Raw genomic sequence first — 56,276 nt, forward strand, 5'->3', positions numbered from 1 at the left:
CTTCCGCGGCTCGTACAACTCGACGGTGGGAAGCGCGGCGGCCTGGACCGGCTGGTGGGGATCCGCGAGTCGCTGGCGGGTGCGTTGATGCTGATCGGCCCCGGTCTCGGTGGTCTCCTCGTCTGGCTGTTCGGGGTGAGCTCGGCCGCGTTGTTCATCACGGCTGGCATGAGCCTCGCTGCCGCGGCGCTCTCGTTCGCGATCTCTCGCCGCGCTGGAGACATCCCGCCGGCGGAAGCGACCGCCGCGCGAGCCGGGATCCGCGGGGTGTTCACCGATCTCGTCGTCGGGTGGACGTTCCTGCTCCGGCACCGGCTGGTCCTGGGCGTGAGCCTGCTCTCGGCCGTGTTCGTCGCCGTGATCGCGTCGCTGCAGGCGACGATCATGCCGGCCTACTTCACGGCCGAGAACCTGCCCGAGCTCAGCGGGTTCGCGGCGACCGGGATCGCGTTGGGCGGGCTGCTCAGCGCCGGCGTCTACGCGGCGACCGTCGGAAGGGTGTCGCGACGGACCTGGTTCGTGATCGGCATGATCGGCATCGGGATCGGGTTCATCGCGATCGGCACGATGGCCGCGCCCTGGCTGGTCCTGGCCGCGGCGGTGCTCATCGGCCTGACGAACGGGCCGATGTCGGCCGTGCTCGGCGTGGCGACCATCGAGGCGACGCCCGATCCGCTGCGCGGACGCGTCCTCGGTGCGCAGAACGCGCTGCTGCTCGCAGCGCCTGCGCTGACCTCGGCACCCATCGCCGCGCTGGCAGCGGGGTATGGGCTCCCGGCCGCCGGGATCGGGATCGCGGTTGTGATCATGGTGACCGTCGTCGTCGCGCTGTGCGCCCCCGCGTTCCGGTCGCTTGACACAATGGGAGGTCCCGAGACGGCGGAGGCGGGGTGAGACGGTGGCGTGGAGCACCAGACAACTGGCGGATCTGACGGGCGTCACGCTGCGCTCGATCCGGCACTGGCACGACATCGGGCTGCTGCCCGAACCCGAACGCCGTTCGAACGGCTACAAGCAGTACACCTCCAGCCACCTCGTGCTCGCGCTGCGCATCGCACGCCTGACGGGGCTCGGGTTCAGTCTGGAGCAGGTCGCGCGGATGCTCCGGTCGGAGGAGCACGGCGAGGAATCCCTTCGAGTGCTACGCACCGAGCTCGACACCAGGATCGCGGCGCTCGAACGCATCCGGTCAGAAGTCGATGACCTGCTCGGCCTGGGCATCTCACCCGACGTCTCGCCCGAAGCGCTGCTCGCCATGGAAGTCCTCGGACGCGACACCGCATCACGGAACGTCGCGATCGTGCTGGCGCACCTGATGCCGAGGGAGGACACGCTCGCGTTCGTCGAGGCCCTCAGGGATGCGCCGGAGGAGTTCCTGCGCATCAACGAGGCCCTCATGGCGCTACCCGCAGATGCCGACGATGCTGCGATCGCCGACCTCGCCGACCACGCGGCTACGACCCTCACCGCGTTTCTCGACGTCCACGACGGTGCGATTCCCGACCCCGTCGGAGGGCGTCCTGAACTGAGCGACGCCGGCGTCCTCTCGGAGGTCATCACCGAGTACATGAACTCGGCTCAGCGGCGGGCCATGCAACGCATCGTCGAGCATCTGGCCTGACGCGTACCGCAGGACCGTGTTGCGATACGGTGTGACGATGAGTCAGTCGGTGGCTGGTCGTACGCGCCGTGCCATGGGCTCAGCATGACGGCCCGCGGGTCCGTCCGGCCGGGTCGGGTGTGCACATGATCCTCACCGAACGCATCGCGCACGCGGTTGCGGCGGGCGAGGTCACTGTGGCCTATCGACGCTGGACACGGCCGCGGGTGAAGTCCGGCTCGGAGTTCCGCACCGTCGCAGGACGTGTGCGGGTCGAGACGATCGAACCTGTGTCGGCCGCGGAGCTCACCGACGCAGACGCCCGCCGGGCCGGGTACGCCTCGCTCGACGACCTGACGGCGACGTTCTCCGGAGGCGCCTCCGATCCGGTCTTCCGCATCGGTCTGTCCTGGGTCGCGGCAGATGCTCGGGATGCGCTTGCGGCCGATGCGAACCTCACAGCCGAGGACGTTGCGAGCATCGACGCGCTCCTCGACCGGCTCGACGCGCGCACCCCTTGGGCGCGAAGCACCCTCGCCCGCATCCGACGTGAGCCCGGCATTACGGCGGGCGCGCTCGCCGGTGGCTTGCCGGTCGGAAAGGAGTCGCTCAAACGACGCATCCGCTCACTCAAAGAACACGGCCTGACCCGCAGTCTGCGGGTCGGCTACGAGCTGTCCGAACGCGGCCACGCCTACCTGAGCGCCACTGACCCATAGGCGAAGGAACCGCATCTACGAGGCGTGCTGTCAGGTTCCCATCCACCGGGTGAGATTTCAGATATATGAGAGCAGGAATGACGCTGGATGCCGACTCGGAGCCGAGTGCCACTCTTTCAAACTATCTGAGGAAATTTCCTGAGCGCCAAATCCACGTGAGCCGAGCGGGGCGGTCGACGAGCGCGAAGCGTGACGTGACGATCGCGTCGTTCGCACGCCACGAGAACGCCTGCCCGGATGCCGCCGGACCCTCTGCGTGGGCGTCCGTCACGTCCGCGCGGAAGCTCGGCCGGTTGGAGACCTCGGCCAGTGCGTCGAAGACGGCATCAGGTGAGAGGTCGATTTCGACGCTGCCACGCACACGGGGCGGCGCGGTCTGGTCAGTGATGCCTCGGAGGGCGAGTTCGTGCACGCCCCCGGCGTGAGGCCGCTTGACCGTGACACAGTGACAAGGTGTGGTGTGTGATGAGGAGGTGGTCTTCATGACCGACGACATCACGACAACCCTGGTGACGCGGCTTCGCATCGCGTTGCAATCGGCCGACGCGTCCGCTCGACTGCAGGCGGCAATGACCTCGGGAATCCACGCGGACAACGCATTTCTTCCGGTGCTCATCGCTCGGTGTGCCGTAGAGCCCGATTTCTACGTGCGCGACATGCTCACGTGGGCGATCACCCGACACGACCGCGCCCGAGCCGTCGATCTGCTGCTCCTCGAGCTTGCTTCAGCGACGCCTCAGGCGCGCAGCCAGGCGTTGCACAGTCTGTCGAAGCTGGGCGACACGCGCGCGTGGCCGGCGATCACCCTCGATCTGCTGCGAGACGAAGATGTCGAGGTCATGAAGGCCGCGTGGCGCACTGCAGCGGGCCTCGCGCCCGAGGACGAACGCCTCGGGCTGGCTCGCGAGCTGGGACGCAATTTCGGATGCGGCGACCGGGAGCTGCAGCGCAGCCTCAGCCGCGCGATCGCCATGCTCGGCAGTTACGCCGAGCCGATCGTCGCCGCGGCCTCCCGATCGAGCGAACCCGAGGTTCGCGCGCATGCGCTCATGACCGCGCATGTCATGGCGAACCCGAATGACAGCTTCGATGCCGCCGTCGAGGAAGCTCGACGCGTGGTCGCGTTGCGTGCCGCGCCCGCAGGTGAGGACGTCTGACATGCTGATCGGCGAGGTCGCCCGCCGAAGCGGTGTGAGCGCGCGCATGCTTCGGCACTACGACCGCATCGGCCTGGTCACGCCGGCCGAGCGCACCAGCGGCGACTACCGGCGGTACACCGCCGCCGACATCGAGCGACTGTTCCACGTTGAGAGCCTGCGAACGCTCGGCTTCAGCCTTGCCGAGATCGCGAACATCCTGGAAGCCGAGGATTTCGCGCCGGCGGAGCTCGTCACGCGTCTCGCCGAGCGCATGCGGGTCAAACTCGAAGCGACCACGGAGCTCCTCGCCCGCATCGAGCGGGTGCGATCGAGCGAACCGCGAAACTGGTCGGACATCCTGCGCGTCATCGAACTCATCCGCGGGTTCGACGCGGCCAGCGCTTCCGACCGCCAGCGAGCAGCTCTCGCGCTCGAGGAGGTCGATGAACGCGACACGACTGTTCTCATCGACGCTCTCCTGCGCGAAGACGAGCCGAACACCGCGGGCGCGCTCCTCTGGGCGCTCGCACGGACGGGGGATGCGGCGATACCTGCTCTCGCCGATGCGCTCGACTCCACCCAGCGGCAGCGGCGCCATCGGGCACTCGAAGCGCTTGTGAAGATCGGCACGCCGACGTCGCTGCGCGTCGTGGCCGCACAGACGGGGCACAACGACGAGCTTGTGCGCGCGAGGGCCACGATCACGGCGGGTGCGAGCGGGGACGTCTCGGTCATCGCCGCGCTCGTCGCCCTGGTCGCATCGGGCGACCTCGACATGGAAGCAGGCGACGCACTCGAGGCCCTTGCGAAGGATGACGTGACCATAAGGGCGATTGCACAGAAGGCTTCGGAGGCGATCACCGACACAGACGCCGACGGGCGCAGGCGCCTCGCGGGAATGCTCGCTACGATCCCCGGCCCGGACATCGATTCGACGTTGCACACTCTCGCCGCAGATCCCGACCCCTCAGTGGAGATCACCGCGCGCGCCCACCTCGCCGCTCGGTCCGGGCGCCGCTGACGCAATCCGGGCGGTTCACCGCCGGTCGATGTGGGTGACGATGGGGACCACGCGACGGCCGACATGCTTCGGTCGGGGCCGATGCGTGCTCGGTCGGTGATCAGGCCGCGTCGGCGAGCGGTCGGGCGCGCTGCAGCACCTCCACATCGCGCGAGAAGCCATCATCGCCGTGCCCGTCGTCGACCGCCTCCTGCGCGACGGACACCATGAGGTCGGCGAGACGGCTGTTCCAGACGGTGGTCGAGGTGCCGGCGTGCAGCTGCGCTGCCGCGAGCGCTGCACCCATGGCGCCGTGTCCGACGATGCCGATGCGGGTGAAATCGTGAGTCAAGTCCCAAGCCTGGATCGACATGAACCCGCAGGCAAGTACCCACACGGCGATCTGCCGATGAGCACGACAGGGCACGGCTAGGTCCGCGCCGAGATGCCGCCCTCGATGGTGCGCTTGATGTTCGAGGCAACAGTTGTACGGGGTGTCGTGCCGCTTGCGACCTCCTCGCATCCCGCGAAGACGAGGGACCAAGCGCGTTCTCGATCCACTTCGCGTCGAGGTCAGTTGTGAACTGGCCGCGCTCTTGGCCGCGCCGGATCAGACCAATGATGGCTTCATCGCCTTCGACGTTGCCGCCGTCGGATTCATCGTCCCTCCTGTCATCGGCGTAGCTGTGGAACAGGAAGAGGATGGGGTCTGCAACCTCACTCACCGCCGAGCCAGGCAGCTGAATCAGTATTCTTCCGGCCACAGCTGGACTTTGAGTGACTGTTCGAGTCGGACGATTGTGTCGACGTTCGGGTAGGCCTTCCCGCCGAGGATCTTCAGCAACGCGGGGTGCGTGAGGCCGGCGGCCTCGGCGATCTGCCGGTAGGGCCGACCGTCGATGGCCTTCTTGAGTTCAAACGCGTTCAGGCGGCGACCTCTGCGCTCGGGTCATCGAGCGGCACAACGAGCCAGTCCTCGTCTTCCCGAGCAGGGGAGTGACTGCGCGGCGGAAGGCGCTTCTCCCTGACCATCGAGCCCTCTCAAGTAGGTGGAAAATCCTGACTTGCTTGTTGAGTTCTCGGATTGCTGTGCCGGATTCTCGCGAAGGCGGGAACCTGACACGTGTGTTCGGATCGCTGAAGAGCTGTTTGGGGTGAGTAACGGGGCTTGAACCCGCGACCTCCTGGACCACAACCAGGCGCTCTACCGACTGAGCTATACCCACCATGTGCTCGATCTCACGATCGAGACAACTCCACGATCTTACACCACCTTGCCGTCGAACTCGTTCACGACCGAGGCGGCCAGCTCTTGGAATTCCTGCGAGGTCGGGCCGGGCTCGGCGACGAACAGACCGCGGCGGTAGTACTCGAGCTCACGGATGGATTCGAGGATGTCGGCCAGGGCTCGATGGCCGCCGTTCTTGCTCGGTGCGTTGAAGTAGGCGCGCGGGAACCAGCGTTTTGCGAGCTCTTTGATGGAGGAGACGTCGACGTTGCGATAGTGCAGATGCGCGTCGAGACGAGGCATGAACTTCGAGATGAACGCGCGGTCGGTGCCGATCGTGTTGCCCGCGAGCGGGGCCTTCTGCTCGTCGGGCACGTGACGCAGCACGTACTCGAGCACCTGGTACTCGGCATCGGCGACGCTGACGCCATTCGGGATCTCTTCGATGAGGCCCGACTGGGTGTGCATGGCGCGTACGAAGTCGCCCATCGACTCGAGGGCGCTGGCGTCGGGCTTGATGACGATGCTGAGGCCCGCGTCGACCGGCTTCAGGTCGTAGTCGGTGATGACGACGGCGATCTCGACCAATTCGTCGACCTCGAGGTCGAGCCCGGTCATCTCGCAGTCGATCCAGACCAGGCGGTCACTCGAGGAGGTCATGGCCGCGAGTCTACCGGGCGCGGCCGACACGACCTCGCGGCTGGTTGGTGCCCCCGGCAGGAATCGAACCTGGTGCTGGTGGTGCCCCCGGCAGGAATCGAACCTGCGACCGACAGATTAGAAGGCTGCTGCTCTATCCGCTGAGCTACGGGGGCCGGCCCGTCAAGCTTAGCGAACCGCGTCGGCGGCGGTCCCTCAGGCTTCCGTGGGCACATGGGTCGCGTCCGTCGCCCCGGCGGGTCGCGCCGGGCGGCCGCGGATGGCGAGCCCGACGGCGGGGAAGACCAGCACGGAGCACATGCCGGCTGCGACGAGCGCGGCTGCCGTTCCCGTGGTGAGGTCCCCCTGTTCGACGCCGATCGCGGTCACGGCCACGATGATCGGCAGTCCCGTCGCCCCGAACAGGCCGGTCGCCAGCCGGTCGCGCGACGACGATCCGGGTGGTGCCGCGATCGTCGACGGGATGCCTCGGACGAGGATGAGGGCGACGGCGAAGACCGGGATGAGCAGCAGCGTGGCGGGGTCGGTGACGAGGGCTTCGAGGTCGAAGGTGACGCCGGTGGAGATGAAGAAGATCGGCACGAGCAGGCCGTAGCCGACGCCTTCGAGCTTGCCTTCGACGGACTCGATGTCGCGCTCGGGGGCGCCGGAGAGGAGGAGTCGGTACAGCACGCCGGCGACGAACGCACCGAGCAGCATGTCGAGGCCGAGCAGCGCGCTGAGCGCGGCGAGGGCGAGCAGGATGAACACGACGAGGCGCACGGCGAACTGCCCGCTGGTGTGCAGCGTCGCGGTGATGACGCGGTGCATCCGCTTCCCGGCACCGCGGGCCGCGAGCCAGATCGCGAGTCCGGCGACGATGACGAAGAGGACGAGGACGGATGCCGCCGCCATGGGCGACCTGCCGCTCAAGAAGAGCGAGATCGCGAGGAGCGGCCCGAACTCGCCGACCGCGCCGATCGCGAGCACACCGATCCCGAAGGGGGTCCGCAGGTCGCCCGCGTCTCGCAGCATGGGCATGATCGTGCCGAGCGCGGTCGAGGCGAGCGCGATGCCGATGAAGACGGCCGCGGACAGGTGCGGTGCGAGCAGCGCGGCGAGGCCGATGCCTGCGGCGAGTGAGACCAGCCAGCCCAGGGTGGCGCGGGTGAGCGGACGGCCGCGGATGGCACGGAAGTCGATCTCGTTCCCGGCGAGGAAGAAGAGCATGGCGAGGCCGAAGTCGGCGAGCGCGGACGACACTTCGCCCGGTTGGATCCAGCCGAGGATCGCGGGCCCGAAGAGGAGTCCGAGCAGGATCTCGAAGACGACGAGCGGCACCGGGAGGAGCCTTCCGACGAAGCGCGCGATGATCGGCGCGACGACCGCGATGGCCGGGAAGAGGACGAGTGTGGCGAGCGAGAGGTCGAGTGGCATCTTCCTCCCCTTTCTGGCGGAGGGCGGCCCGTCGAAGGCCGCCCACTTGCGCTGATCGTAGCGGCGCGCAACCCCCTCCCACGCGTCGCATGACCGAAACATCGCGGGGGTAGGGTCGGTCCATGCGCGAGCAACAGGCGGCGATCATCGCCGAACTCAACGTGAGCCCGACCATCGTTCCGGCGGAGGAGGTGCGTCGGCGCATCGATTTCCTGAAGGACTACCTCCGGCGTTCAGGCGCGCGCGGCTTGGTGCTCGGCATCAGCGGTGGTCAGGACTCGACTCTCGCCGGGCGGCTCTGCTCGCTCGCGGTCGCCGAACTCGCGGAGGAGGGGGTGCCGGCGCGATTCGTCGCGGTGCGCCTGCCCTACGGTGTTCAGCATGATGAGGACGATGCGCAACTGGCGCTGACCTACATCCAGCCACCCGAGACGGTGACGGTGAACATCAAGGCCGGCGTCGACGGCGTGGCCGAGGCCTACGAGGAGGCAACCGGCGCTGCGATCAGCGACTTCGGCAAGGGCAATGTGAAGGCCCGGCTGCGCATGGTGGCCCAGTACGCCATCGCGGGTGAGGGTGGACTGTTGGTGGTGGGCACCGACCATGCGGCCGAGGCGGTGACGGGCTTCTTCACGAAGTTCGGCGACGGCGGCGCCGACGTGCTGCCGCTGACCGGCCTCACGAAGCGGCAGGGGCGAGCGTTACTGGAGTACCTCGAGGCGCCCGAGCGGCTCTCCGCGAAGACGCCGACGGCGGACCTGCTCGATGACGACCCCGGTCAGTCGGACGAGGCGAACCTGGGACTCACGTATGTCGACATCGATGACTACCTCGAGGGGCGTGAGATCGACGATGCGGTCGCCGAGCGCATCGAGCACCGCTTCCTGTCGACGAGGCACAAGCGAACGGTGCCGGCTTCGCCGTTCGACGGGTGGTGGCGTGCCGACACGATCGGCTGAGATCGTGCCGCGCTGATCGGCGATCGCGACGAACGGCCGCGGGCGATGCCCGCGGCCGTTCGTCTGCGGGTGTTCGGCGTTCGATCAGTGCACAGGTGTCAGCGCTCAGCGTCGACGGACGCCTGCGCCGGCCGCAGGTTCACCGCGGTGGGTGCGCTCGCGTCGACGTCGCTCAGCGGCGCGGGTTCGGGCACCAGCCGCTCCTCGCGGTAGCGTTCGTGGTGCTGTTCGGCGACCCAGCTGTCCTGCTCGGCGGCGAGGGCCTGCTCGGGCCGAGCCCGCTCGGCGCGCCAGCCGGCGAGGTCGTTCTGGAACTGCTTCTTCGCGCGCCCAGGGTGGCGCTGCCACTCGAGCATGCGGTCGCGGAAGTCGGCGACCGCCGGCTCGAGCTGGTAGCCGAACGTCGCCGAGGACCGCTTCAGCTCGTGCAGCTGATGTGCGGCCCAGTTGGCGGCGACGTCCGAGCCTCGGATCGGCAGGAGTCGTACGTGGATGTCGGCCTGACCGACCGCGCGGTCCGCCAGTACCTGCTCTTGCGGGGTGAGCGAGTTCCAGACGGATGCCTCGGTCGCGGCATCGACGAGCGCGGCGATCGCCGCGCTCTTCAGTTCACGGTCGCGCTGGGTGACCATGCGCTTGATCGCCGCGCTGGAGATCCACGCGGCGAGCAGGCCGGCGACGATGACGGCCACGAACAGCACGATTGCGGCGAAGATCGCGGGACGGGCCGCGCTCGAGCCGAGCCAGGAGATGAGGTCGTTCAGCCACTGCATGAGCGCAGGCTACCCGCGGAGCCACGCTGCGCCCGCAACCGCGCTCGGCGTGCCGGACCCGGGTTCGGCACGCCGAGGCATCCGGTCAGCGGAACACCTCGGCGGCGTCGCGCGACGTGGTGAACCCGCCGAGCTCGATCGCGCGTGCGAGACCCGGACGCGCGCGGCGCGCGAGGAACCGCTCCCCGTCTTCCGCCGCGACGCGCTCGATGTGCCCCAGCACCGTGCCGTCGGGTGCGGCGACGCGCCACAGGTTCGAGCGTGCGGATGCGAACCGCAACCCGGGGACGTCGGCCGGGAACCGCTCTCGCCCCGGCGTCGTCGCGCTGCTCGTACGCGGGTGGAACATGGTCTCGGACATGGTGATCGCTCCTCTCGTCGACGGCAGCCGGCCCTGCGTTCACGATCACGCTAGGGCCGGCCACCGACATCGCCGAGGGCGCGGGCACGGAACGGATCACCCCGAGTGTGGGGCGACCGTCGTCCGCGAGCTCAGGCCAGCGCCGTGCCGTGCGCGGCGAACGGCTCGATCCGGTCGATCTCCTCGGTCGTCAGTGGGGGAGCGTCGAGCGCGGCCACGTTCTGCTCGAGCTGCGCGACGCTCGACGCGCCGATGAGGGCGCTCGCCACGAGCGGCTGCCTGAGCACCCAGCTCAGCGCGAGCTGCGCGAGCGACTGACCGCGTTCCTCGGCGATCGCGGACAGGGCGCGGGCCCGCTCGAGGTACGACTCGCTGATCTGCTCGACCGAGAGGAATCGGCTGGTGGCCGCGCGCGAGTCGGCGGGCACCTGGCCGGACAGGTACCGGTCGGTGAGCAGGCCCTGTGCGAGCGGCGAGAACACGATGCTCGCGGCACCCACCTCGTCGAGCGCTTCGAAGAGGCCGTCCTCGATATGCCGGTCGAACATGGAGTACCGCGGCTGATGGATCGTGAGCGGCACGCCTTCGGCGGCGAGCGCTTCGGCGGCGCGGCGAGTCTGTTCCGGCGAGTAGTTCGAGATGCCGACGTACAGCGCCTTGCCCTGACGGACCGCGGTCGCGAGCGCGCCCATGGTCTCCTCGATCGGCGTGCCGGGGTCGGGCCGGTGCGAGTAGAACACGTCCACGTACTCGAGCCCGAGACGGCCGAGGCTCTGGTCGAGTGAGGCGAGCAGCGACTTCCGCGAGCCCCACTCGCCGTAGGGGCCCGGCCACATGAGGTAGCCGGCCTTCGTGGAGACGATGAGCTCGTCGCGATAGGGCCTGAGGTCGGAGGCAAGGAGCCGGCCGAAGTTCTCCTCCGCACTGCCGGGCGGCGGCCCGTAATTGTTCGCCAGGTCGAAGTGCGTGATGCCGAGGTCGAACGCGCGGCGCACGATCGCACGCTGGGTGTCGAGCGCGCGGTCGTGACCGAAATTGTGCCAGAGCCCCAGCGAGAGCGCCGGCAGCCGGAGTCCGCTCCGTCCGACTCGGTTGTAGCGCATACGTTCGTACCGGTCGGGGCTGGGGGCATACGTCATACCGCCACTCTATGGCGGAGGTAGCCTGGGACGATGCAGAGCTTCGTTCTCGCCGGTGGCTGCTTCTGGTGCCTCGACGCCGTGTACCGCACGCTCCGCGGTGTGCACGAGGTCGTCTCGGGGTACACGGGCGGTACCACGCCGCATCCGTCGTATGAGGAGGTCTGCACGGGCGCGACCGGTCACGCCGAGGTCGTGCGCGTCGACTTCGACCCGGAGGCGATCCCGGCAGACGTCATCCTCGATGTCTTCTTCACGCTCCACGACCCCCGCCAGCTCAACCGGCAGGGCAACGACATCGGCACCCAGTACCGCTCGGCGATGTTCTTCGTCGGCGACGACCAGCGCGAGCGGTTCGAGCGGGCGCGCGAGCGCGCCGCCTCGTGGTGGGACGGCGAGATCGTCACGACGATCGAGCCGCTCGGCGAGTTCTTCCCGGCCGAGGAGTACCACCAGGACTTCTTCGCCAAGAATCCGGGCCAGGGCTACTGTCTCGCCGTCGCGCTCCCCAAGGTGAACAAGATCCGCCGCTCGTACGCGGAGTACCTCGTCGCCTGACCTTCCTCCACAGCCAGGCGCGATCCGGCACGTTCCACGGATGCGCCCGGCGGGCGAGCGGATGCCTCGTCGGCACGGGATCCTCGACGCACGACACCCGGGGCGATCCGGCACGAGCGCTCCGGGTGTCGCGGACCGTCAGCTCGGCGGCCGTCCATCCCAAGGAGCGAACAATGACCGACCTCATCACCGTCACCGGCATCGTGGGCAGCGACCCGCGAGCCATCGTCACGGGCCAGCAGCTGCCCATCACCTCATTCCGGCTGGCATCGACTCGACGCTATTTCAACCGCACCACCAACAGCTGGGAGGATGCGGGCACCAACTGGTACACCGTGTCGGCGTTCCGACAGCTCGCCTTCAACGCGAACGCGTCACTCCGGAAGGGCGAGCACGTCCTCGTGCACGGACGCTTGAAGCAGCGCCCGTGGCAGGCCGGCGACAGGGCCGGCGTCGCGATCGAGATCGAGGCCGACGCCATCGGTCATGACCTGTCCTGGGGCATGACCCAGCTGCGCCGGCTCGAGCATGAGCCGCGCCGCGAGGGCGGCGAGGGCGGCGAGGGCGGCGATGCGACCACGACCACCCCCGAGGGGGGAGCGGTCGCGCCCGATGCCGCCGCCGACACGCCTGAGACGACCGACGACCTCGCGGTCCACCTCGACGAGTTCGACGACGAGGACGAGTTCGAGGGCGACGCGGAGGACGAGGACGACGAGGCGGAAGCCGACGAGCCGCACTCGACGTCACCGGGCATCGCCGCGTTCGCGTCCTGATCCGGCCGCCGGCCGTCCATCGCCCGTCGGGTTCGACCGCCTAGACTCGGCACGGGCGGTGGGCTGCCGCCGGAACAGGGGAGACATGTCGAGGCGGTACCGCACGTCGGTGGCTCTGGCTTTCGCCGGGGCCACGCTCATGATCGGGCTCACGGGGTGCAGCTTCGGCGACGCCCAACCGAGCCCCAGCCCGACGCAGACCGCGGCGCCCACCGAGGCGCCTCCGGCGCCGCCCGAGTTCCATCCCGACCTGTCGGCCACCGAGAACCTCCCGTTCTTCGACTCCGTCAATCAGTCGGTCGTCGCGGCCGATCCGAACGCCGGTGGCCGGGCATTCATCGATGCGCTCGTCGCGGCCGGCTTCGACAAGGCCGCCATGCAGGTCACGGCCGATCGCACGACGATCGACGAGGCCGCCGACTCGGTGCAGTTCTCGGTGGCGTTCCAGGGCGAGTGCCTCGTCGGCCAGTACGGGCCGAAATCCGGCGGGTACCACGGTGCGGTGCGTCCGATCCTCGGCACCGGGACCTGCCTGGTCGGTCAGACCCGCCCCATAGACTGGTAGCAATATGGCTGAGTACATCTATTCGATGGTTCGCGCCCGCAAGGCGGTCGGCGACAAGGTGATCCTCGACGACGTCACGATGGCGTTCCTTCCCGGAGCGAAGATCGGCGTCGTCGGGCCGAACGGCGCTGGAAAGTCCACGATCCTGAAGATCATGGCGGGGCTCGACCAGCCCTCCAACGGCGAGGCGCGGCTGAGCCCGGGGTTCTCGGTGGGCATCCTCATGCAGGAGCCCGTGCTCGATGAGTCGAAGACCGTGCTCGAGAACGTGCAGGAGGGCGTGGGCCCGATCAAGGGCAAGCTCGACCGGTTCAATGAGATCTCGCTCGCGATGGCCGACCCCGACGCCGACTTCGACACGCTGCTCGCCGAGATGGGCACGCTGCAGGAAGAGATCGACGCCGCCGACGCGTGGGACCTCGACTCGCAGCTCGAGCAGGCGATGGACGCGCTGCGCACACCGCCGAGCGACACGCCGGTCTCCGTCCTCTCCGGCGGTGAGAAGCGACGCGTCGCGCTCTGCAAGCTGCTGCTGCAGAAGCCCGACCTGCTGCTCCTCGACGAGCCCACCAACCACCTCGACGCCGAGAGCGTGCTCTGGCTCGAGCAGCACCTCGCGAAGTACCCCGGCGCCGTGCTCGCCGTCACGCACGACCGGTACTTCCTCGACCACGTCGCGGAGTGGATCTGCGAGGTCGACCGCGGCCGCCTGTACCCGTATGAGGGCAACTACTCGACGTACCTCGAGAAGAAGGCCGAGCGCCTCGAGGTGCAGGGCAAGAAGGACCAGAAGCTCCAGAAGCGACTGAAAGACGAACTCGAGTGGGTCCGCTCGAACGCGAAGGGCCGTCAGGCCAAGTCGAAGGCCCGTCTCTCGCGGTATGAAGAGATGGCCGCCGAGGCGGAGCGCACCAAGAAGCTCGACTTCGAGGAGATCCAGATCCCGCCGGGGCCGCGCCTCGGTGACGTCGTGCTCGAGGCGAAGCAGCTCGAGAAGGGCTTCGGCGACCGAATGCTGATCGACGGGCTGAGCTTCTCGCTGCCCCGCAACGGCATCGTGGGCATCATCGGCCCGAACGGCGTCGGCAAGTCGACGCTGTTCAAGACCATCGTCGGGTTCGAAGAGCTCGACGGCGGCACGCTCAAGGTCGGTGAGACCGTGAAGATCTCCTACGTCGACCAGTCGCGCACGGGCATCGACCCGAACAAGACGCTCTGGGAGGTCGTCTCCGACGGTCTCGACTACATCCAGGTCGGCAAGTCCGAGGTGCCGAGCCGGGCCTACGTCTCCACCTTCGGGTTCAAGGGTCCCGACCAGCAGAAGCGTGCCGGCATCCTCTCGGGTGGTGAGCGCAACCGCCTGAACCTCGCGCTCACCCTCAAGCAGGGCGGCAACCTGCTGCTCCTCGACGAGCCCACCAACGACCTCGACGTCGAGACCCTGTCGAGCCTCGAGAACGCGCTGCTCGAGTTCCCCGGATGTGCCGTGGTCATCACGCACGACCGGTGGTTCCTCGACCGCATCGCGACGCACATCCTCGCGTACGAGGGCACCGAAGAGAACCCGGCGAACTGGTACTGGTTCGAGGGCAACTTCGAGGCCTACGAGCAGAACAAGATCGAGCGACTGGGGCCCGACGCGGCGAAGCCGCACCGGTCCGCGTACCGCAAGCTCACCAGGGACTAGCCCATGCGCCTGCACGTGCCGACGCCGCTCCGCTGGAGCGACCTCGACGCGTACGGCCACGTGAACAACGCCCGGATGCTGAGCCTCCTCGAGGAGGCTCGCATCCAGGCGTTCTGGGTGTCCGACGAGACGTCGGAGCACGCGGCCGGTGCCTCCACCGCGGTGATCGACGCGTCGGCGGACCGCACGACGAACACCCTCATCGCCCGCCAAGAGATCGAGTACCTCGCCCCGATCCCGTACCACCGGCAACCGCTCGACATCGAGCTCTGGATCGGGCGCATGGGTGGCGCGAGCCTCGAGGTCTGCTACGAGGTGTGGTCGCCGATCGGCGCCGAACCACGCACCTGCTACACCCGCGCGAGCACCACCATCGTGCTCGTCGACGTCGCGACCGGCCGGCCGCGCCGCATCTCGGCGCACGAACGCGCCGCCTGGTCACCGTACGCCGAGGACGCGCTCGAGTTTCGTCGACGCTAGTCGACCGCGAGTGGTACCCCGGTACCACTCGTATCCCATGAAGGACGTGCCTGAGACGGACGCGCCCGTCCGCTCCTCCTGCATACCGTTGACCTATGATCACGGCAGAAGGGCTCGTCAAACGCTACGGCGCGAAGACGGCCGTCAACGACATCAACTTCACGGTCCGTCCCGGACAGGTCACCGGCTTCCTCGGCCCCAACGGGGCCGGCAAGTCCACGACGATGCGCATGATCGTCGGTCTCGACCGGCCGAGCGTCGGGAGCGTCACCGTCAACGGCAAGCCCTATGCGGCGCACCGCGCCCCGTTGCACGAGGTGGGCGCGCTGCTCGATGCGAAGGCCGTGCACACCGGCCGCACCGCGTACAACCACCTGCTCGCCATGGCCGCGACGCACGGCATCGGGGCGAGCCGGGTCCGTGAGGTCATCGAGCTCACCGGTCTCGAAGCGGTCGCGCGCAAGCGCGTCGGCGGCTTCTCGCTCGGTATGGGTCAGCGTCTCGGCATCGCTGCGGCACTGCTCGGCGACCCGGCCACGCTCATCCTCGACGAACCCGTGAACGGACTCGACCCCGAGGGTGTGCTCTGGGTGCGCGGGCTCGTGCGTGGCCTCGCCGCCGAGGGCCGGACGGTGTTCCTCTCCTCGCACCTCATGAGCGAGATGGCGCTGACGGCGGATCATCTCATCGTGCTCGGCCGCGGCCGGATCATCACCGACGCGCCTGTGTCGGACGTCATCGCCGGCAGCACGCTGCAGCGTGTGCGCGTGCGCTCGCCACACGCGTCACAACTCGCCGACCTGCTCGCCGCACCCGAGGTCGCGATCGTGCGCTCGGAGGCCGGGCTACTCGAGGTCTCGGGCGCCGACGCTGCGAGCATCGGCGATCTCGCCGCACAGCACGGCATCGCCTTGCACGAACTCACCCCACAGAGCGCGTCGCTCGAGGAGGCCTACATGGCGCTCACCGCCGACGCCGTCGAGTACCGAACGGAGGCCGTCCGATGACGACCACCCTGCCCCAGCCCGGCCCCGCGTCCACCGCGGTCTCCACGGGGTCGCTGAGCTTCGCCGGTGTCCTGCGATCCGAGTGGATCAAGTTGCGGAGCCTCCGCTCGACCGTCTGGTCGTATGCCCTCGTCATCGTCATCGCGCTGGGCATGGCGCTCATCATGTCGCTCAGCCTCGTGAACGGGATGGGCGGGGTGAACCGCGGGGGAGACCTCGCCGGCATGCCCGTCGAGCAGCAGACCGCCCTCGTCGTGCAGTCCACGACGTTCGGTGTCCTGTTCGGCCAGCTCGTCGCGGGCGTCCTCGGTGTGCTCGTCATCACCGGCGAGTACTCCACCGGGATGATCCGCTCCACGCTCACCGCGGTTCCTCGGCGCACGCCCGCGATCGCCGCGAAAGCGGTCGTGCTCTTCGTCTCGACGTTCATCGTCGGGCTCCTCGCCACGGTCGGCGCGTACGGCGTGACCTCGATCGTCGTCGCGGGCCACGGGGTCTCGGTGAGTCTGCTGGAGCCGGCGATCCTGCTCCCGGTGCTCGGCGCCGCACTGTACCTGGCGCTCGTCGCCGTGTTCGCGCTCGCGATCGGCACGATCCTGCGCAGCAGCGCCGGCGGCATCGCCGCAGTGCTCGGACTGATCCTCCTCCTGCCGACGGTGCTCCAGATGATCCCGGCCGAATGGCCGGGCGAGGTCATCCCGTACCTGATCGGCTCGGCGGGGACCGGGATCTTCATGTCGACGACCGCGTGGCCCGCCGGTGACGAACTCGGCGCGTGGGTGAGCCTGTTCGTCGTGCTCGGCTGGGTCGCGGTCGCGATGGGCGGCGCCCTCGCGCTCCTCAAGCGACGGGACGCGTAGAGTCCACAGCATGACGGATGCAGCCCACGCCCCCGGCGTCCGGATTCCGGACGCCGGGGGCGCGCCCCGTCTCCCGAGGCCGCCGGGAGTGATCCGACGGTTCTGGGCACGGCACCCGTGGCTGACCGACTCCCTCATCGCGGCGTTCTACCTGCTGCCGACAATGCTCGGCTCGTTCGCCGGTCAGGCGGACGCGCCCCCGGTGTGGGTCATCGTGCTTCGCCTCGTCGCGGTCGCCGTCGCCGGCGCGTCGATCCTGCTGTTGCGTCGCCGGCATCCCTGGTCGCTCATCTTCGTGGCGTGGGGCGTCTGCCTCGTGGTCTTCCCGTTCGGGATCGTCGACACCTTCCCGATCCTGCTCGCGCTCTACGCCCTCGCCGTCTACCGCTCGACGAAAGCCGCCTGGCTCGGCTTCGCCGGCTCGGTCGCGATCGGCACGCTCGCCAGCTACCTCGACGTGTGGGCACAGGATCTCGGTGCTGCGGCGGGTGGCCCCGAGACGGTCGCCTCGGCGTCGCAGCACACCGTGCTCATGCTCATCGCGACCCTCATCGGCGTCACCGTCGGCAACCGCCGGCGCTACGTCGACGCCCTCATCGCACGAGCCCACGACCTGGCGCGTGAGCGAGACCAGCACGCGCAACTCGCCACGGCACTCGAGCGAGCACGCATCGCGCGCGAGATGCACGACATCGTCTCGCACGGGCTCACCGTCATGGTGACGCTCGCCTCGGGATCGGCCGCGGTGGCCGAGCGAGATCCGGCACGGGCGGCAGAGACCATGGAGCGTGTCGCCGAGACCGGGCGGACGGCGCTGTCGGACATGCGTCGCATGCTCGGCGTGCTCACGGCGAGCCAGGGCGCGTCGGCCGAGCTCGCGCCGATGCCTGGCTCAGCGGCCATCCCCGACCTGGTGGAGACGTTTCAGGCGGCAGGCCTGCCGGTACGGCTGACGACCTCCGGGCCGCCGGTCGCCGACCCGAACCTCGAGCTGACGGTGTACCGGATCGTGCAGGAGGCACTCACGAACGTCCTCCGCCACGCGAACCGACCGCAGCGCGTCGACGTGGTCGTCGAGCACGCCGACGGCGCGCTCGAGGTCCGCGTGACCGATGACGGTGCAGCGGCCGGCATCGGGACCGGCCCGGCCGACGCCGACGCCGGTGCGCCGCACGGCGGCCACGGACTCGTGGGCATGCGCGAACGGGTCCTGCTCTACGGCGGGACGTTCGAGGCGGGTCCGCGCCCGCGCGCCGGTTGGCAGCTGCGGGCCCGGCTCAGCGCCGGGGCCGGCCCGGTGACCGCGCTCGTCGATCCGCCCATCAGGGAGAGGGAGCCATGACCACGACCGACTCCGCGTCGCCCCAGTCCGCTTCGAGCCAGTCCGCTTCGAGCCATGGCGACCCGATCCGGGTCGCCATCGTCGACGATCAGGCGCTCGTGCGGACGGGCTTCCGAATGGTGCTCGAGTCCGAGCCGGGCATCGCGGTCGTCGGCGAGGCCTCCGATGGCGACGAGGCGATCGCGCTCGTCGCCGGCACGGCGATCGACGTGCTGCTCATGGATGTGCGTATGCCCGGGCTCGACGGCATCGCCGCGACACGAACGATCGTCGCTGGCGATCAGCCGCCCCGGGTGATCGTGCTGACGACCTTCGACCTCGACGAGTACGCGTTCGGCGCACTCCGTGCCGGCGCCAGCGGATTCCTTCTGAAAGACGTGCGCCCGAGGGAACTCGTCGACGCGATCCGCACCGTGCACGCGGGCGACGCCGCGCTCGCACCCCGGGTGACCCGACGGATGATCGAACTCTTCGCCGATGCGCTGCCCGCCACTCCCGCGGGAGCCGGTTCCATGCCGGCGGGGCTCGATGCGCTGACCCCGCGCGAGCGAGAAGTGCTCGTCGCGGTGGCCGACGGCGCGAGCAACACCGAGATCGGCGCGCGACTCTTCCTGTCGGAATCGACCGTGAAGACGCACGTCGGCCGCGTGTTGCAGAAGCTGGACGCCCGGGACCGCGTGCACCTGGTCATCCTCGCCTACGAGCACGGGCTCGTGTCGCGAGCACCGAACCGCGGGCATTGACGAAGACGACGTCAGCCGAGCGGCTCGTCAGAGAAGCCGCCCTCCCACACCGCACGGCTCCCGGACTCGCCGATGAGCACGAGCGTCCACGTGGTCCCCGCGCCCACGCCGACCGCACCCAGCGTGAGCAGCACGCTCATCGCCACCACCGCGGTACGCGCCGGCCGGCCGTCTGCGCGGCGTCGGCCGACCCGTTCGACGACGGCCCATGCGGCGATGACCATCGCGACGGCGAGCAGCCCGATCACCCAGGGCACCAGTGTGTCGCCGCGTCCGGTGTGCACCTCGATGAGGGGCGCGGGCGGCACGCGCTGCTGCAGCCATTTGCCGGCCTCCACCGTGAGGAGCGTCAGCGGCAGCAGGGCGGCCGCGGCCAGCAGGCACGGCAGCCAGAGTGCTCGTCTCGCAGCCGGCCAGGCGGCGGCCACGACGAGCAGCAGCACGAGCAGCGGCACCAAGACGATGACCGCGTGCACGAGCAGCACGTGCATGGGCAGCCCGGCGACCTCGTAGTCCATCACGCCCCCGAGACGACGCGCTCGCCCTCGACCCGTACCTCGATGGACGGCAGGGGATCGATCGCGGGCCCCTGCAGCACCTCGCCCGTTGCCGCGTCGAACACGGAGCCGTGGCACGGACACTCGAGCCGGTCACCCGCCGCGGCCACGACACACCCCTGGTGTGTGCAGATCGCGCTGAACGCGACGACCCGGCCCGCCTCGGGCTGCGCGAGCAGCGCCGGCTCGCCGTCGATGTCGACGCCCACGCTGCCGCCGACCGGCACCTCCGAGAGCGTGGCGATCTCGTCGCCGGCCGCGGCGGAGCCGCCGCCCTCCGCGGACGGCGGCGGCTCCGACGCAGACGGCGGGGTCGACGCATCCGTCGTCGCCGGAGCATCCGCCTCGCCACCCGGCCCGCAGCCGGCGAGGGTCAACGCACCCGCCGCCACACCCGTGCCGCCGACGACCAGCATGGTCCGTCTCGTGAGTTCCGTCGCATCCGCCATGGTGCACCGCCTCTCGGTGCCGCGCCCCGTCGCGCCGCACCCGTGGAGCCATTGTGACGGGCCGTGCCCGCCAGCGGAAGATCCTCGCCGGATCAATGCCGGTCGCGGAACTCCTCGGGCACGCGGACCATGCCCTCCTGGGCGACCGAGGCGACGAGCGCGCCGTCGCGCGTGTAGATGCGTCCGAGCGAGAGGCCGCGCCCACCGCGCGCGACCGGCGACTCCTGCGTGAACAGGAGCCACTCGTCGGCGCGGGCCGCTCGATGCCACCACATGGCGTGGTCGAGGCTCGCGATCTTCAGGCCCGGCGTCGCCCACGCGACGCCGTGTGCGCGCAGGATCGGCTCGAGGATCGAATAGTCGCTCGCGTACGCGAGCGCGGCGCGGTGCAGTTTCGGGTCATCGGGCAGCCGGCCGATCGCGCGCATCCAGACCGCCTGCCGGGGAACGCGCTCACCGTCCACACGCAGGTAGACCGGTGACGGGATGTGGCGGATGTCGAAGGCTCGCTCGGTGGACCAGTATCTCGCCACGTCGTGGTCGATGCCGCCGAGCACGTCGGCGGTCGACGGCAGCGACTCGGGGTCGGGGAGGTCTTCGGGCATCGCCGACTCGTGTTCGAGCCCCGCGTCCTCGGTCTGGAACGACGCGATCAGCGAGAGGATCGGGAGGCCCTGCTGAAACGCCTGCGTGCGACGCGTCGAGAACGACCGGCCGTCGTGGATGCGGTCGACCGAGAAGGTGATCGGATGAGCGGTGTCGCCCGGCCTGAGGAAGTACCCGTGCATCGAGTGCAGCGGTCGGTCGTCCTCGACGGTGTGCGTCGCCGCGACGAGCGACTGGGCGAGCACCTGGCCGCCGAAGACGCGCCCCATCGGCATCCACTGCGACGGGCCGGTGAAGATGTCCTCGGTCGTGCGGGCGCCGGTGTCGGTGAGCTGCAGCGTGTGCAGGAGTCCGTCGATGGGGCTGTTCATCGTTCCTCCGTAGGGGCGCGGCGTGCCGCGCACGCATGCACGACGGCCGCCGCACGATGCGACCGCGCGCAGTTGGTAGTTTAGACAGGAGATGGTCCAGCAACTGACGCTCGCCGACGGCCTCGCGCTCGGCGACCTGCACACCTACCTGCAGCGCGCCGGTCGCGTGGAGGACGGTTCCGTGCGCCTCATGGCCGGCGCCGGGATCCTCGCGGTCTACACGGCGATCGTGTATCCCCGCGGCATCCTCGACGAGAGCCCGACCGTCCTCGGGCTCCGCACGTTCGCACTCGTCGACACCGACGACTTCGACTCGGTCGTGCCCATGCGCTCCCTCGTCGACCGGGTGAGCCGCGCACAGGAGACGCTCGAGCGCGACCCCGATGCGGGGCCCGTGTCCATGACCCGGCCCGCCGAGGTCAACACGGTCACATGGGCGGGCATCTCACCGCCCCGCGGCGGGTGGCGCCGCGTGGGCGAGACGGCCGCACCGACCCTCGAGGCCGCCGCGCGGGTCGGCATCGACGAGGTGGCCGCGGCGATCCCGTCGGGCACCGGCGAGCAGCTCGTGCAGCGCGTGCGAAGCGAGGTCTGGGGGCGCGGCATCGACGGCCTCGAGTACGTGCCGGCGGGCGCCGCCTTCGCGGCGTACAGCCTCGGATTCCTCGGCGACGACCCGATCGGCGTCTTCGAGACCGGCCCGTGGACGCGGCTCAGCTCGCGGCGCGGTCACGTGCTCGTGCGTCAGCGCCCCTGGTCCCTCAAAGGCTGACCGGCCACCACGTCCCCCGCCGAAGCCTCGCGGCCGGTCACCTCACCCGCGGGCGACCGCCCGCCCGGCCGCGCGGCCGGTGAAGAGGCATCCGCCGAGGAACGTGCCCTCCAGCGCGCGGTACCCGTGCACGCCGCCGCCGCCGAAGCCCGCGGCCTCGCCGGCCGCGTACAGTCCGGGAATCGGCGATCCGTCCGCGCCGAGCGCGCGGGACTCGAGGTCGGTCTGGATGCCGCCGAGCGTCTTGCGGGTCAGCAGGTGCAGCCGCACCGCGATGAGCGGGCCGGCCGCCGGGTCGAGGATGCGGTGCGGCGACGCGACCCGGATGAGCCGGTCGCCGCGGTAGGCACGTGCCGCCCGGATCGCGGCCAGCTGCAGGTCTTTCGCGAACTCGTTGTCGAGCTCGCGGTCGCGGGCGCGGATCTCCCGCTCGACGTTCTCCACGTCGAGCGGCGTCTCTCCGGAGAGGCCCTGCATGCCCGCGAGCAGCTCGGGCAGGGTGTCCGCGACGACGAAGTCGACGCCCCGGCGCTTGAACGCCTCGACCGGGCCGGGCGCGCCCGAGCCGAGCCGCTGCGCCAGCAGGCGCAGGTCTTTGCCCGTGAGGTCGGGGTTCTGCTCGCTGCCCGAGAGCGCGAACTCCTTCTCGATGATCTTCTGGGTCAGCACGAACCAGGAGTGCGAGGAGCCCGTTCCGGCGAGGTGCTCGAGCGTGCCGAGCGTGTCGAAGCCCGGGTAGAGGGGCACCGGCAGCCGGTGCCCGGTCGCATCGAACCAGAGCGAGGACGGGCCCGGCAGGATGCGGATGCCGTGCAGCGGCCACACCGGGTCGAAGTTCGTGATGCCCTCGGTGTAGTGCCACATGCGGTCGCGGTTCACCAGCCGGGCCCCCGCGGCCTCCGAGATGGGCAGCATGCGGCCGTCGACGTGCGCCGGCACACCCGACAGCATCGCGGCTGGCGGCTGACCCATTCGCGAGGGCCAATACTCGCGCACCAGGTCCTGGTTGCCGCCGATCCCGCCCGATGCGACGACGACCGCGGGGGCTCGCAGCTCGAACTCGCCGACCTCGTCGCGGTTGCTCGGCTGCCCGCGGCCGGCCGGATCGTCGCCGAGGACCGCGCCGCGGACGCCGACGACCGCGCCGTCTTCGACGATGAGCTCGTCGACCCGGTGCCGGTGCCGGATCGTCACGAGCCCCGCCGCCTCGCCGGCGCGGACCCGCGCGATGAAGGGCGCCAGCACGCCCGGGCCGGTGCCCCACGTGATGTGGAAGCGCGGGACCGAGTTGCCGTGCCCCGACGGCCGCCCGTCGCCGCGTTCGGCCCACCCGACCACGGGGAAGAAGCGCACGCCCTTCTCGTGCAGCCAGGCCCGCTTCTCGCCCGCCGCGAAGTCGAGGTAGGCGTCGGCCCACCGGCGCCCCCAGAGGTCCTCGTCGCGGTCCCACGCGGCCGTGCCGACCCAGTCCTGGCGGGCGAGCTCGAGCGAGTCCTTCACGCCCATGCGACGTTGCTCGGGGGAGTCGACGAGGAACAGGCCGCCGAACGACCAGTGTGCCTGGCCGCCGAGGCTCGCGGCCGGCTCCTGCTCGACGATGATGACGCGCTTGCCCGCGTCGACGAGTTCGGACGCGGCGACGAGGCCCGCCAGGCCGGACCCGACGATGATGGCATCGGGGGTGGATGCAGCGACGGAAGCGGCCACGGTGACTCCTTCGTCTCGGCCGGTGACGGCGGTGGAGCGGCGGTGCTCAGTCCTCGAAGGTGTTCACCATCGCGAACGCCGCGCGCTGCAGGTAGTCCCAGAGGGTCTCCTCGGCGAGCGGGGGGAGCTCAAGCGTATCGACCGCAGCGCGCATGTGCGCGAGCCAGCGGTCGCGCGCGTCGGGATTGACCTTGAACGGCAGGTGCCGCATGCGCAGTCGCGGGTGGCCGCGCTCGGCGCTGTACGTGCCCGGCCCGCCCCAGTACTGCTCGAGGAACAGCTGCAGCCGGCGTGCGGCCGGCCCCAGGTCCTCCTCGGGGTACATGGGCTTCAGCACGGGGTCGTCGGCGACGCCGCGGTAGAACTCGGTCACGAGCTTCTCGAAGGTCGCGCTCCCGCCGACCGACTCGTAGAACGATTGGCCGAGCGCCGGCCCGTGCTCGCTGCCGCGGAGCGGCAGGTCCGCCGGGCGGACCGGTCCGCGCGCCTCGGGCGGCGTGACCGGCTCTCGAGCTCCGGATGCCTCGGGCGGCACGGATGCCTCGGGCGGTACGGATGCCTCGGGCGGTACGGATGCCTCGGGCGGCACGGATGCTTCGGGCGGTACGGATGCCTCGGGCTGCAGCGGCGGCATCATGAGGAGCCTTCGCTCGGCGGGGTCGGCGGTGTGGGCGGGTTCGTCGAGCTCTTCGGCATCCGCGGCAGTCGCGGCGCGCGAAGCGCCTTCGGCTTCTTCGCGGTGCCGCCCTCGGGCAGCACCGTGCTCGCCGTCTTCGGCGGTCGTGCGCCCTTCACGCGGGTCGCGCCCTCGAGCCCGGTGAGCACGACCGAGGCGAGGCTCGGCGTCTTGACGTCCATGCGATCGAGGGTGCGCTTGAGACGCACACGCAGTTCGCGCGCGACGTCGTCTTTCGCGGTGGCCCTGACCTTCATGACCACGCGGATCACCATGGCCTCGTCTGAGATCGACTCGAGGCCCCAGACTTCGGGCTTCTCCACGATGCGCGAGCGCCACTTGGGCGTCTGCGCGAGCTCGTTGGCCGACTTCAGGAACTCGGACTCGACCTCGTCGATGTCGGCGTCGTACGGCACGGCGAGGTCCACGATCACGCGCGCCCAGCCCTGAGACAGGTTGCCCACGCGCAGGATCTCACCGTTCCTGACGAACCAGAGCGTGCCGTTCACGTCGCGGACGGTGGTCACCCGGATCCGCACCTCTTCGACGATGCCCGTCGCCGGCCCGAGGTCGACGATGTCGCCGACGCCGAGCTGGTCCTCGACGACCATGAAGAGGCCGTTGAGCGCGTCCTTCACGATGTTCTGCGCGCCGAAGCCCAGGCCGGCGCCGATGGCCGCGGAGAGCAGCGCGAACGAGCCGAGGATCTCGGCATTGATGGTCGCCACGATCATGAGGGTGACGATGATGAACAGGGTCACATTGACGATGTTCGTGAGCACCGAGCCCAACGTGCGGGTGCGCTGCACGACGCGGACGGTCGCGAGCGGCGAGGCCAGCAACGCCTGGGTGTCGGTGACGTCCTGCTTCTTCTTGACGCCCGAGACGACCCGATTCACGACCCGTTGGATGACGAAGTGCAGCAGCCAGCGCACCAACAGCGCGATGCCGACGATCACGAGGACCGCGACGAGCTTGCCGACGATGGTGCCCCAGTTCTCAGCCCACCAGATACCGAGCTCGGTCCAGAAATCGACGCTCAGAGGTGATTCCTCGGGGACGGGGGTTTCCAGGCGCATGGTTCCGGAGTTTAGTTGCCCTCGGCTGGGAGCTCGGAGAGCGCCCGCGCGTCGAACGCGCGTGCGGCGAGCGCACGGTCGAGTTCGGCGAGCTGTTCTGCGACGAGCCGAGCGAGAGGCGCCGGCTCGGGGTTGGCCGCGAGCCACGCGCGCGCCCGCTCGGCGAGTTCGGCATCGACGAGCGGCGCGGGGAAGAGTCTCGTGACGATGAGCGCCGCCATGTTGAAGCTGCGCTCGGCCCAGATCATCCGGAGCATCCCGAAGTACTCGTCGACGACCGGCGCGAGCAGCGTCGCGGGCATGGCACGCCGCCAGCCGTCGGCGATCGCGCGTGCGGCATCGTTCGACAGTGAGCGATCGGTCGCGACCCGCCGCCACGCGGCATCCTTGACGATCGGGTCCGGACGAGCGGCGCGCGCCGTCTCGGCGAGGAGCCGACCCTTCGACGTGTCGTCGGCGTCGAGCGCGCGCTGGATCTCCTGCTCGTCGCCGGCCCCCAGCGCGGCCCGCGCGATCACGAGCTCCCAGCGCAGGTCGAGATCGATCGTGAGGCCGGGCAGGAGCGACGAGCCGTCGAGCAGCGTGCCGAGCACTTCGGCGTGTGCCGCGGTCGACGCGATCCGTGTGAACGCCTTCGCGAACTGGAGCTGCGCGTCGGAACCCGGCTCGGCGAGCTCGGTCTGCGCCCAGATCGCGTCTCCGGCCTCGGCGGCGACCACGTCGCGGTGCTCGTGCGCGACGTACTTCGCCAGTGCGAGCTCGAGGCGGGCGAGCGTGAGCCCGCGTGCCGACGACTGCGACTCATGCCCGATGCTGCGGAGCACGAGCCGCACGAAGTCGGTCGCGGCCAGCTCCGCATCGCGGAGGGCGTCCCAGGCCGAGCCGAGCACGACCGCCCGGGCGACGGGATCGGCGATCTCGGCGAGGTGCGCCACGGCCGTGCGGAACGATCGGTCGTCGAGTCGGACCTTCGCGTAGGTCAGGTCGTCGTCGTTCACGAGCAGCAGATCGGGCCGGAATCGCCCGACCAGGCCGGCGACCTCGGTCGAGGCGCCGTCGATGTCGAGCTCGACGCGGTGGGTGCGGGTGAGTCGGCCGTCCACGAGGTCGTAGCAGCCGACCGCGACCCGATGCGGCCGGAGCGTCGGATTCGCCGACCCGGCGGTCTGTTCGATGCGCGCCGCCGTGATGATCTCGCGAGCCTCAGCGTCGCCCTCGGCGGGTCCGGCACCGGCCGGCGCCGTCGTCTCGAGCACGACGCGCAGGGTGTTGACGCCCGCCGTCTCCAGCCAGAGCGCCGCCCACCGGCTCAGTTCCCGGCCCGACGCGAGCTCGAGCTCGCGGAGGAGGTCGGCGAGCGTGGCATTGCCGCCGGCGTTGGCTGCGAGGTACGCGCCGACGCCGCGCTGGAACTCGTCGAGCCCCACCCAGGCGACGAGCTGCTTCAACACCGACGCGCCCTTGTCGTAGGTGATCGCGTCGAAGTTCACCTCGACGTCGCCCGTGGTGTCGATGGTCGCCACGATCGGGTGTGTGGTCGGCAGCTGGTCCTGCTCGGCGGCCTGGGTCTTCTCGTCGTTCGCGAACGTCGCCCACGCCCCCGTGAATTCGGTCATGCGTGAGCTGGCGAACGTGGCAGCCCAGGTCGCGAAGGACTCGTTCAGCCACAGGTCGTTCCACCAGCGCATGGTCACCGAGTTGCCGAACCACATGTGGCTGAGTTCGTGCAGGACGACGCTCGCGCGCTGCTCGCGACGGGCGTCGGAGACGCGCGCGCGGAACAGATACGACTCGTTGAACGTCACGGCCCCGACGTTCTCCATCGCACCCCAGTTGTACTCGGGTACGAAGATCTGGTCGTACTTGCCGTACGGGTACGGCACGCCGAACGCGGACTCGTAGAACTCGAGACCGCGCTGGACGAGCGGGAACATGACGTCGGGCTCGGCGTACTGCGCGAGCGATCGGCGGGTGAACAGCCCGAGCGGCACCTCGCGTCCGTCGCTGCTCGTCGCGCTGCCGTGCCAGCTCGCGTACGGTCCGGCGATGAGCGCGACGATGTAGCTCGAGATCGCCGGACCGGTCTCGAAGGACCAGGTCGCGTGCGCCGCGCCCGGGTCGCCGCCCGGCTCGTCTCGGTCGCCCACCGTCGGCACAGGTTCGGGACTCGGTGCGTTGCTCAGCACTGTCCAGTGCGCCGGCGCGGTGACCGTGAACCGCACGGCCGCCTTCAGATCCGGCTGATCGAACACCGCGAACACCCGGTTGGCCTCGGCGACCGCGAACTCCGTGTACAGGTACGTCTCACCGTCGACCGGGTCGACGAATCGATGCAGCCCCTCGCCGGTGTTCGTCGTCGCATTGGTCGAGACCATCCGGAGCTCATTGACCTCGTCGAGGTCGTCGAGCCGGATGCGCCAGCCGTCGGAGACCTCGGCCGGTTCGAGGCGCCGGCCGTTCAGCTCGATCTCGTGCACCTCGGTCGTCGTGGCCTCGATGAACGTCGAGCCGCCGCGCACCGCACCGAAGCGCGCCACGGTCTCCGCGCGGAAAGCGCCGTCGTCGCGCGTGAGGTCGAGGGTGACCTCGTACGACGGCTCGCGCACGAGTGCGGCTCGCGCCTCGGCTTCGACGCGGCTGAGCTCAGGGCGGGGCATGCGGACCTCCCGTGGTCGCGAGCTGGGTGACGACGCGGCCGCCGGCTCAGCCGGCGTCGCGCTGCTGCACGGTCAGCGCCCGCTCGATTCCCGCGAGGTTCTCGATCACGAGTCGGCGCAGCGCGGGGATCCCGGGGTTCGCGTCGAGCCACGCGCGGCTTGCCGACACGAGCTCCGCGTTCGCGAGCGGGGCGGGGTACAGCAGGTCGACGAGCTTCTCGGCGATCGCGTAGCTGCGCTCGTTCCAGATCCGTTCGATCATGTCGAAATACCGGCTCACGAACGGCGCCAGCAGCGACGTGTCGTCGGCGCGGAGGAATCCGGCCGCGGTGGAGCGCACCACCGAGTTCGTCGCGGTGTCGACGTCGATGAGCGACGCCCACGCGCGTTCCTTCGCCTCGTTCGTCGGAATCGCGGCCCGCGCGTGCGCGGCCGACTCTTGACCCGTCGCCGTGTTGTCCTCGGCGAGCCGGGCATCGATGTCGGCGTCGCCGGCTCGACCGGCGGCCGCGAGCGCGATCAGTAGCTCCCAGCCGAGGTCCGTGTCGACCGCGAGCCCGTCGAGCGACAGCTCGCCCGCGTAGAGCGCGGCGAGGTCGTCGACGTGGCTGCCGGCCTCGGCGATGGCGGCGAAGTTCTTCACGAACTGGAACTGCGCGTCGCTGCCGGCCTCGGCCGCGCGAGCGAGCTCCCAGAGCCCATCGGCGAGCCGGCGGCGCGCCTCAGCGCGCTTCGTCGGTGCCACGTACGAGCTCGCCGTGAGCTGCGCGTTCGCGAGCACGATGCGGAGCGTGGTCGACTCGGTCTCGCTCGCGATGTTGCCGAGCACGAGCTCGAGGTAGTCGCTCGCGCTCGTCTCGGCGTCGCGGGTCGCGTCCCACACCGAGCTCAGCACGAGGGCGCGGGCGAGCGGGTCCTCGATCGCCGACAGGTTCTCGAGGGCGACCCGATGGGACGACTCGTCGAGGCGGATCTTCGCGTACGCGAGGTCGTCGTCGTTCAGCAGCACGAGGTCGGGGCGGGCGCGCCCGACGAGCTCGGCGACCTCGGTGCGCTCGCCGTCGACGTCGAGCTCGACGCGGTGCTCGCGCACGAGCCGGCCGTCACGCAGGTTGTAGAACCCGATCGCGAGCCGGTGCGGGCGGATCGTCGGGTGGTCGGCCGGCGCGGACTGCAGCACCGTGAACGACGAGATCGTGCCCGAGCCATCCGTCGCGATCTCAGGACGCAGCGTGTTGACGCCCGCGGTCTCGAGCCAGAGCGCGCCCCATTCGGAGAGGTCGCGGCCGCTCGCGGTCTCGAGCTCGGCGAGCAGATCGGCGAGCGTCGTGTTGCCCCACGCGTGCGTCTTGAAGTACGCCGAGACGCCCGCGAAGAACGCGTCGACGCCGACCCAGGCGGCCAGCTGCTTGAGCACCGAACCGCCCTTGGCGTACGTGATGCCGTCGAAGTTGACCTGCACGTCTTCGAGGTCGTTGATCGTCGCGACGACGGGGTGGGTCGAGGGCAGCTGGTCCTGCCGGTACGCCCAGCTCTTCTCCATCGAGTTGAACGTGGTCCAGGCGTTGGTCCACTCTGTCGCCTCGGCCGTCGCGATGGTCGACGCCCACTCGGCGAACGACTCGTTCAGCCACAGGTCGTTCCACCACTTCATGGTCACGAGGTCGCCGAACCACATGTGGGCGAGCTCGTGCAGGATCGTGACGACCCGGCGCTCGCGGATGGCGTCGGTGACCTTCGAGCGGAACACGTACACCTCGGTGAAGGTGACGGCTCCCGCGTTCTCCATGGCGCCCGCGTTGTACTCGGGCACGAACAGCTGGTCGTACTTGTCGAACGGGTAGGGCACGTCGAACTTGGACTCGAAGTAGGCGAAGCCCTGCTTGGTCTTCTCGAAGATGTAGTCGGCGTCGAGGTACTGCGAGAGGCTCTTTCGGCTGTACACGCCGAGGGGGATGACCCGGCCGTCGGAGCTCGTTAGCTCGTCGCGCACGACGTCGTACGGGCCCGCGATGAGCGCCGTGATGTAGCTCGAGATGCGGGGGGTCGGCCCGAACGCCCACGTCTTCGCGCCCTCGTGCGCGTCGGTGGGCTCGGGCGTCGGCTGGTTCGACACGACCTGCCAGTGCGCGGGCGCGGTCACCGTGAACCGGAACGCCGCCTTCAGGTCGGGCTGCTCGAACACCGCGAACATGCGCCGCGAGTCGGGCACCTCGAACTGCGTGTAGAGGTACGCCTCGCCGTCGACCGGGTCGACGAAGCGGTGCAGGCCCTCACCGGTGTGCATGTAGCGGCCGTCAGCGACCACGACGAGCTCGTTCTCGGCTGCCAGGCCGGGCAGCTGGATGCGCACGCCGTCGCTCACCTCGGCCGGGTCGAGCGCGGCGCCGTTCAGCGTCACCGAGTGCACGGTCGCGGTGATCGCGTCGATGAACGTCGAGGCGCCCTCGGCCGCGCTGAATCGCACGGTCGTCGTGCTGCGGAACACGTCGGGACCTGTGGTCACGTCGAGCACGACGTCGTAGTCGTGCACGGTCACGAGCGCGGCGCGCTCCTCGGCTTCGATGCGGGTGAGGTTCTCTCCAGGCACGTCCAGTCTCCAGCTACGTCGCGAACGGATGACTCGCCCGCGCTTGTGGCGCCGGGCGAACGGAGTTCAGCCTAGCCCCGGGCTCCGGCCGAGGCATCCGCTCATGCCAGACTTGCTCCCATGCGCATCCACATCGCGACCGACCACGCCGGCCTCGAGTTCAGCCGCACCCTCGTCGACCACCTGACCAACGCCGGTCACGAGGTCGTCGACCACGGCCCGACCTCGTACGATGCGCTCGACGACTACCCCGCGTTCTGCATCAACGCCGCGCAGGCGGTCGCCCGTGACCAGGCGGCCGGCGTGCACACGCTCGGCATCGTGTTCGGCGGTTCGGGCAACGGCGAGCAGATCGCCGCCAACAAGGTCCGCGGCATCCGGGCCGCGCTCGTGTGGAGCATGGACACCGCGCTGCTCGCCCGCCAGCACAACGACGCGAACGTCATCTCGATCGGTGCGAGACAGCACACCGTCGAAGAGGCGATCCGCTACATCGACGCCTTCATCGCCGAGCCGTTCTCGGGCGACGAACGGCACGCGCGCCGCATCGCCCAGCTCGCCGAGTACGAGCAGACCGGCGACATCGCCGGCAAGGGCGTGGACCACCCCGAGGCGTAAGCCCGAAGTCGCAGAAGGAGGGGCGATGCCCGAGGGGCACTCCGTCCACCGCATCACCCGGCAGTTCGAGCGGAACTTCGTCGGGCATGTCGTCCGTGCGTCGAGCCCGCAGGGGCGGTTCGCGGTGGGCGCTGCCGAGCTCGACGGCCGCCGCATGGTCGACGCGCGCGCGGTCGGCAAGCAGATGTTCCTCGGGTTCGAGGGGGACGTGTGGCTGCGCGTGCACCTCGGCATGTACGGCGCGTGGGACTTCGCCGGTGAGATCCTCATGGACGCGACCATCGCCTCGGCCAACGGTCGCATGGGGCAGACGAACCAGCGCGGGACGTTCCTCGACGGACCGAACCCCGATGCCGTGGTGTTCGACTCGGCGGGCGAGAACTCGCTCACGTCGATCGGCGCGCCGCGGCGTGCCCGGCTGCGCATGTCGGAGTCCGAGAAACCCGGCGCCGACGTCGAGTCGTTTCCTCCGGAGCCGGTGGGGGCGGTGCGCGTGCGCCTGCTCACCGAGACGATCGTCGCCGACCTGCGCGGCCCGACGGCCTGCGAGGTGCTGAACCCGGCACAGGTCGAGGCGATCGTCGCGAAGCTCGGTCCCGATCCGCTGCTCGACGGCGGCATCGAGGCCGAGGTGCGGTTCACGACCGCGATCCGGAAGAAGGCGACGCCCATCGGGCTGCTGCTCATGGATCAGAACGTCGTCGCGGGCATCGGCAACGTCTATCGCGCCGAGCTGCTGTTCCGGGCACGGCAGAACCCGCACACGCCCGGCCGCGATGTGCCTGAGGAGCATGTGCGCCATCTCTGGCACGACTGGACGAAGCTGCTGCGCATCGGCGTGGAGACCGGTCAGATGATGACCATGGACGATCTCGACGAGGAGGCCTACCGGGCCGCGCTCGCCAACCGCGACGACCGGCACTGGGTCTACAAGCGCGAGGGGCTGCCGTGCCGCGTCTGCGGCACGAACGTGGTGCTCGAAGAGATGGGCGCCCGCAAGCTGTACTGGTGCCCCTACTGCCAGGCCTGAAGGGGATCCGATGCCTGAGGTGACCGGGGCGCGCGCGGGCGCGCTGGTGCTCGAGGGAGGGCGGCTGCCCGGTGCGCCCGAGGCCGTCGACGTGCTGCTCGACGGCGGCCGGGTGATCGAGCTCGTGCCGGACGGCGCACCGCTGACCGGCGCCGCCGCCGCGCGTGCCGAGCGGATCGCGCTCGGCGGCCGGTGGATCGTGCCCGGCCTGTACGACCGGCATGTGCACCTGTCGCAGTGGGCCATGGTGTCCAGGCGGCTCGACCTCGCGACGGCGTCGTCTGCGGCCGCGGCAGCGACGCTCGTCGCGGGCGAGATCGGGCGCGGGGCCGGCGAGATCGCCGGGTTCGGGTACCGCGACGGGTTGTGGCCGGATGCCCCGTCGCTCGAGCTGCTCGACGCGGCGGCCGGCGACGTGCCCGTCGTGCTCGTCTCCGCCGACCTCCACGCCTGCTGGCTGAACTCGGCGGCGGCCCGACGGCACGCCGTGTCTCCTGGCACCGACGGCGTGCTGCGCGAGGACGAGTGCTTCCGGCTCGTGCGCGAGCTCGACGACATCGCCGACACCGTGCTCGACCAGTGGGTCGCCGAGGCCGCGACGCGTGCGGCGGCCAGGGGCGTGGTCGGCGTCGTCGACTACGAGATGCGGTGGAACCGCGACGACTGGGCTCGGCGCGCCGCCGGTGGCGCCTTTCCGTTGCGCGTCGCCTTCGGGGTGTATCCGCAGCACCTCGACCGGGCGATCGACGAGGGTCTGCGCACGGGCGAGCCCGTTCCCGGTACCGGTGGACTCGTGACCGTGGGCGGCGCCAAGGCGATCACCGACGGGTCGCTGAACACCCGGACCGCGTGGTGTTTCGACCCGTACCCCGGCCTCGAGGGCCACGCGCACCCCGCAGGGCTCGCGACCGTGACCTACGACGAGCTCGTGCCCCTCATGCGACGCGCCCACGACGGTGGGCTCACGCCCGCCGTGCACGCCATCGGCGACCGTGCGAACGCCCGCGTGCTCGACGCGTTCGAGGCCGTCGGCTGCCGTGGGTCGATCGAGCACGCGCAGCTGCTCAGACACGGCGACGTGGCGCGCTTCGCGCGGCTCGGCATCGTCGCGAGCGTGCAGCCCGAGCACGCGATGGACGATCGCGACGTCGCCGACCGGTACTGGCGCGGCCGCACCGATCGCGCGTTCATGCTCGCCGAGCTGGCCGCGGCCGGGGTGGAGCTCGCGCTCGGCTCCGACGCGCCCGTGGCGCCGCTCGACCCCTGGGTCGCGATCGCCGCGGCCGTGGGCCGGTCGCGCGACGGGCGTGCGCCGTGGCATCCGGAGCAGGCGATCGACGTGCGCGTCGCGCTCGCCGCGTCCACCGGCGGTGCGGGCGCCGAGGTGCGGGTCGGCGGGTCGGCCGATCTCACCGTCGTCGAGCTCGACCCGTTCACCGCGACGATCGACGAGCTGCGTGGCATGCCCGTCGCGGCCACCTTCGTGGGCGGGCGCAGCACGCACTCGTCGCTCGGCTGAAGCGCTCGAGGCAGACGAGCGGAGGGCGCTCGGGGGATAACCCCCGGCGCGATCCGGTCGGCCACCGGATGTGGCGGCGGGCGCGCGTTCGCGAGGCTGGAGGCACACTTCGCCCCGGGCCCGCGCCGTTCGCGCACCCACGTGGGACGATGACGGAAGAAGGAACCATCATGACCACAGACACCGGTACCGCACCCGCTCCCGCAGCGGCGGTGACCCGCCCGGCGGACGAGCGCAGAGAACTCGGCTACGGCCGGCTCTGGGCCGCCGTGCCCAGGGAGCTCGGCTTCCTGATCCTCACGATGCCGATCGCGATCATCGGACTCTCAGTGCTCGCGACCGTGTTCTTCACCGGACTCGGACTGGTCGCGATCGTCGTCGGTATCTTCCTGATGGTCGGCGCGTTCTTCATCGCCCGCGGCTTCGGCACGCTCGAGGTCATCCGCCTCGAATGGGCGGGGAGCCCTTCGATCCGTCGACCCGACTGGTCGCGCGACAGCCGTGAGCAGGGTTTCTGGCGCTCGGCGTTCTCGCCGTTCGTCGACGGGCACTACTGGCTGTACCTGCTGCACACCCTCGTCGTGAACCCCATCGTCAGCATCGTGACGTGGACGTTCACGATCGTGTGGGTCTCGGTCGCCCTGGGCGGCACGACCGGCTGGATCTGGCAACGGTTCATTCCCGAGGGGGACCGGACGTTCTGGCTCAACGAGTGGCTCGTGGAACGGTTCACGGGCGGCACGGTCAGCTACGATCCGGTCGTCGGGGAGCGCATCCTCGAGTTCGTGCTCGGCCTCATCTTCCTCGCGACTCTGCCGTACGTGTTCCGCGGGCTCACGCTGCTGCACGACGTGATCGCGCGCGGCATGCTCGGCGCCTGGCGTTCGGAGGCGCTGCAGCGCGAGGTCGTCGCACTCTCCGCCTCGCGCGGGGCGGCGGTGCAGGCCGAGGACACGTCGCTGCGGCGGCTCGAGCGCGACATCCACGACGGGCCGCAGCAGCGGCTCGTGCGGCTGCAGATGGACCTCGCGACCATCGAGCGGCGCCTCGACCAGGACCCCGGCGAGGCGAAGGCGCTCGTCGGCGAGGCGCGCGACCAGGCCCGGGAGGCGCTCGACGAACTGCGCGCGCTCTCGCGCGGGTTCGCGCCGCCCCTCCTGCAAGACCGCGGCCTCGCCAGCGCGCTCGCCTCGCTCGCGAGCCGGAGCACCGTACCGGTCACGTTCGAGGACGCGATCGCGGCGGATGCCCCGCTGCCGGCGTCGATCGAACGCAACGCGTACTTCGTGGCCGCCGAGTTGCTGACGAACGTCACGAAGCACGCCGACGCGACCGCCGTGCGGCTGCGGATCGCGACCCGAGACGAGGGCTCGGCCGGGCACTGGCTCGATCTGTGGGTCACCGACAACGGGCGAGGCGGCGCGACGACCGCGCCGGGACACGGGCTCGCCGGCCTCGAGGAGCGCGTGCGCGGGCTGCGCGGGCAGCTCGTCGTGACGAGCCCGGTCGGCGGGCCCACCTCGATCGGGGCGCACATCCCGTACGTGCCTGCGTCGGTCGAGTAGCGGGCGCCGGCGAGCGCCCGCGAGCGCATCGAGACCCGGCGGGCTGGTCTCAGGATCGGCTCGCCGGGTCTCGACGCGCGTGCGCCCTCGTCGCCCGCTCCTCGACGACGAGGCATGCCCGACGAGGCATGCCCGACGCCGAGGCATCCGCTCGCCCCTCGCTACGCTTGACGGGTGACCGACCCCCGCCCGCTCCGTGTCGTGCTCGCCGAAGACTCCGTGCTGCTGCGCGAGGGACTCGTGCGACTGTTCGACGAGGCGGGATTCGAGACCGCGGGCGCGTACGGCGACGCGGACACGCTGATCGCGGAGGTCGCCGAGACCCGCCCTGACGTCGCGGTGCTGGATGTGCGCATGCCGCCGAGCTTCCGTGACGAGGGCGTGCGCGCCGCGATCGCGCTCCGCCGCGGCTGGCCGAAGCTCGGTGTCCTGCTGCTCAGCCAGTACGTCGAGGGCACCTATGCGCACGAGCTGCTCGCCTCCGGCGACGGCGGCATGGGGTATCTGCTGAAGGACCGCGTCGCCTCGCTCGAGGAGCTGAAGGACGCGGTCGAACGCGTCAGCGCGGGCGGCACGGTCCTCGACCCGCAGGTCGTGAAGGAGCTGCTGTCGCGCCGCGGCGACCCGCTCGCGAGCCTCACACCCCGCGAGCGCGAGGTGCTCGAGCTCATGGCCGAGGGCCGGACGAACACCGGCATCGCGACCCAGCTGTTCATCGGGGTCGGCGCGGTCGAGAAGAACGTGACGGCGATCTTCCAGAAGCTCGGCCTCGAGGACTCGGGCACCGATCATCGGCGGGTCCTCGCCGTGCTCGCGTGGTTGCAGCGCTGAACCGGCTCGCCCGCTACTCGGGCGGCGTGCGCTTCAGCGGCGCGTGCTCGCGGAACGACCGCAGATAGAGGCGCTGGCCGCGCGCGAGCGCGAGCACGATCGCGGCGACGCCCACCACGACCCCGACCGTCACGGCGAGCCAGATCGCCCCGCCCAGAGCGGCGACGAGGCCGCCCGAGAACAGTCCCGCGACGACCGCCGTGACGACCGTGATGATCATCATCGAACTGCCGAAGACGACCGTCAGGTCGGTTCTCGGGTAGAAGAAATGGTAGGTGCGGGTGACGCCGTCGACGTCGTCGTAGGGCGAGGCCATGAAGTACGGCTCGAGGTCGGGCGCCAGATCGAGGTACGCGCCCCGCAACCGGTTCATGGCGACGACGTACATCATGTCCTCGGTCGCCGTGTTGAACGCCCGGACGCACGTGATCACCCCGAGGCAGAGCAGCAGGAACAGGATGCCGAGCGCGGCCACGCCGAACCACCCGCGGAACCCCGTCGCCTGGCCGAGCACGCCGAGCGAGATGAGTCCGGCCGACACGAGCGTCAGGAAGATCGCGATGCGGGTGAGCACCTCGCTCTGCGTGGTCGAGCGTGACGCGAGCAGGCTCCAGTGCTCGGTGGCGAGCAGCTGGGCGCGCAGCGCCTTCTGCGCGTCGGTGAGCTCGGAGCGTTCGCCGCGTCGGTCGTGGTTCCCGGGAGACGGCTCGGGCCCGGATGCATCCGCCGCCATGGCGGCATTCTGCACCCGGGCCCGAGTGGCCGCATCCTTTCTCGGATGCGCGTGTGTCGGTGTGGTCAGTTCACGCTGAGGTGCGCGGACAGGAACCAGCGGTCCTTGTCGAGCGTCTGGCGGATCGAGATCGCGATGTCCTGGCTGGCCGGGTCGAGCTCGGCGAGGCCGGTGATCGCGGCGTTGACCTTCTCGGTCGCGAGATCGATCTGCGCGACGACGTCGGCGATGGTCTCGTCAGCCTGCTTGAAGCCGGCCTTGGGGGCGGTCGCACCCGACTTCGCGACGGTCTCGAGGCGGGCATCGATCGGCAGTCCGAGCGCGATCACGCGCTCGGCGGCGAGATCGGCCGCGTCCTGCGCGTGCTCGACGACCTGGTCGAGGTACTCGTGCACCTCGATGAAGTTGTGGCCGCGCACGTGCCAGTGCGCCTGCTTGCCGTTCACGGCGAGCGCGACGAGCTGGTGGACGACGGGGGTGAGGAACTGGGCGACGCCCGAGGCCACCTCGGGGTTGGCGCTGGCGTACGGAGCGGTCTTGGTGTCGGTCATCGGTTCCACCCTTCCGTGGTTGTTCCGTGGTCGGTGATGAGTGCAACGCTACGCGGATGCCCAGGTATTTCAAGGAAGGACAGGCTCGGCTCACCCCGATGCGGACCGTGGTCTCCGAGCGGTGCGGTACGGGTTCGCGGGCGTGTTCTGCGCATTCTTCAGGATGCTGACCAGCTACCGATACTTCCGAACCTATTCTGAAGTACCATGGTCGTTGTGCTTGCCACGACATCGTCCCAGTCCGGCCGGACGTTCCAGTCCTCCGATCTCAGCCGCCATGCGCCGAGGGTCTTCGCTGCCGCCGAGGATCACCCCGTCGATGTCACTCGACGTGACGGTGAGGACCTCGTACTGATGACCAAGCGCGAGGCGACTGCGCGTGAGCAGCTGCTGCAGTTCGCCGCCCAACTCATCGCCGTCGCGATCGACGACCGCGGCACCCTCGCCGAACGGATGTCGAACAGCTATCCCTGGATGCTCGCGCTCAGCCCGTCCGATCGTGCGGAATGTGCACGAAACCTCGTGGACGCCGCCCGCGCCTCGTTCTCCACGGGTGAGGCGCATCTCGCAATCGCCGAGCTGACCTCCTGGAAGGAGACCGCGACAGCAATCGCTGCCGGTCTCGGTGACGTGCGCGTCGACTGGTTCGAGTACGACAAGCCGGTCGAGCGCCCCTGACAATGGCGAAAGAGCGAGCCGTCGAGCGACCGACCAAGAAGAGCGAATTCGAGATACGCTTCGCCTCGGCGCAAGCTCAGCGCGGTTGGAGCGACCTGCGTGCGACGATCCGCGGACCGCTTGCCGACGCGTGGGACTTCCTGACGCGGACGCCTCTTGCGACGACGCCGACGAACTATCCCCTGAGAGGCGCGTTGGGTACGGTCACCAGGAGTGGCGAGTCGCATCATCGCTGGCAGCATAAGCCCACGGCACAGGGCGACGCCCGCATCTGGTTCTTCGTCGAGGGCCAGGTGGTATTCCTTGAACAGGTGCACACGCATCACCCGAACGCGACGAAGTAGTTCGCGAGTCAAGCGAGCCCAGTACCGCGGTGGACCTCGACGATGCGGGCGAGGCCGGGGGAGTCCGGGTCGTCGGCGATCGGGCGGTCGGCCATGAACTGGCGGATGATGTGGGCGAGCTCGCCCGGATGGCTGAAATTGATCGCGTGCGCGGCGCCCTCGATGACGACGACGAGCACGTCCGTGTCGATGTGGGCCACGACCTCGTGCACGCGGTCGAGCGGGGGCATGAGTGGGTCGCGGTCGCCGAGGACCGCGAGGGTCGGGATGGGAAGCGCGAGCAGGCGCTGGAGCGTCGGGTAGCGCATGAGGGAGTCGAACATCCGTGCCGTGCTGGTCAGGCCGAACTTGAGATAGTCGGGTGCGGCGACGCCGACCATGCTGCGGGGTTCGCGGCCGCCGTCGCGCGCGAGCTGCGCCATCGCCCGGACCAGCGGCTGATTGTGGAGGCCGCCGGCCGGCGAGACGAGGATCGCGCGCTCGAGCCGATCGGGATAGAGGTGTGCGAACTCGCAGATGACGGGGCATCCCATCGAGTTGCCGACGAGGGTGACGCGCTCGACCTGCCGGTCATCGAGGAAACGTGCGGCTGCGTCTGCCAGATCGGGCACGTCGAGCTCGCGTCGCGAGCGGCGGCCGCTGCGCCCGAACCCGGGAAGGTCGGGCACGAGGGTGTGGAAATCGCCGTCGAGCAGCTCGGCGGTGGGCAAGAGATAGCGGCCCGAGAGTCCGAACCCGTGCACGTGCATCATGACCGGGGCGCCGGGTGGCGGTTCGGCCGATTCGCGGTAGAAGACGTCGACCCCATCGACGGTGGTCCAGCGCTCGGCGAGACGCGACTGCGGATGCTTCGGCGTGCGCCGAGTGCGGTGTCGGTTCGAGGTCGATTCGGTTGCGGCCATGGCGATCATCCCCGTGAGGAACGTCCCACCGTGGGCCGCGGATGTCAAGCGTCTTCTACGCGCGGAGGCCGGGCGAGCCCATGAGGCGCTCGGGGGTGATCCGGATGACGACGCGGTTCGGGTTCTCGCCAGGCTGACGGTAGCGCTGGGCGTAGAGCTCGACGGCGAGGGCGATCGCTTCGGGGTCGCGCTCGATCTCGGCTCGGCCGGCGATGCTGAGCCACTGCCGGCCTTCGACTTGCGCGACCGTGGCGCGCGGATCGCGCTCGAGGTTGCGGACCTTCTGGCTGCGGTCGTTGGTGGTGATGCGGACGAAGCCGTCATCGCCGAGGGTGAAGCCCACGGCGACGACGTGGATGTCGCCGCGTGGGCCGATCGTCGAGAGGGTCGCGAGGTGCCGGTCGGCGAGGAACCGCCTGCCTTCGTCGGTCAGCGCACGGAGCGCGGTGGCGGGATCGGCGGAGGGCGCGTCGATGGTCACCGGACAAGTATCACAGTCTCCGCATGGAGGCGAGCGTGATCGGGCGGTCGCCGAACCAGCCGCGCAGGATCAGCACCAGTGCGGTGCCGGAGAGTATGCCGTCGGTGATCACGCCTCGATCGTGTCGGCGGCGAGTCTTCGCACCTGCGGGTACGACCACGTGCCGTCGAGGATCGTCTCGCCGGGCGTGTAGAGGCGGAACACGAGGCGGAACGCGGCATCCGGGGCGGGCAACCAGTTCGAGCGCGCGACGGATTCTGTCGGCTCGTCACGGGCGATGGTGATCGTGAGCGATCCGTCGTCCGCGTACTCGATGCCCGCGGTGCGGTCGCCGAGGGAGTATCGGTCAATGGGGTTGGCGACCAGATAGTAGTTCGGAATGTCGTACAGGGTGATCGACCAGAATGCGTCGACGGGCGGCGGCGAAGGGATCACGATCGTGTACGTGGAGTCGCCGGTCAGAGGCGCTCCGTCGATGTCGGTGAACGCCTGCGCATAGACGGCCTCGTAGGCGTGGTTGCCCCAAAGGCCCAATCGGCAGGCGATCGCGCGGACGAGGATGCGTTCCTGCTCGTCGGCGATCCTCCAACGGGGCTGGTCGATCGTTCCGAGCCCGAGTGCGTACGAGTTGTAGTCGAATGCGTGCAGGCCGACGGTCCAGCCGTCGAACACCGGCGCATGCCCGCTCTTCGTCGCTTCTTCGAGCTTTGCAACTCCCGCGGCATGTCCGGACGACAGGGCCTCGCGTGCCTCATCGGTCCACAGCGGCTCGAACAGTCGGAGGTGGGCGGTCTCAGCCTCGGGGGCGGGAAACGCCGTCGACCATGCCCGGGCCTCCGCCCAGAACAGGCCTGCGGCATCCGTGGCATCGACGTCGGTTCGGGGAATCCCGGCCAGGGGTCGGCGCGGGTCGACGCGCTCGAGCACGACTGCGTCCTGGAGAGCTGTGACGGCCGGGATGTCATCGGGCCCGGTGCAGGCGAACCGGCCGACGATCGACACGATGTCGGTGGATGCGTGAATGACAGGCAGCTCGGATTCGCCGTCCCAACCGGGCGGCACGATGAGGAAGCTGCCGGCGGCGTTGCCGGTGGCGCGGGTGCCGACATAGGCGATGTTGTTCGTCCACGCATCGACGAATTGCAGCACGTAGTACCGGTCACCGGTCGCCGGCACGTCGAGACGGAGGGGGCCGCCGGACAGGTCGAGCTGCGCCATCGAGTACACGGTGTCGTTGTTGATCGTCACGAAGGTGTCCTCGGGGCCCGCGAGCTTCCGCGCATGGGAGAATGAGTTGAACGGTGCAGCAGGGTTCGACCCGACACCCGTGTCTACGTACCGCTGGACCTGTCGCAGGTTCTCGACCAATGGGTAGAAGTAGAAGTATGCGGCCGTCGCCGTCTGGGTCAGGGGGCTCACCCTCGGGTCCTCTCCATCGTGCGCGCCACGATGGAGCGTCCGTCCAACGATAGTGACCCGGCCCTTCCGCATGCGAGTGCTCGTCCGACGTGCGAGTGCACGTGCGACGGACGAACGTCGACGACCACGCTCGGCACGCGCGCAGATCTGATCGGTAGGATCCCGCCGAGATGATGATGTCCACCCGCCGCGTCCTCGCCGCTTTCCTCGTGGCAGCACCGACCGTCGCGGCCACCATCGTCCTCATGCAATGGCGCCCCTTGCCGCATCACGTCGGCGTGCAGTGGTTCGGCGCAGAAGTGACGAACACGCAACCGGTGTGGATGCTGTTCATCCCGACCTCGGGCGTCACGCTCCTCGGTCTCGCCATGGCGATTGCGGCCGTGATCGATCGCGACCGGAACGAGCCGCACCGCGGCACGTTCTACGTCGCGGCGGTGCTCACCGCAGCGAGTGGCGGAGTGTGCGTCGCGATCCTGGCGATCAATCTCGACTTCGCTGAACCCAATGGCCCGGCATTCCTCGGAACGCTGGCGTTCGCCCCCGCGTATGCCCTACTGCCGCTCGCCATCGTCGGGATCCGCTCACGCCGAGCGACTGAGCGCTCGTCGACGAAGATCGTGTAGCCGACTGAAGGTGGTCGTCGTGGCCGAATTTGGAGGGGATGACGGGAATCGAACCCGCGTAATCAGTTTGGAAGACTGAGGCTCTACCATTGAGCTACATCCCCGACGTGCCCGTCGCCGGGCACTCGCACCATAGTAGTGCACGCGCGGTGCCGGTCTGCGACGGTGTGGGGGCGTGGCGACTCCGGTCGGCAGTCAGGGCGTCTCGGCGTTCACGCAGTACGACTGTGTGGCCCTGGTCAGTGCGCGTTCGTACAGGTCGCTCAACTCGAGGTTCTGGACCGTCGACCGCAACGCACGATCGCGAACGGTGGTGCAGTCCGGGCTGGTCAGCGCATGCCGGTTGCCGCTCAGCTCGGCGATCATGGCCTCGGTGATCCGGTCGATGTCGGCACGGACGTCGGTCAGCTTGGGGCGTTCGACGGGGGCTTCGGTCGGGGAGAGCTTCCACTCGGCGAAGCGGGCGTACTGGATCGACTCGGTCGCCTGGATCTGGTCGATGAACACCAGCTCGGCGAACTCGGGAGCGACGTCGTGCTGGCCCGCCAGAGCCCGGACTCCGGCGAGCACCTCCTGCGTGCGTGCCGGGTCGTCCACTCGGGCCTCGGTCTGCCACTTCGCCGCGGCCGCGCCCTCAGCGCTGGCGAGACGCTCGGCGGCAAGTCCGACGAGTGCATCGAGTGGGGTCGACTCGGCAGACGGCGCAGGGGCAGGAGGCAGCGAGACGCATCCGCTGAGGGCCGCGATCGCGAACGCTCCGACCGCCACGGCATGCATGCCGCGGTGACGGTGGGGGCCGGAGGCGAAGCATCCCATCCATGCAGTATATCAGAATGCCAAATAAGGCGTGCCCTGGTCGGCTGCCGCTCAGCGCAGCGCTGCCAGACGCGTCACCGCCGCTCGCGCGGTGCGCAGCTGCCGCTCATAGGTCGCGGCGATGACCACGAGCAAGACGCCGGCGATACCAAGCCACAGCCACCACCACACGGCCTCATAGAGCGCGGTGATCCACGGCCAGAGCTGCACGATCGCGTGCACGAGCAGTACCCCGCCGCCGACCACGAAGGGGGCCTGCAGCCGCCAGCGGATGCCCGCGAGCAGCGTCGCGAGCGCGACGACGCCGAGCGTGACGATGCGCCAGAGCTGCGGGTCGGTGAAGTCGGCGACGAGCGGCGGCAGCAACAGCACCGCGAGGCCGGTGCCGAGTGCGGGCCAGCTGCCGAGACCGGGCCGCCGCCTGAGGTCGAGGATGCCCGCGCCGATCACCGCGACGGCCACCGACGTCGTCGCGATATCGAAGGGCTCGACCCGCGCCATGAGCGCGATGAACGCGGCGAGGCCGAGCACCCCGGCGGTCGTCCAGCGGCTGATCGGCCCCGAGACGGGGCGCGGCAGCGCCGCCGTCGTGGCGATGTGGAGCACGGCGAGCAGTGGAAGCAGGATGACCGTGCGGGCGAACACCTCCGACCCCAGGGCGATCGCGAGCACCGTCGGCGACGCCGCAGCGACGATCGTCACCGCGAACAGCCACTCGGCGAAGCGACGCGGCGAACGGTCGGCCCGCGCCCACCAGACCGATGCGCCGACACCGACCACCAGACCCGCGAGCGACCACCACTCGGCGTTCCACGTGCCCGTCGTGCGAGCGAGATGCATCGCGTGCACGAACGCAGCGCCCACCGCGGCCGTCGTGCCCGCGAGCACGCCGAGCAGTCCGATGGGGATGCCGCGCACGCGGCCCGGAGCGAAGCCCGTGGCGAGCACGACCACGGCGCCGGCGGCGACGAGCAGGATCGTGCGCACCGGTGCCCCGGCCGCTGAGGCGACGCTCGGCAGCACCGCGATCGCGAGGCCGACGGCGATGAGGCTCACGCGCCCGGGCGCCTGTTCACGAGACGGTCGGCGCAGCGCGACCAGCGTTCCGAGCGCGAGGCACAGCGCCGCGACCGGAAGCGTGAACAGCTCGACCACCGTCTCACCGGCGTCGGCCAGCCACGTCCACCATGCCGCGACCGCGAGCGGAGCAGACACCCAGGCGAGGTGCCGCGCGGGCGACGAGGAGGCGAACGGCTCACCCCAGAGTGCCGCGATCAGCAACGGCGCTGGTGCGAGCAGGGCGAGGGGCAGCCAGTCGCCGCCGATCAGCGCGAGCCCGGTGACGACGAGCGTCAGTGCCCCGGTGCTCGCCGCCCACCCGATGCGCACGGCAGAGGCGGTGTCCGGACGGCGCAGCAGCACGTGCGCGAGCCCGGCGCTCGCGAGCACCGCGGCGGCGGCCGCGGCGTCGGCCTGTTCGGACACCAGCAGCACGTCGCCGGCGAACCAGGCGGCGGCGAACACGAGCATGATCGGCGCAATCGCCGCGGCGGCGGGGGTGACCATGACCAGGCGGCCACGCCAAGCCCAGAGAAGTGCGGCGATCGCCACGACAAGGGCCCCGAGTGCGCGGAAGGTCGTACCGCCGGTGACGAGCAATGCGGCCACCGCGATCGTCGCGGCGGCGAGCAGCGGTGCGGTGAACGCCAGCCGCGGTGCACGCGCGAGACGGAGCAGCAGCGCGATGCCGAACAGGCCGCCCGCGATCAGCGCGGCCCAGAGGGTGGGCGTGCGCCAGTCGGCGGCGAGGGGGACACCGAGCGCCACCAGCCACGGTGCCGCGGCGAGGCTGAGTACGACGACCTGCAGCGCGAGCGCCAGAGCATGCACCGTGGCCGCGGAAACGGCGTGCGCTCGCCAGATCCGCGGCGCCAACACCCAGCCGGCAATGGTCAGGAGCAGCGCGCCCGCCGTCGACCATGCCCACACCCCGGTCGCACCGAACCCGGCCGCCCACGCGAGTGCGGCGGCCAGCGGGCCGGCGGTCGCGAGCACGGGCAACAGTCCGCGGATCGGGACGCGCGAGGCCACGGCGCCGAGGGCGAGCCCGGCCGTCGCCTCGAGCAGCAGCACCGTGATCGTGACGCGCAGATCACCGAACGCCGCCGCGCCGACGAGGAAGCCGAAGCCGGCGAATGCGACCGGGATCGCACCGAGCGCACGCAGCCGACGGGCCGCCATCGTGATGAACACAGTCGCCGCCGCGAGCATGAAGGGCACGACGATGGCCGCTGGGAGCAGTTCGGCCGGCGCGGTGAAGCCGGTACCCCGCCCGCCGACGCGACCGCCGGCCCAGCCGTCGACCGCGCCGACGGCCACGGAGCCGAGCTGCACGACGCCGGCGAACACGCCTGGCACCGCGGCGAAGAGCGCGACGGTGCCTGCACCGGCGAACGCACCGAGGCCGATGCGCCGGGCGATCGGCGTCGCGAACCGCAGCGACCAGGACAGCGCCGTGGCGATGGCGATCGCCACGAGCGGCGCGGACCAGGCGGCGGGTGTCAGGTCGAGCTCGAGCGCGATCGCGATCGTCGGTGCCGCGGCGATCGCCGATCCGGCGGCGATCGCGGCGACCCACTGCCACCCGACGCCGAGCTCGCGGCCCCGGCCGGCGAGCGCGGCGAGCAGCAGGGCACAGACGACGGCCACGATGAGGAACGAGAGCAGCGGATGCCACGCCAGATCGGGAAGCGCGAACGCGGCCGCGCACCAGGCGATCGCCCCGCCGGTCACGCCGAGCGCGAGCGCCAGGTGCCGCTCGAGGTTCGGCAGACGCACGGCTGCCGCGGCGATCGCTGCGAGCATGGCGAGGACTCCGCCCAGCCAGGCCGCGGTGCCCGGCTCGCCCGCGGGTGCCGCGGCGACACCGAGCAGGAAGAGCGCAGCGGGCGCGAGCGCCGCCGCGGAGATGCCGAGGGCTCTGATCCTGGTCGCGGCGCGCAGTGCGCCGAGCACCGCCGCGAGCACCAGGAGGGCCACGCCCGCGTAGGCGGTCGGTCGTGCCGCTCCCGTGCCGAACAGGTCGTTCGCCCGCACGATCCAGACGTCGAGCAGCAGCAGCACGACGGCCACCACCGCGACGCCCTCGGCGGTGCCGGGCAGCCCGCGCCGCCGCAGCAGCGCGGCGACGCCCAGCACGAGGGCGCTCGCGAGCGCGATGATGACCGAGCGGACCTCGAGGCTCGCGATGAGGTAGGCCACGAAGAGGAACACGATCGCGGTCACCGAGATCAGCACGACGCCCAGCGTGAGCAGGAACACCTGCATGCCCGATCGCCTGGGTGCGCGCGATTCGGCCGCCGGACCGGGCGGCAGCTGACCATTCGCCGGGAATCCCGCCGCGGGCACGACCGGCGGGCCGGACGGCGGCGCGAGCGAGACCGGTGGGTTCTGCGGCGGCGCGACCGGCAGTGTCGGCGGAGCAACTGGGGTGGCCGTGTGGACCGGAGCCGGGCGGCCTGACGCCGGCACGGGCATCGGCACGGCCGCGCCCGCCCCGGACGCGGGCGACGTGCCAGCCGACGCCGGCGCCGGCGAGGGCGCGGGCGCGGGCGCGGGCACGACCGGCACCGCAGGCGGCCCGGCGAGGCGGCCGGCCTCTCGCGCCGCCTGTGCCTCGAACATCCCGTCGATGAGCCCCTGCCGCCGCTGTTCTTCAGCCACGATGCGCCGGCCGCTCGCCAGCACCTCGGCGGCCTGCGGCGCCGAGAGATCGAGGCCGCAGGCCGTGCAGACCGCCGAGGTGAGCGGGGTGAGGCACGCGGGGCATCGCGAGGTGTCGGCGAAGGCCGCCGGGTCGGCCGGCCAGCGGCGCACTCCACCGGAGCGCGCCGGACGCGCGGGCGTTTGGGTCATGCGGTCATCGTGCCAGGGGTCACGTGTCCGAATCGAGCCATCCGCTGGCGGGTCATCCGTTTGATCACCTGCGCGGCCTGTGGAGGAGTCGTCCGGGGCCGCACCGCGCGGTGCGCGTGCAGTAGACTTTCCCGGGTTCACCCGCGTACGGTCTGCTCCGGCATGCCGCGCGGGCGGATCGACGAGTTGAGTAGCGACTCGGGGCGTAGCTCAGCTTGGCTAGAGCGCCCGCTTTGGGAGCGGGAGGTCGCAGGTTCAAATCCTGTCGCCCCGACGAGTCGCCGGCTCGACACGAACTTCCAACAATCAGGAGAAACTTCCCCATGCCGACCACTTCGGTTGAGAAGCTGAGCCCGACGCGCGCCAAGCTCACCATCACGGTGACGCCTGAGGAGCTGAAGCCCAGCATCACGCACGCGTACGAGCACATCGCCGAGCAGATCAACGTCCCGGGCTTCCGCAAGGGCAAGGTTCCGCCGCCCATCATCGACCAGCGGGTCGGCAAGGCCGCCGTGCTCGAGCACGCGGTCAACGAGGGACTCGACGGCTTCTTCCGCGCCGCGGTCGCCGAGCACGAGCTCCGCCCGCTCGGCCGCCCGTCGGCCGACATCGTCGAGTGGCCGAACGAGAAGGACTTCTCGGGCGACCTGCTGCTCGCCATCGAGGTCGACGTGCGTCCCGAGATCGAGCTGCCCGCCTACGAGGGCCTCGAGGTGACGGTCGACGACGTCGAGATCAACGACGACGAGGTCAGCGAGGAGCTCGAGCGTCTGCGCAGCCGCTTCGGCACGCTGATCACGGTCGACCGCCCGGCCGCGTCGGGCGACTTCGTCACGCTCGACCTCGTCGCGACGATCGAGGGCGCCGAGGTCGACACGGCCAACGGCATCTCCTACGAGGTCGGCTCGGGCGAGCTGCTCGAGGGCATCGACGAGGCACTCGACTCGCTCACCGCGGGTGAGACCACGACGTTCAACTCGAAGCTGCTCGGTGGCGAGCACGAGGGCGAGACCGCCGAGATCACGGTCACCGTCACCGCCGTCAAGGAGCGCGAGCTCCCCGAGGCCGACGACGAGTTCGCCCAGATCGCGAGCGAGTTCGACACCATCGGCGAGCTCACCGACTCGCTCAAGGCGCAGGTCGCCCGCAACAAGAGCTTCGGCCAGGGCACGCAGGCGCGCGACGCGTTCGTCGAGAAGCTGCTCGAGCTCGTCGAGGTCCCCGTCGCCGACAGCGTCATCGAGGACGAGGTGCACCGCCACCTCGAAGGCGAGAACCGCCTCGAAGACGACGAGCACCGCGCCGAGGTCACCGAGTCGAGCACGAAGGCGTTCAAGACACAGATCATCCTCGACAAGATCGCCGAGGCCGAGAACGTCAAGGTCGGCCAGGACGAGCTCACCCAGTACCTCGTGCAGGGCGCTGCTCAGTACGGCATGGACCCGAACGAGTTCGTGCAGATCCTGAGCCAGCAGGGCCAGATCCCCGCGATGGTCGGCGAGGTCGCGCGCAACAAGGCGCTCGCGATCGCGCTCGGCAAGGCCAAGGTGACGGATGCCTCGGGCAACGCTGTCGACCTCACCGAGTTCACGGCCGTGGCCGACGAAGAGGCCGAGGCCGAGGCCGAGGTCGTCGAAGAGGCCGAGGAGATCGTCGAGGAGGCCGAGGCCGCCGAGGAGGCCGCCGAGAAGCCCGCGCCGAAGAAGCGCGCCTCCAAGAAGAAGACCGACTCGGAGTAATCCGGGTCGAGCATCGGGGGTCGGACGTGCATCGTCCGGCCCCTTTCTTCATGCCTGCGTGTGTTCGAGTCGTCGGGATCTCCGGGCGACACGCCGGGTCCGAGAGCAGACGGTGCGGAGTGTCGCGGCGATCGCCCGACGACTCGCACGACCGCGTGACACAGACGTGCCCGACGTCGCGCGCGACCGCGTGACACACACGCTCGCGAACCCGCTCCGCCTGCGAGAATGGACCCCATGACCCTCACCGCGACCTCCGCGCTGCCGTACAAGGTGGCCGACCTCACGCTCGCCGAAGCCGGCCGCCACCAGCTCCGCCTCGCCGAGAACGAAATGCCCGGCCTCATGGCGCTCCGCGCCGAGTTCGGCGCGTCCAAGCCGCTCGCGGGCGCGCGTATCGCCGGCAGCCTGCACATGACGGTGCAGACCGCGGTGCTCATCGAGACGCTCGTCGCGCTCGGCGCACAGGTGCGCTGGGCGAGCTGCAACATCTTCTCCACGCAGGACGAAGCGGCCGCCGCCGTCGTCGTCGGGCCCGACGGCACCGTCGACGCGCCCGCGGGCGTCCCGGTGTTCGCGTGGAAGGGCGAGACGCTCGAGGAGTACTGGTGGTGCACCGACCGCATCTTCGACTGGACCGCTGAGGCGGCCGAGGCGGGCGCGGACTGGATCGGCCCGAACATGATCCTCGACGACGGTGGCGATGCGACGCTCCTCGTGCACGAGGGCGTGCGGTTCGAGGCTGCAGGCGAGGTGCCCGAGGCCGAGGAGGACGCGAGCCACGAGTACCGGGTCATCCTCGACACCCTGCGCGAGTCGCTCGCGCTCACCACCGACCGCTGGACCCGCATCGCGGCTGAGATCCGCGGCGTGACCGAGGAGACCACGACCGGCGTGCACCGGCTGTACGAGCTGCACGCCGAGGGCGGCCTGCGCTTCCCGGCGATCAACGTCAACGACTCCGTCACGAAGTCGAAGTTCGACAACAAGTACGGCATCCGGCACTCGCTGCCCGACGGCCTGAACCGCGCCACCGATGTGCTCATGGGCGGCAAGGTCGCGTTCGTGGCGGGCTACGGCGACGTGGGCAAGGGCGCGGCCGAGGCGCTCCGCGGGCAGGGCGCCCGGGTCATCGTCTCGGAGATCGACCCGATCAATGCCCTGCAGGCGGCCATGGACGGCTACCAGGTCGCACGACTCGAGTCGGTGATCGGCGACATCGACATCCTCGTGACGGGCACGGGCAACAAGGACGTGGTGCGTCTGGAGCACCTCCTCGGCCTGAAGCACCTCGCGGTCGTCGCGAACGTCGGGCACTTCGACAATGAGATCGACATGGCCGGCCTCGAGTCGCTCGAGGGGGCCGAGCGGGTCGAGATCAAGCCGCAGGTCCACGAGTGGCGGCTGCCGACCGGTCGCAGCATCCTCGTCCTCTCCGAGGGGCGTCTGATGAACCTCGGCAACGCCACGGGGCATCCGTCGTTCGTGATGTCGAACTCGTTCACCAACCAGGTGCTCGCGCAGATCGAGCTGTGGACGCGGCCCGAGGCCTACCCGACGGCGGTCTACGTGCTGCCGAAGCACCTCGACGAGAAGGTCGCGCGGCTGCACCTCGACGCGCTCGGCGTGGAGCTGACGGTGCTCACTCCCGAGCAGGCGGCGTACATCGGCGTCCCCGTCGAGGGACCGTACAAGGTGGACCACTACCGCTACTGAGCGACACCGTGCTCACACCTGCGTGAGGACGTCATTGGGGCGATGTTCGGCCGGACATCGCCCCAATGTCGTCCTCACCGCCATCGGGTCGACGAATGATGTCCTCGCAGAGCGCTTCAGCGGACCGGAAAGTCCGATGGCGTCGTGTCGAGCACGGGGCCGAGCGCCGCGAGGCGTTCGGCCTCGCGGCGCAGCGCGGTGAGGTCGCGTTCGCGGCGGATCGCCACGACCGCGGCCAGGAACCGCTCGGGCGAGGCATCCGGCCGCGGCTCGACGTAGGGCGCGACTTCGGCGGCGAGGGATGCGGCGATGCGCTGCCGGCTCGACGGCACGAGGTGCGACGCGTTCGCGAAGAACGCGGCGACGCGGCGCCCGAGCGCATCGGGCAGCCGCCCGACATCCGCGGTCGTCGCCCACCCGGTGAGCTCGACCGGCACGCCGAAGGCCTGCGTCTCGACCTTGGGCGCGCGTTCGACCTGGGCGTGCGTGCCCGCGAGGATGTCGCCCAGTCGTTTCGACGACGGGTTCAGGAATCCCACGAGCACCGCGAGCCCACCGAAGGTGAGGTAGATCTCGAGGACGCCGGTGAGCGCGCGTACGAACGCGTGCCGGAACCCGATCGCGCCGCCGTCGTCGCGGACGACGCGGAGGCCCATCGCGAGCTTGCCGAGGGAACGGCCGTGGCTCGCGGTCTCGACCGCGGTCGGCAGCACCACGAGCACCAGCACGACGCTCGTGATGAGAATGGCCCGCCCGGCGGCGGCGTCGACCTGGAGCCCCGCCAATGCGAGCGCGACCCCGACGAGCAGGACGACGCTCAGCACGACGTCGATCGCGGTGCCGCCCGCGCGGATCACCGCGCTCGCCGGCCGCACATCGAGCGCGACCGCCTCACCGGTGATGAGGGGGTCGTCGGCGGAGCGGTTCACCGGCCGGTCTCTGACAGCGGACATCGCTAGTATTCAAGCAGATGGACCTCGACGCCCTCGCCGCCGCCCGCCACGACGACTGGCAGCGCCTCGACGCGCTCGCGCGCTCGCGCGGCCGGCTCTCAGGGCCCGAGGCCGACGAGCTCATCGAGCGGTATCAGGCCGCGGCATCCGATCTCTCGCTCATCCAGACGACGGCGGGCTCGACCGCGCTGGGCGACCGCCTCTCGATCTCGCTCGCGAAAGCACGACTCCGCTTCACGGGCGCGCCGCGGAACCCGCTCGCCCAATTCGTGCACTTCGCCGTCTGGTCGCTGCCGGCCGCGCTCTACCGGGTGCGGTGGCTCACGCTCGCGGTGACGATCGTCACGGTCGCCGTCTCCGCGCTCGTCGCCTGGTGGCTCGCCGCAGACCCTCGTGCGCTCGCCAACCTCGGTACGGACGCCGAGCTCCAGCAGCTCGCCGACGAGGGGTTCGTGGCGTACTACTCCGAGAACCCGGCCGCGTCGTTCGCCGGGTCGGTCTGGACGAACAACGCGTGGATCGCGGCGCAGTGCATCGCCTTCGGCATCACCGGCGTGTGGGTGCCGTACGTGATCCTGCAGAACGCGATGAACCTCGGCAGCACCGGCGCGGTCATGATCGCCTACGACGAGGTCGACACGTTCTTCCTGCATCTCGCGCCGCACGGCCTGCTCGAGCTCACGTGCGTGTTCGTCGCGGCGGCCGCTGGACTGCGCATCTTCTGGGCGTGGGTCGCGCCCGGCCGTCGCACGCGCGCTGAGGCGCTCGCCGAGGATGCCCGTGCGCTGTTCAGCGTCGCCATCGGCCTGGTGTTCTTCCTGTTCGTCTCGGGCCTCATCGAGGCGTTCGTGACGCCGGCGCCGTGGCCGTGGCCCGTGAAGATCGGCATCGGCGTGCTCGCGCTCGCCGGCTTCCTCGCCTACATGCTCGTGCTCGGCCGCCGCGCCTGGCTCGCGGGTGAGACGGGCGACCTGACCGAACCGGAGGCGGGCGCGCGCCGCATCGTCGCGGGCTGATCGCGCCCGCGCCTCTGGACCTCACGTTGGAGGTCGAATTTCGGGTTGGAGGTCGTGCTCGTTCGTCCTCCGATGCGAAGAACGACCTCCAACGCATGTTCGGCGCGCGGCGCGCGGCGCAGGCGCGCGGCGCGCGGCGCGCGGCGCGCGGGCGCGGGGCGCGGCGGTCGGCGACCGGGGTCAGAGCCGGCCGGCTGCCTTCAGATCGAGGTAGCGGTCGGCCAGCGCCGGTGGCAGCTCGGCCGGCGGGGCACTGACCACCTCGGCGCCGATGCGCCGGATCGCGGCCGCGACCCCCTCGGCGTCGAGCAGCCCACGTTCGGCCGCCGCCGCCTGATACACCTCGTCGAGGTCGCTGCGGGCGCGGACCGCGTCGACCGCCGCCGGATCGAGCACGGAGGCCACGACGACGGTGTGCTTCGCGGTGAGCTGCGGCAGCACCGAGAGCAGCGCTCTGGCGCTCCCGGTCGAGGCCGTGTTCGTGAGCAGCACGACGAGGGCCCGGTGGCTCGTCAGCGCCCGGACCTGAGCGGGCACCGAGGCCCAGTCGGCCTCGATCAGCTGCGGGTCGATCGTGGCCATCGCATCGACCATCCCGGCGAGCAGGGGCGCCCCGGCGGCCCCATGCACCCGGCCGCGCACGCGTCGGTCCCAGGCGAGGAAGTCCACGCGGTCGCCCGCGTGCGATGCGATCGCGGCGAGCAGCAACGACGCCTCGAACGCGGTGTCGAGCCGCGGCTCGTCGGCGATCCGCGCGGCTGAGGTGCGTGAGGTGTCGACGACGATCACGATGCGGCGATCGCGTTCGGGGCGCCACGTGCGCACCATCAGTCGGGAGGCGCCCGGCGATTCGGGGTCGGGGTGGCGCGCGGTCGCCCGCCAGTCGATCGAACGCACGTCGTCACCGCGGACGTACTCGCGGATGGAGTCGAACTCGGTGCCCTGCCCGCGGATCAGGAGCGGGGTCCGTCCGTCGAGCTCCCGCAGGCGGGTGAGCCGGGCGGGGAGGTGCACCCGCGAGTGGAACGGCGGGAGCACGCGGAGTCGCGCAGGTGCCGCCAGTGTGGCCTGCCTCGACCAGAGTCCGAGCGGCCCGGCCGACCGGACGGTCACGTCGTCCACATGACGGTCGCCCCGACGCCACGGGACGAGCCGGAGGGTCAGTCGCCGTCGCTCCCCGGGCGGGATGCGGAGGGTGCCCCGGGCGTCGCCCTGCACCCCGGCCGACGGCTGCCAGGCGTCACGGACCGTGGCGCGGAGCATCCGCTGTCCGACGTTCCTGACCACGAGGACCGACTCGACCGGCTCGCCGAGCCGGACCCGCTCGGGCAGCTCGCGCTCGAAGGCCACGTCGCGCGGCGACGCGGCCAAGGAGAGGTCCACGGCGCCGGCGCCGACCGCGACGAGCAGCCAGCCCGCCAGGGCGAGCCACCCCGCCACGGCGTCGGCGAGGCCCGCGACGACCACCGGCACGACGCCGACGGCGACGAGCCACACGAATCGAGCCGAGACCGTCATGTCAGAGCGGCACCTGGACCTGCTGCACGATCCCGCGCAGCACCTGATCGACCGAGACTCCTTCGAGTTCGGCCTCCGGCCGCAGCTGCACCCGGTGCCGCCAGACCGGCAGCAGCATCGCCTGCACGTGGTCGGGCGTCAGCGAGTCGTAGCTCGTGAGCCACGCCCACGACTTCGCGGCCTGCAGCAGACCCGCGACGCCGCGGGGGCTGACCCCCAGTCGCAACGACGGGCTCACCCGCGTCGCCCGTGCCAGGTCGACGAGGTAGCCGAGCACGTCGTCGGCGACGCCCACGCGTTGTGCGGCGGCGCGCGCACGGGCGAGCTCGTCGGCGCCGAGCACGGGCTCGACGCCCGCCGCGGCGAGGTCGTGCGGGTCGAATCCGTCGGCGTGCCGGCGAAGCATGGAGACCTCGGCCGTGCGCTCGGGGACCTCGAGCAGAAGCTTCAGCAGGAACCGGTCGAGCTGCGCCTCGGGAAGCGCGTAGGTGCCCTCGTATTCGATGGGGTTCTGCGTCGCCGCGACGAGGAACGGTTCGGGCAGGGGGCGCGTGACGCCGTCGGCCGACACCTGGCGTTCCTCCATGGCCTCGAGCAGCGCCGACTGCGTCTTCGGCGGGGTGCGGTTGATCTCGTCGGCGAGCAGGATGTTCGTGAACACCGGTCCTTCGCGAAAGGCGAACTCGCCACTGCGGGGGTCGTAGGCCAGTGAACCGGTCACATCGCCGGGCATGAGGTCGGGTGTGAACTGTACGCGTCGCGTCTCAAGCCGCAGGGTGCGGCTGAGGGTGCGCACGAGCAGGGTCTTGGCCACGCCGGGAACGCCCTCGAGCAGCACGTGACCGTGCGACAGCAGCGCGATGATCAGGCCGGTGACGGCGCCGTCCTGCCCGACGACGGCCTTGCCGACCTCGGCGCGGACCCGCTGCAGCGCGGCGCGCAGCTCATCGTCGGTCGGGGTCGTGTCGGTCATGGTCGCCTTCCTGTCGGGGAGCCGGATGGGTCGGTTGCGGATGTCTCGGGGCGGGATGTCCCGGTGGCGGATGTCTCGGGGCGGGATGTCCCGGTGGCGGATGTCTCGGGGCGGCTGGAATCCGGCCGGATGCTGTCGTGGACGCGGTGTTCCAGTGCGTCGAGCGCGCCGGCGAGATCGACGAGGGCGCGGTCGGTGTCCGGGAGCTCGTCGAGCAGGACCCGGCGCACCCGGTCGGCGTCCTCACCGGTCGCCGCCGCGGCCGCACCGGCGACTTCCGACGCGGTCGCGGATCGAGGAAGCCTGAGCGCGCGGGCGAGCCGGCCGATCGTGCCCAGGCGGAGCTGGTCGAGGGCGTGGGTTCGCGACGATGCCGCGGCGTACAGTCTGGCCCGTCCGTCGTCGGTCTCGCCGGCACGCACCTCGACCGGGAGGTCTTCAACGACGAGCCGACCGAATCGGCGCCCGCGCCACACGCCGGCCGCGATCGTGACGATGATCGCGAGCACGAGCACGGGGCTCACCCAACCCGGGGTGAGCTCGGCGAGCGTCGGGCCGGCGGACTCGGCGTCGGCCGGGCCCGGGAGATACCAGACGAGCGTCGGCCGGGGGCCGGTCAGACCGAGCGCGAGGGCGGCGTTGCCGGCCTCGTCGACGCTGCCGTTCGCAAACACGGTCGCGGAGCCGACGAGCGTGAGCTCCGCACCGCCGGCGGTCTGGCCGGTGACGACCGCGAACGCGTCGCCGTCGCGGAAGCAGCCGGTCCAGCCGTCGGCCGCTGCGGCATCGTCGATCGTCAGTACGCGCTGCCGGTCGGAGAGTTCGCCGGCCCGGGTGGCGGCGGGCACGTCGCAGGCGACCTCGTCGATCGCGCCGGATGCGGCGCCGGCATGCCGCACACCGGGCGCGAGGGCGCGGAGCGCCGCGAAGTCGGGCTCGACGACGACGAGCCCGTCGGCGGTCGCGGCGAGGTCGGTCAGTGCCGCCTCGCCGAGGATCGCGGCCTCATCGTAGACGAGCACGGTGGCGTCGGGTGCGGCGGCCAGCGCACGGTCGAGGCTCCGCGCTTCGACGACCTCGACTCCCTGCCCGCGCAGCACCTCGACGACGGCCTTGGCGCCAGCAGGCGAAGGGTCGGCCGGACCGAGCGGCTGGCCGCCGATGCCGCCGAAGCCGCGGATCGCGATCAGCGCGCCCCCGCCGATCACGAGCACGATCGCGAACACGATCCAGATGCGTCGCCGCCGCAGGCCGGCGCGGAGCGTCGGCGTGCGTGACGGCGCCGCGTTCGTCGGAACCGATCGCGGGGGAGCGGTCGACGGCGCGCTCACGAGGCCGACCTCGCGGTCGCCGCCGGCTCGGGCGCCGACCCGGGCGCCGACCCGGGCGCCGACCTCTCGAGTTCGGCGTCGAGGGTGTCGAGCTCACGGACCTCGCCGGGTGTGCCGGGGCGGCCGAGGTAGCGCACCGCTTCGAAGGCGGCGGCCGCGGTCTCGAGACGCGCGGCGACGGCGGGGAACGCCTCGGCGGCGGTGCGCGCGAATCCGTGTGCGGTCGTCCCCGGATGCACGCTCACGAGCTCACGGTCGACGAGTGCACGCACGATGGCCCGGAACCGCTCCTCGATCGCCACGTCGTACCGCCCCTCGGCGGCCGCCGCCGACGCAGCACGCCGCAGCTCGTCGAGGCTTCGCGTGTCGCCGTCGTCGAAGAGCGGTGCGAGCGCCGCGCGCCGCCGCCGACGGCGCGGCAGGCCGAAGACGAGGAGGCCGACGACGACGAGCGCGAGCACGACCAGCACGACGATCAGCGCGAGCACCGGACCCGGGAGTCCCGTACCGCCGCTCAAGAGCGCGA

54 protein-coding genes and 4 tRNA genes (2 of these 58 running past the window's edge) are annotated in these 56,276 nt (G+C 70.6%); 28 read left to right on the forward strand and 30 right to left on the reverse strand.

The genetic code is table 11. The annotated features are described in order from the left end of the window. From QU602_RS07330 to QU602_RS07340, 3 genes are all read left to right on the forward strand, one after another. Positions 1-894, forward strand: the 3' portion of a protein-coding gene (locus QU602_RS07330) for an MFS transporter (protein WP_308799599.1). It extends 360 nt beyond the left edge of the window; the window shows 894 of its 1,254 coding nt (coding positions 361-1,254); its start codon lies off the left edge, out of view; it ends in the stop codon at positions 892-894. A gap of 4 nt (positions 895-898) precedes the next feature. Next, a complete protein-coding gene (locus QU602_RS07335) occupies positions 899-1,621 on the forward strand; it encodes a helix-turn-helix domain-containing protein (RefSeq protein WP_308799600.1) in 723 nt (240 codons plus the stop codon). A 125-nt stretch (positions 1,622-1,746) separates the two neighbouring features. After that, complete coding sequence (locus QU602_RS07340) at positions 1,747-2,319, forward strand: ASCH domain-containing protein (protein WP_308799602.1); 573 nt, start codon at positions 1,747-1,749, stop codon at positions 2,317-2,319. 121 nt (positions 2,320-2,440) lie between these two features. On the opposite strand, the gene QU602_RS07345 is transcribed toward QU602_RS07340, so the two are convergent. Continuing rightward, positions 2,441-2,731 (reverse strand): SRPBCC family protein, encoded by a 291-nt coding sequence (locus QU602_RS07345; protein WP_308799603.1) that lies wholly within the window; start codon positions 2,729-2,731, stop codon positions 2,441-2,443. 70 nt (positions 2,732-2,801) lie between these two features. On the opposite strand from QU602_RS07345, the gene QU602_RS07350 reads away from it, so the two are divergent. Both QU602_RS07350 and QU602_RS07355 read left to right on the forward strand, forming a co-directional pair. Continuing rightward, complete coding sequence (locus tag QU602_RS07350; RefSeq protein ID WP_308799604.1) at positions 2,802-3,476, forward strand: HEAT repeat domain-containing protein; 675 nt, start codon at positions 2,802-2,804, stop codon at positions 3,474-3,476. A gap of 1 nt (position 3,477) precedes the next feature. After that, positions 3,478-4,479, forward strand: a complete 1,002-nt coding sequence (locus tag QU602_RS07355) for a MerR family transcriptional regulator (RefSeq protein WP_308799605.1) — start codon at positions 3,478-3,480, stop codon at positions 4,477-4,479. 100 nt (positions 4,480-4,579) lie between these two features. On the opposite strand, the gene QU602_RS07360 is transcribed toward QU602_RS07355, so the two are convergent. From QU602_RS07360 to QU602_RS07380, 5 genes are all read right to left on the reverse strand, one after another. Further along, positions 4,580-4,810, reverse strand: a complete 231-nt coding sequence (locus tag QU602_RS07360; RefSeq protein WP_308799606.1) for an NAD(P)-binding domain-containing protein — start codon at positions 4,808-4,810, stop codon at positions 4,580-4,582. Between the two features lie 798 nt (positions 4,811-5,608). Continuing rightward, a tRNA-His gene (locus QU602_RS07365) sits at positions 5,609-5,684 on the reverse strand. 38 nt (positions 5,685-5,722) lie between these two features. Next, a complete protein-coding gene (gene orn, locus QU602_RS07370; protein WP_308799607.1) occupies positions 5,723-6,346 on the reverse strand; it encodes an oligoribonuclease in 624 nt (207 codons plus the stop codon). Between the two features lie 79 nt (positions 6,347-6,425). Then, positions 6,426-6,501: transfer RNA gene (locus QU602_RS07375), tRNA-Arg, on the reverse strand. Between the two features lie 40 nt (positions 6,502-6,541). After that, positions 6,542-7,762 carry a cation:proton antiporter gene (locus QU602_RS07380; protein ID WP_308799608.1) on the reverse strand — a complete coding sequence of 407 codons (1,221 nt, stop codon included), beginning with the start codon at positions 7,760-7,762 and terminating at the stop codon, positions 6,542-6,544. 122 nt (positions 7,763-7,884) lie between these two features. Here QU602_RS07380 and nadE point away from each other — a divergent pair, with 122 nt between their 5' ends. Further along, a complete protein-coding gene (gene nadE, locus QU602_RS07385; protein ID WP_308799609.1) occupies positions 7,885-8,721 on the forward strand; it encodes an ammonia-dependent NAD(+) synthetase in 837 nt (278 codons plus the stop codon). Positions 8,722-8,819: 98 nt separating this feature from the next. Here nadE and QU602_RS07390 read toward each other — a convergent pair whose 3' ends face one another. The 3 genes from QU602_RS07390 to QU602_RS07400 form a co-directional block, all read right to left on the reverse strand. Further along, positions 8,820-9,494 (reverse strand): hypothetical protein, encoded by a 675-nt coding sequence (locus QU602_RS07390; RefSeq protein WP_308799610.1) that lies wholly within the window; start codon positions 9,492-9,494, stop codon positions 8,820-8,822. 85 nt (positions 9,495-9,579) lie between these two features. Continuing rightward, positions 9,580-9,855: a hypothetical protein gene (locus tag QU602_RS07395; RefSeq protein WP_308799611.1), complete on the reverse strand. Its 276-nt coding sequence runs from the start codon at positions 9,853-9,855 to the stop codon at positions 9,580-9,582. Between the two features lie 131 nt (positions 9,856-9,986). Further along, positions 9,987-10,994 (reverse strand): aldo/keto reductase, encoded by a 1,008-nt coding sequence (locus QU602_RS07400; protein ID WP_308799612.1) that lies wholly within the window; start codon positions 10,992-10,994, stop codon positions 9,987-9,989. A gap of 33 nt (positions 10,995-11,027) precedes the next feature. On the opposite strand from QU602_RS07400, the gene msrA reads away from it, so the two are divergent. From msrA to QU602_RS07445, 9 genes are all read left to right on the forward strand, one after another. After that, positions 11,028-11,552: a peptide-methionine (S)-S-oxide reductase MsrA gene (gene msrA, locus QU602_RS07405; RefSeq protein ID WP_308799613.1), complete on the forward strand. Its 525-nt coding sequence runs from the start codon at positions 11,028-11,030 to the stop codon at positions 11,550-11,552. Between the two features lie 173 nt (positions 11,553-11,725). After that, positions 11,726-12,328 (forward strand): single-stranded DNA-binding protein, encoded by a 603-nt coding sequence (locus tag QU602_RS07410; protein WP_308799614.1) that lies wholly within the window; start codon positions 11,726-11,728, stop codon positions 12,326-12,328. Between the two features lie 109 nt (positions 12,329-12,437). Continuing rightward, on the forward strand, positions 12,438-12,893 hold the full coding sequence (locus tag QU602_RS07415) for a DUF6993 domain-containing protein (protein ID WP_308799616.1): 456 nt from the start codon (positions 12,438-12,440) through the stop codon (positions 12,891-12,893). A 4-nt stretch (positions 12,894-12,897) separates the two neighbouring features. Continuing rightward, the gene (gene ettA, locus QU602_RS07420; protein WP_308799617.1) at positions 12,898-14,580 is read left to right on the forward strand and encodes an energy-dependent translational throttle protein EttA; all 1,683 of its coding nucleotides are present in this window, start codon (positions 12,898-12,900) and stop codon (positions 14,578-14,580) included. Between the two features lie 3 nt (positions 14,581-14,583). Next, entirely contained in the window at positions 14,584-15,060 is a 477-nt protein-coding gene (locus tag QU602_RS07425) for an acyl-CoA thioesterase (RefSeq protein ID WP_308799618.1), read from the forward strand. 95 nt (positions 15,061-15,155) lie between these two features. Further along, positions 15,156-16,067, forward strand: a complete 912-nt coding sequence (locus QU602_RS07430) for an ABC transporter ATP-binding protein (protein WP_308799619.1) — start codon at positions 15,156-15,158, stop codon at positions 16,065-16,067. Beyond that, on the forward strand, positions 16,064-16,927 hold the full coding sequence (locus QU602_RS07435; RefSeq protein WP_308799620.1) for an ABC transporter permease subunit: 864 nt from the start codon (positions 16,064-16,066) through the stop codon (positions 16,925-16,927). Before QU602_RS07430 ends, QU602_RS07435 begins: the two co-directional genes overlap by 4 nt. A 10-nt stretch (positions 16,928-16,937) precedes the next feature. After that, a complete protein-coding gene (locus tag QU602_RS07440; RefSeq protein WP_308799621.1) occupies positions 16,938-18,269 on the forward strand; it encodes a sensor histidine kinase in 1,332 nt (443 codons plus the stop codon). A 116-nt stretch (positions 18,270-18,385) separates the two neighbouring features. Further along, a complete protein-coding gene (locus QU602_RS07445) occupies positions 18,386-19,012 on the forward strand; it encodes a response regulator (protein ID WP_373692919.1) in 627 nt (208 codons plus the stop codon). Between the two features lie 11 nt (positions 19,013-19,023). Here the strand turns inward: QU602_RS07445 and QU602_RS07450 are convergent, their stop codons facing one another. The 3 genes from QU602_RS07450 to QU602_RS07460 all read right to left on the reverse strand — a co-directional run bounded on the left by QU602_RS07450 (position 19,024) and on the right by QU602_RS07460 (position 20,995). Further along, positions 19,024-19,533, reverse strand: coding sequence for a hypothetical protein (locus tag QU602_RS07450; RefSeq protein WP_373692901.1), 510 nt, complete (start codon positions 19,531-19,533; stop codon positions 19,024-19,026). Beyond that, the gene (locus QU602_RS07455) at positions 19,530-20,018 is read right to left on the reverse strand and encodes a Rieske (2Fe-2S) protein (protein ID WP_308799623.1); all 489 of its coding nucleotides are present in this window, start codon (positions 20,016-20,018) and stop codon (positions 19,530-19,532) included. Before QU602_RS07455 ends, QU602_RS07450 begins: the two co-directional genes overlap by 4 nt. 92 nt (positions 20,019-20,110) lie before the next feature. Beyond that, positions 20,111-20,995, reverse strand: a complete 885-nt coding sequence (locus QU602_RS07460; protein ID WP_308799625.1) for an acyl-CoA thioesterase — start codon at positions 20,993-20,995, stop codon at positions 20,111-20,113. Positions 20,996-21,086: 91 nt separating this feature from the next. Here QU602_RS07460 and QU602_RS07465 point away from each other — a divergent pair, with 91 nt between their 5' ends. Beyond that, complete coding sequence (locus QU602_RS07465) at positions 21,087-21,767, forward strand: hypothetical protein (protein WP_308799626.1); 681 nt, start codon at positions 21,087-21,089, stop codon at positions 21,765-21,767. 42 nt (positions 21,768-21,809) lie between these two features. On the opposite strand, the gene QU602_RS07470 is transcribed toward QU602_RS07465, so the two are convergent. From QU602_RS07470 to pepN (QU602_RS07490), 5 genes are all read right to left on the reverse strand, one after another. Beyond that, positions 21,810-23,474 (reverse strand): FAD-binding dehydrogenase, encoded by a 1,665-nt coding sequence (locus QU602_RS07470; RefSeq protein ID WP_308799627.1) that lies wholly within the window; start codon positions 23,472-23,474, stop codon positions 21,810-21,812. A 46-nt stretch (positions 23,475-23,520) separates the two neighbouring features. Next, the gene (locus QU602_RS07475; protein ID WP_308800115.1) at positions 23,521-23,934 is read right to left on the reverse strand and encodes a globin; all 414 of its coding nucleotides are present in this window, start codon (positions 23,932-23,934) and stop codon (positions 23,521-23,523) included. 173 nt (positions 23,935-24,107) lie between these two features. Then, positions 24,108-25,229, reverse strand: a complete 1,122-nt coding sequence (locus tag QU602_RS07480; protein WP_308799628.1) for a mechanosensitive ion channel family protein — start codon at positions 25,227-25,229, stop codon at positions 24,108-24,110. 11 nt (positions 25,230-25,240) lie between these two features. Continuing rightward, positions 25,241-27,886, reverse strand: coding sequence for an aminopeptidase N (gene pepN, locus QU602_RS07485; protein WP_308799629.1), 2,646 nt, complete (start codon positions 27,884-27,886; stop codon positions 25,241-25,243). Between the two features lie 46 nt (positions 27,887-27,932). Continuing rightward, positions 27,933-30,476, reverse strand: a complete 2,544-nt coding sequence (gene pepN, locus QU602_RS07490; RefSeq protein WP_308799631.1) for an aminopeptidase N — start codon at positions 30,474-30,476, stop codon at positions 27,933-27,935. A 120-nt stretch (positions 30,477-30,596) separates the two neighbouring features. Here pepN (QU602_RS07490) and QU602_RS07495 point away from each other — a divergent pair, with 120 nt between their 5' ends. From QU602_RS07495 to QU602_RS07515, 5 genes are all read left to right on the forward strand, one after another. Then, entirely contained in the window at positions 30,597-31,094 is a 498-nt protein-coding gene (locus tag QU602_RS07495; RefSeq protein WP_308799632.1) for a ribose-5-phosphate isomerase, read from the forward strand. 25 nt (positions 31,095-31,119) lie between these two features. Beyond that, positions 31,120-32,124 carry an Fpg/Nei family DNA glycosylase gene (locus QU602_RS07500; protein ID WP_308799633.1) on the forward strand — a complete coding sequence of 335 codons (1,005 nt, stop codon included), beginning with the start codon at positions 31,120-31,122 and terminating at the stop codon, positions 32,122-32,124. 10 nt (positions 32,125-32,134) lie between these two features. Further along, positions 32,135-33,643, forward strand: coding sequence for an amidohydrolase (locus tag QU602_RS07505; protein ID WP_308799634.1), 1,509 nt, complete (start codon positions 32,135-32,137; stop codon positions 33,641-33,643). Between the two features lie 170 nt (positions 33,644-33,813). Then, the gene (locus QU602_RS07510; protein ID WP_308799635.1) at positions 33,814-35,208 is read left to right on the forward strand and encodes a sensor histidine kinase; all 1,395 of its coding nucleotides are present in this window, start codon (positions 33,814-33,816) and stop codon (positions 35,206-35,208) included. A 174-nt stretch (positions 35,209-35,382) separates the two neighbouring features. Beyond that, a complete protein-coding gene (locus QU602_RS07515) occupies positions 35,383-36,039 on the forward strand; it encodes a response regulator transcription factor (RefSeq protein WP_308799636.1) in 657 nt (218 codons plus the stop codon). A 13-nt stretch (positions 36,040-36,052) separates the two neighbouring features. On the opposite strand, the gene QU602_RS07520 is transcribed toward QU602_RS07515, so the two are convergent. Together QU602_RS07520 and QU602_RS07525 are read right to left on the reverse strand one after the other, a co-directional pair. After that, positions 36,053-36,772, reverse strand: a complete 720-nt coding sequence (locus QU602_RS07520; protein ID WP_308799637.1) for a hypothetical protein — start codon at positions 36,770-36,772, stop codon at positions 36,053-36,055. 65 nt (positions 36,773-36,837) lie between these two features. Beyond that, the gene (locus tag QU602_RS07525; protein WP_308799638.1) at positions 36,838-37,323 is read right to left on the reverse strand and encodes a Dps family protein; all 486 of its coding nucleotides are present in this window, start codon (positions 37,321-37,323) and stop codon (positions 36,838-36,840) included. A 207-nt stretch (positions 37,324-37,530) separates the two neighbouring features. Between QU602_RS07525 and QU602_RS07530 the strand changes: the two genes are divergently transcribed. Beyond that, positions 37,531-38,001, forward strand: coding sequence for a prevent-host-death protein (locus tag QU602_RS07530; RefSeq protein ID WP_308799639.1), 471 nt, complete (start codon positions 37,531-37,533; stop codon positions 37,999-38,001). A gap of 2 nt (positions 38,002-38,003) precedes the next feature. Beyond that, positions 38,004-38,345: a hypothetical protein gene (locus QU602_RS07535; RefSeq protein WP_308799640.1), complete on the forward strand. Its 342-nt coding sequence runs from the start codon at positions 38,004-38,006 to the stop codon at positions 38,343-38,345. A gap of 8 nt (positions 38,346-38,353) precedes the next feature. On the opposite strand, the gene QU602_RS07540 is transcribed toward QU602_RS07535, so the two are convergent. From QU602_RS07540 to QU602_RS07550, 3 genes are all read right to left on the reverse strand, one after another. After that, positions 38,354-39,247 (reverse strand): alpha/beta fold hydrolase, encoded by an 894-nt coding sequence (locus QU602_RS07540; RefSeq protein WP_308799641.1) that lies wholly within the window; start codon positions 39,245-39,247, stop codon positions 38,354-38,356. Between the two features lie 55 nt (positions 39,248-39,302). Next, on the reverse strand, positions 39,303-39,728 hold the full coding sequence (locus tag QU602_RS07545; protein WP_308799642.1) for a pyridoxamine 5'-phosphate oxidase family protein: 426 nt from the start codon (positions 39,726-39,728) through the stop codon (positions 39,303-39,305). 108 nt (positions 39,729-39,836) lie between these two features. After that, a complete protein-coding gene (locus QU602_RS07550; RefSeq protein ID WP_308799643.1) occupies positions 39,837-41,147 on the reverse strand; it encodes a DUF1254 domain-containing protein in 1,311 nt (436 codons plus the stop codon). Between the two features lie 170 nt (positions 41,148-41,317). On the opposite strand from QU602_RS07550, the gene QU602_RS07555 reads away from it, so the two are divergent. Continuing rightward, complete coding sequence (locus tag QU602_RS07555) at positions 41,318-41,773, forward strand: hypothetical protein (RefSeq protein ID WP_308799644.1); 456 nt, start codon at positions 41,318-41,320, stop codon at positions 41,771-41,773. Between the two features lie 30 nt (positions 41,774-41,803). Here the strand turns inward: QU602_RS07555 and QU602_RS07560 are convergent. From QU602_RS07560 to QU602_RS07570, 3 genes are all read right to left on the reverse strand, one after another. Beyond that, positions 41,804-41,877 (reverse strand) — tRNA-Gly (locus tag QU602_RS07560). Positions 41,878-41,968: 91 nt separating this feature from the next. Then, positions 41,969-42,589: a chorismate mutase gene (locus QU602_RS07565; RefSeq protein WP_308799645.1), complete on the reverse strand. Its 621-nt coding sequence runs from the start codon at positions 42,587-42,589 to the stop codon at positions 41,969-41,971. 51 nt (positions 42,590-42,640) lie between these two features. Continuing rightward, entirely contained in the window at positions 42,641-46,504 is a 3,864-nt protein-coding gene (locus QU602_RS07570) for an SCO7613 C-terminal domain-containing membrane protein (RefSeq protein WP_308799647.1), read from the reverse strand. 199 nt (positions 46,505-46,703) lie between these two features. Between QU602_RS07570 and QU602_RS07575 the strand changes: the two genes are divergently transcribed. The 3 genes from QU602_RS07575 to ahcY all read left to right on the forward strand — a co-directional run bounded on the left by QU602_RS07575 (position 46,704) and on the right by ahcY (position 49,959). After that, positions 46,704-46,778: transfer RNA gene (locus QU602_RS07575), tRNA-Pro, on the forward strand. Positions 46,779-46,827: 49 nt separating this feature from the next. Then, complete coding sequence (gene tig, locus QU602_RS07580) at positions 46,828-48,243, forward strand: trigger factor (RefSeq protein ID WP_308799648.1); 1,416 nt, start codon at positions 46,828-46,830, stop codon at positions 48,241-48,243. A 237-nt stretch (positions 48,244-48,480) separates the two neighbouring features. After that, a complete protein-coding gene (ahcY, locus tag QU602_RS07585; protein ID WP_308799649.1) occupies positions 48,481-49,959 on the forward strand; it encodes an adenosylhomocysteinase in 1,479 nt (492 codons plus the stop codon). A gap of 116 nt (positions 49,960-50,075) precedes the next feature. Here ahcY and QU602_RS07590 read toward each other — a convergent pair whose 3' ends face one another. After that, positions 50,076-50,912, reverse strand: a complete 837-nt coding sequence (locus QU602_RS07590) for an RDD family protein (protein WP_308799650.1) — start codon at positions 50,910-50,912, stop codon at positions 50,076-50,078. A 17-nt stretch (positions 50,913-50,929) separates the two neighbouring features. Here QU602_RS07590 and QU602_RS07595 point away from each other — a divergent pair, with 17 nt between their 5' ends. Then, on the forward strand, positions 50,930-51,928 hold the full coding sequence (locus tag QU602_RS07595; protein WP_308799651.1) for a stage II sporulation protein M: 999 nt from the start codon (positions 50,930-50,932) through the stop codon (positions 51,926-51,928). A gap of 180 nt (positions 51,929-52,108) precedes the next feature. Here QU602_RS07595 and QU602_RS07600 read toward each other — a convergent pair whose 3' ends face one another. The 4 genes in view from QU602_RS07600 to QU602_RS07615 are tightly spaced (at most 1 nt apart) and all read right to left on the reverse strand, a layout consistent with a single transcriptional unit that may run on beyond the window. Further along, positions 52,109-53,446: a DUF58 domain-containing protein gene (locus tag QU602_RS07600; RefSeq protein ID WP_308799653.1), complete on the reverse strand. Its 1,338-nt coding sequence runs from the start codon at positions 53,444-53,446 to the stop codon at positions 52,109-52,111. 1 nt (position 53,447) lies between these two features. Then, positions 53,448-54,419 carry an AAA family ATPase gene (locus tag QU602_RS07605; RefSeq protein WP_308799654.1) on the reverse strand — a complete coding sequence of 324 codons (972 nt, stop codon included), beginning with the start codon at positions 54,417-54,419 and terminating at the stop codon, positions 53,448-53,450. Continuing rightward, positions 54,416-55,750: a DUF4350 domain-containing protein gene (locus tag QU602_RS07610; RefSeq protein WP_308799655.1), complete on the reverse strand. Its 1,335-nt coding sequence runs from the start codon at positions 55,748-55,750 to the stop codon at positions 54,416-54,418. Before QU602_RS07610 ends, QU602_RS07605 begins: the two co-directional genes overlap by 4 nt. Beyond that, a protein-coding gene (locus tag QU602_RS07615; RefSeq protein WP_308799656.1) for a DUF4129 domain-containing protein crosses the window boundary here: on the reverse strand, positions 55,747-56,276 show its 3' portion. The gene runs 142 nt beyond the window's last position; only the last 530 of its 672 coding nucleotides appear in the window; the start codon falls outside the window, past its right edge; its stop codon occupies positions 55,747-55,749. The genes QU602_RS07610 and QU602_RS07615 overlap by 4 nt, the downstream gene beginning before the upstream one ends.

The organism is Agromyces protaetiae, assembly GCF_030866785.1.
GTDB classification, from domain to species: Bacteria; Actinomycetota; Actinomycetes; order Actinomycetales; family Microbacteriaceae; genus Agromyces; species Agromyces silvae.

Coding starts and splice junctions, on each gene's coding strand:
- QU602_RS07520 (WP_308799637.1), bottom strand. CDS start 36,772: ATGGCGGCGGATGCATCCGGGCCCGAGCCGTCTCCCGGGAACCACGAC.
- QU602_RS07410 (WP_308799614.1), top strand. CDS start 11,726: ATGACCGACCTCATCACCGTCACCGGCATCGTGGGCAGCGACCCGCGA.
- QU602_RS07435 (WP_308799620.1), top strand. CDS start 16,064: ATGACGACCACCCTGCCCCAGCCCGGCCCCGCGTCCACCGCGGTCTCC.
- QU602_RS07445 (WP_373692919.1), top strand. CDS start 18,386: ATGGTGCTCGAGTCCGAGCCGGGCATCGCGGTCGTCGGCGAGGCCTCC.
- ettA (WP_308799617.1), top strand. CDS start 12,898: ATGGCTGAGTACATCTATTCGATGGTTCGCGCCCGCAAGGCGGTCGGC.
- QU602_RS07430 (WP_308799619.1), top strand. CDS start 15,156: ATGATCACGGCAGAAGGGCTCGTCAAACGCTACGGCGCGAAGACGGCC.
- QU602_RS07340 (WP_308799602.1), top strand. CDS start 1,747: ATGATCCTCACCGAACGCATCGCGCACGCGGTTGCGGCGGGCGAGGTC.
- QU602_RS07400 (WP_308799612.1), bottom strand. CDS start 10,994: ATGACGTATGCCCCCAGCCCCGACCGGTACGAACGTATGCGCTACAAC.
- QU602_RS07480 (WP_308799628.1), bottom strand. CDS start 25,229: ATGCGCCTGGAAACCCCCGTCCCCGAGGAATCACCTCTGAGCGTCGAT.
- QU602_RS07525 (WP_308799638.1), bottom strand. CDS start 37,323: ATGACCGACACCAAGACCGCTCCGTACGCCAGCGCCAACCCCGAGGTG.
- QU602_RS07505 (WP_308799634.1), top strand. CDS start 32,135: ATGCCTGAGGTGACCGGGGCGCGCGCGGGCGCGCTGGTGCTCGAGGGA.
- QU602_RS07555 (WP_308799644.1), top strand. CDS start 41,318: ATGATGATGTCCACCCGCCGCGTCCTCGCCGCTTTCCTCGTGGCAGCA.
- orn (WP_308799607.1), bottom strand. CDS start 6,346: ATGACCTCCTCGAGTGACCGCCTGGTCTGGATCGACTGCGAGATGACC.
- QU602_RS07530 (WP_308799639.1), top strand. CDS start 37,531: ATGGTCGTTGTGCTTGCCACGACATCGTCCCAGTCCGGCCGGACGTTC.
- QU602_RS07540 (WP_308799641.1), bottom strand. CDS start 39,247: ATGGCCGCAACCGAATCGACCTCGAACCGACACCGCACTCGGCGCACG.
- nadE (WP_308799609.1), top strand. CDS start 7,885: ATGCGCGAGCAACAGGCGGCGATCATCGCCGAACTCAACGTGAGCCCG.
- QU602_RS07600 (WP_308799653.1), bottom strand. CDS start 53,446: ATGACGGTCTCGGCTCGATTCGTGTGGCTCGTCGCCGTCGGCGTCGTG.
- QU602_RS07590 (WP_308799650.1), bottom strand. CDS start 50,912: ATGTCCGCTGTCAGAGACCGGCCGGTGAACCGCTCCGCCGACGACCCC.
- msrA (WP_308799613.1), top strand. CDS start 11,028: ATGCAGAGCTTCGTTCTCGCCGGTGGCTGCTTCTGGTGCCTCGACGCC.
- QU602_RS07425 (WP_308799618.1), top strand. CDS start 14,584: ATGCGCCTGCACGTGCCGACGCCGCTCCGCTGGAGCGACCTCGACGCG.
- QU602_RS07565 (WP_308799645.1), bottom strand. CDS start 42,589: ATGGGATGCTTCGCCTCCGGCCCCCACCGTCACCGCGGCATGCATGCC.
- QU602_RS07465 (WP_308799626.1), top strand. CDS start 21,087: ATGGTCCAGCAACTGACGCTCGCCGACGGCCTCGCGCTCGGCGACCTG.
- QU602_RS07390 (WP_308799610.1), bottom strand. CDS start 9,494: ATGCAGTGGCTGAACGACCTCATCTCCTGGCTCGGCTCGAGCGCGGCC.
- QU602_RS07510 (WP_308799635.1), top strand. CDS start 33,814: ATGACCACAGACACCGGTACCGCACCCGCTCCCGCAGCGGCGGTGACC.
- QU602_RS07355 (WP_308799605.1), top strand. CDS start 3,478: ATGCTGATCGGCGAGGTCGCCCGCCGAAGCGGTGTGAGCGCGCGCATG.
- QU602_RS07495 (WP_308799632.1), top strand. CDS start 30,597: ATGCGCATCCACATCGCGACCGACCACGCCGGCCTCGAGTTCAGCCGC.
- QU602_RS07380 (WP_308799608.1), bottom strand. CDS start 7,762: ATGCCACTCGACCTCTCGCTCGCCACACTCGTCCTCTTCCCGGCCATC.
- QU602_RS07395 (WP_308799611.1), bottom strand. CDS start 9,855: ATGTCCGAGACCATGTTCCACCCGCGTACGAGCAGCGCGACGACGCCG.
- QU602_RS07570 (WP_308799647.1), bottom strand. CDS start 46,504: ATGACCCAAACGCCCGCGCGTCCGGCGCGCTCCGGTGGAGTGCGCCGC.
- QU602_RS07595 (WP_308799651.1), top strand. CDS start 50,930: ATGGACCTCGACGCCCTCGCCGCCGCCCGCCACGACGACTGGCAGCGC.
- tig (WP_308799648.1), top strand. CDS start 46,828: ATGCCGACCACTTCGGTTGAGAAGCTGAGCCCGACGCGCGCCAAGCTC.
- QU602_RS07605 (WP_308799654.1), bottom strand. CDS start 54,419: ATGACCGACACGACCCCGACCGACGATGAGCTGCGCGCCGCGCTGCAG.
- QU602_RS07500 (WP_308799633.1), top strand. CDS start 31,120: ATGCCCGAGGGGCACTCCGTCCACCGCATCACCCGGCAGTTCGAGCGG.
- QU602_RS07440 (WP_308799621.1), top strand. CDS start 16,938: ATGACGGATGCAGCCCACGCCCCCGGCGTCCGGATTCCGGACGCCGGG.
- QU602_RS07455 (WP_308799623.1), bottom strand. CDS start 20,018: ATGGCGGATGCGACGGAACTCACGAGACGGACCATGCTGGTCGTCGGC.
- pepN (WP_308799629.1), bottom strand. CDS start 27,886: ATGCCCCGCCCTGAGCTCAGCCGCGTCGAAGCCGAGGCGCGAGCCGCA.
- ahcY (WP_308799649.1), top strand. CDS start 48,481: ATGACCCTCACCGCGACCTCCGCGCTGCCGTACAAGGTGGCCGACCTC.
- QU602_RS07460 (WP_308799625.1), bottom strand. CDS start 20,995: ATGAACAGCCCCATCGACGGACTCCTGCACACGCTGCAGCTCACCGAC.
- QU602_RS07535 (WP_308799640.1), top strand. CDS start 38,004: ATGGCGAAAGAGCGAGCCGTCGAGCGACCGACCAAGAAGAGCGAATTC.
- QU602_RS07350 (WP_308799604.1), top strand. CDS start 2,802: ATGACCGACGACATCACGACAACCCTGGTGACGCGGCTTCGCATCGCG.